The organism is Streptomyces coerulescens, assembly GCF_042657965.1.
In the GTDB taxonomy this organism is placed as follows: Bacteria; Actinomycetota; Actinomycetes; order Streptomycetales; family Streptomycetaceae; genus Streptomyces; species Streptomyces coerulescens.
On sequence record NZ_JBHSKM010000012.1, the window covers coordinates 283896 to 339599 of the forward strand.

General features: G+C 70.8%; 52 protein-coding genes (2 of these 52 running past the window's edge). 14 read left to right on the top strand and 38 right to left on the bottom strand.

What is annotated here, in order from left to right:
* Together ACFPQ9_RS20785 and ACFPQ9_RS20790 are read right to left on the bottom strand one after the other, a co-directional pair.
* Positions 1–243, bottom strand: the beginning of a protein-coding gene (locus ACFPQ9_RS20785) for a branched-chain amino acid aminotransferase (RefSeq protein ID WP_380854947.1). The gene continues 846 nt to the left of window position 1, outside the view; only the first 243 of its 1089 coding nucleotides appear in the window; the start codon lies at positions 241–243; the stop codon falls past the left edge of the window.
* Positions 244–520: 277 nt separating this feature from the next.
* Positions 521–1564, bottom strand: a complete 1044-nt coding sequence (locus tag ACFPQ9_RS20790) for a 3-isopropylmalate dehydrogenase (RefSeq protein ID WP_380854950.1) — start codon at positions 1562–1564, stop codon at positions 521–523.
* A 142-nt stretch (positions 1565–1706) separates the two neighbouring features.
* Between ACFPQ9_RS20790 and ACFPQ9_RS20795 the strand changes: the two genes are divergently transcribed.
* Positions 1707–3305 carry a purple acid phosphatase family protein gene (locus ACFPQ9_RS20795; RefSeq protein ID WP_380854954.1) on the top strand — a complete coding sequence of 533 codons (1599 nt, stop codon included), beginning with the start codon at positions 1707–1709 and terminating at the stop codon, positions 3303–3305.
* Between the two features lie 87 nt (positions 3306–3392).
* Here ACFPQ9_RS20795 and ACFPQ9_RS20800 read toward each other — a convergent pair whose 3' ends face one another.
* Complete coding sequence (locus ACFPQ9_RS20800; protein ID WP_380854957.1) at positions 3393–3524, bottom strand: hypothetical protein; 132 nt, start codon at positions 3522–3524, stop codon at positions 3393–3395.
* Positions 3525–3783: 259 nt separating this feature from the next.
* Complete coding sequence (locus tag ACFPQ9_RS20805) at positions 3784–4341, bottom strand: GNAT family N-acetyltransferase (protein WP_380854960.1); 558 nt, start codon at positions 4339–4341, stop codon at positions 3784–3786.
* A gap of 94 nt (positions 4342–4435) precedes the next feature.
* Here ACFPQ9_RS20805 and ACFPQ9_RS20810 point away from each other — a divergent pair, with 94 nt between their 5' ends.
* The gene (locus ACFPQ9_RS20810; RefSeq protein WP_380854963.1) at positions 4436–4642 is read left to right on the top strand and encodes a DUF5988 family protein; all 207 of its coding nucleotides are present in this window, start codon (positions 4436–4438) and stop codon (positions 4640–4642) included.
* Positions 4643–4703: 61 nt separating this feature from the next.
* Here the strand turns inward: ACFPQ9_RS20810 and pruA are convergent, their stop codons facing one another.
* Both pruA and ACFPQ9_RS20820 read right to left on the bottom strand, forming a co-directional pair.
* Positions 4704–6335, bottom strand: a complete 1632-nt coding sequence (gene pruA, locus ACFPQ9_RS20815) for an L-glutamate gamma-semialdehyde dehydrogenase (protein WP_380854966.1) — start codon at positions 6333–6335, stop codon at positions 4704–4706.
* 174 nt (positions 6336–6509) lie between these two features.
* Positions 6510–7436: a proline dehydrogenase family protein gene (locus ACFPQ9_RS20820; protein WP_380854969.1), complete on the bottom strand. Its 927-nt coding sequence runs from the start codon at positions 7434–7436 to the stop codon at positions 6510–6512.
* Between the two features lie 162 nt (positions 7437–7598).
* Here ACFPQ9_RS20820 and ACFPQ9_RS20825 point away from each other — a divergent pair, with 162 nt between their 5' ends.
* Positions 7599–8813: a PucR family transcriptional regulator gene (locus tag ACFPQ9_RS20825; protein ID WP_380854972.1), complete on the top strand. Its 1215-nt coding sequence runs from the start codon at positions 7599–7601 to the stop codon at positions 8811–8813.
* 66 nt (positions 8814–8879) lie between these two features.
* On the opposite strand, the gene ACFPQ9_RS20830 is transcribed toward ACFPQ9_RS20825, so the two are convergent.
* Together ACFPQ9_RS20830 and ACFPQ9_RS20835 are read right to left on the bottom strand one after the other, a co-directional pair.
* Complete coding sequence (locus ACFPQ9_RS20830) at positions 8880–10448, bottom strand: FAD-dependent monooxygenase (protein WP_380854975.1); 1569 nt, start codon at positions 10446–10448, stop codon at positions 8880–8882.
* A 129-nt stretch (positions 10449–10577) separates the two neighbouring features.
* The gene (locus ACFPQ9_RS20835; RefSeq protein ID WP_380854978.1) at positions 10578–11162 is read right to left on the bottom strand and encodes a TetR/AcrR family transcriptional regulator; all 585 of its coding nucleotides are present in this window, start codon (positions 11160–11162) and stop codon (positions 10578–10580) included.
* 83 nt (positions 11163–11245) lie between these two features.
* On the opposite strand from ACFPQ9_RS20835, the gene ACFPQ9_RS20840 reads away from it, so the two are divergent.
* The gene (locus ACFPQ9_RS20840) at positions 11246–12796 is read left to right on the top strand and encodes an MFS transporter (RefSeq protein ID WP_380854981.1); all 1551 of its coding nucleotides are present in this window, start codon (positions 11246–11248) and stop codon (positions 12794–12796) included.
* A 278-nt stretch (positions 12797–13074) separates the two neighbouring features.
* On the opposite strand, the gene serA is transcribed toward ACFPQ9_RS20840, so the two are convergent.
* The 6 genes from serA to ACFPQ9_RS20870 all read right to left on the bottom strand — a co-directional run bounded on the left by serA (position 13075) and on the right by ACFPQ9_RS20870 (position 23076).
* Positions 13075–14664, bottom strand: a complete 1590-nt coding sequence (gene serA / locus ACFPQ9_RS20845) for a phosphoglycerate dehydrogenase (RefSeq protein WP_380854984.1) — start codon at positions 14662–14664, stop codon at positions 13075–13077.
* 231 nt (positions 14665–14895) lie between these two features.
* A complete protein-coding gene (ilvC, locus tag ACFPQ9_RS20850; protein ID WP_380854987.1) occupies positions 14896–15894 on the bottom strand; it encodes a ketol-acid reductoisomerase in 999 nt (332 codons plus the stop codon).
* Between the two features lie 129 nt (positions 15895–16023).
* Entirely contained in the window at positions 16024–16548 is a 525-nt protein-coding gene (gene ilvN / locus ACFPQ9_RS20855) for an acetolactate synthase small subunit (RefSeq protein ID WP_030051183.1), read from the bottom strand.
* A gap of 21 nt (positions 16549–16569) precedes the next feature.
* Positions 16570–18420 carry an acetolactate synthase large subunit gene (locus ACFPQ9_RS20860; protein WP_380854991.1) on the bottom strand — a complete coding sequence of 617 codons (1851 nt, stop codon included), beginning with the start codon at positions 18418–18420 and terminating at the stop codon, positions 16570–16572.
* Positions 18421–18657: 237 nt separating this feature from the next.
* The gene (locus ACFPQ9_RS20865; protein ID WP_380854994.1) at positions 18658–21675 is read right to left on the bottom strand and encodes a putative bifunctional diguanylate cyclase/phosphodiesterase; all 3018 of its coding nucleotides are present in this window, start codon (positions 21673–21675) and stop codon (positions 18658–18660) included.
* 450 nt (positions 21676–22125) lie between these two features.
* On the bottom strand, positions 22126–23076 hold the full coding sequence (locus ACFPQ9_RS20870) for a 2-hydroxyacid dehydrogenase (RefSeq protein ID WP_380854997.1): 951 nt from the start codon (positions 23074–23076) through the stop codon (positions 22126–22128).
* A 183-nt stretch (positions 23077–23259) separates the two neighbouring features.
* Here ACFPQ9_RS20870 and ACFPQ9_RS20875 point away from each other — a divergent pair, with 183 nt between their 5' ends.
* Both ACFPQ9_RS20875 and ACFPQ9_RS20880 read left to right on the top strand, forming a co-directional pair.
* Positions 23260–24258, top strand: a complete 999-nt coding sequence (locus ACFPQ9_RS20875) for an aldo/keto reductase (RefSeq protein ID WP_380855000.1) — start codon at positions 23260–23262, stop codon at positions 24256–24258.
* Between the two features lie 146 nt (positions 24259–24404).
* Positions 24405–25544, top strand: a complete 1140-nt coding sequence (locus ACFPQ9_RS20880) for a PQQ-dependent sugar dehydrogenase (RefSeq protein ID WP_380855003.1) — start codon at positions 24405–24407, stop codon at positions 25542–25544.
* 13 nt (positions 25545–25557) lie between these two features.
* Here the strand turns inward: ACFPQ9_RS20880 and ACFPQ9_RS20885 are convergent, their stop codons facing one another.
* From ACFPQ9_RS20885 to ACFPQ9_RS20915, 7 genes are all read right to left on the bottom strand, one after another.
* On the bottom strand, positions 25558–25743 hold the full coding sequence (locus ACFPQ9_RS20885) for a DUF6191 domain-containing protein (RefSeq protein WP_380855005.1): 186 nt from the start codon (positions 25741–25743) through the stop codon (positions 25558–25560).
* Positions 25744–25781: 38 nt separating this feature from the next.
* Positions 25782–28838 carry a helix-turn-helix transcriptional regulator gene (locus ACFPQ9_RS20890; RefSeq protein WP_380855008.1) on the bottom strand — a complete coding sequence of 1019 codons (3057 nt, stop codon included), beginning with the start codon at positions 28836–28838 and terminating at the stop codon, positions 25782–25784.
* A gap of 170 nt (positions 28839–29008) precedes the next feature.
* Entirely contained in the window at positions 29009–29188 is a 180-nt protein-coding gene (locus ACFPQ9_RS20895; protein ID WP_380855011.1) for a hypothetical protein, read from the bottom strand.
* A 193-nt stretch (positions 29189–29381) separates the two neighbouring features.
* A complete protein-coding gene (locus ACFPQ9_RS20900; protein ID WP_380855014.1) occupies positions 29382–29954 on the bottom strand; it encodes a hypothetical protein in 573 nt (190 codons plus the stop codon).
* Positions 29955–30010: 56 nt separating this feature from the next.
* Positions 30011–30586 carry a GNAT family N-acetyltransferase gene (locus ACFPQ9_RS20905; protein ID WP_380855017.1) on the bottom strand — a complete coding sequence of 192 codons (576 nt, stop codon included), beginning with the start codon at positions 30584–30586 and terminating at the stop codon, positions 30011–30013.
* Positions 30564–32792 carry an MMPL family transporter gene (locus ACFPQ9_RS20910; RefSeq protein WP_380855020.1) on the bottom strand — a complete coding sequence of 743 codons (2229 nt, stop codon included), beginning with the start codon at positions 32790–32792 and terminating at the stop codon, positions 30564–30566. Before ACFPQ9_RS20910 ends, ACFPQ9_RS20905 begins: the two co-directional genes overlap by 23 nt.
* A 211-nt stretch (positions 32793–33003) precedes the next feature.
* Positions 33004–33405, bottom strand: a complete 402-nt coding sequence (locus ACFPQ9_RS20915) for a hypothetical protein (RefSeq protein ID WP_380855023.1) — start codon at positions 33403–33405, stop codon at positions 33004–33006.
* A 187-nt stretch (positions 33406–33592) separates the two neighbouring features.
* On the opposite strand from ACFPQ9_RS20915, the gene ACFPQ9_RS20920 reads away from it, so the two are divergent.
* Complete coding sequence (locus ACFPQ9_RS20920) at positions 33593–34396, top strand: SAM-dependent methyltransferase (RefSeq protein ID WP_380855026.1); 804 nt, start codon at positions 33593–33595, stop codon at positions 34394–34396.
* 105 nt (positions 34397–34501) lie between these two features.
* Here ACFPQ9_RS20920 and gatB read toward each other — a convergent pair whose 3' ends face one another.
* The 6 genes from gatB to ACFPQ9_RS20950 all read right to left on the bottom strand — a co-directional run bounded on the left by gatB (position 34502) and on the right by ACFPQ9_RS20950 (position 39072).
* Positions 34502–36016 (bottom strand): Asp-tRNA(Asn)/Glu-tRNA(Gln) amidotransferase subunit GatB, encoded by a 1515-nt coding sequence (gene gatB, locus ACFPQ9_RS20925; RefSeq protein WP_380855029.1) that lies wholly within the window; start codon positions 36014–36016, stop codon positions 34502–34504.
* Between the two features lie 15 nt (positions 36017–36031).
* Positions 36032–36271, bottom strand: a complete 240-nt coding sequence (locus tag ACFPQ9_RS20930; protein ID WP_031485323.1) for a hypothetical protein — start codon at positions 36269–36271, stop codon at positions 36032–36034.
* Positions 36268–37770, bottom strand: coding sequence for an Asp-tRNA(Asn)/Glu-tRNA(Gln) amidotransferase subunit GatA (gene gatA, locus ACFPQ9_RS20935; RefSeq protein WP_380855032.1), 1503 nt, complete (start codon positions 37768–37770; stop codon positions 36268–36270). Before gatA ends, ACFPQ9_RS20930 begins: the two co-directional genes overlap by 4 nt.
* Positions 37771–37775: 5 nt before the next feature.
* On the bottom strand, positions 37776–38072 hold the full coding sequence (gene gatC / locus ACFPQ9_RS20940; protein WP_007384860.1) for an Asp-tRNA(Asn)/Glu-tRNA(Gln) amidotransferase subunit GatC: 297 nt from the start codon (positions 38070–38072) through the stop codon (positions 37776–37778).
* Between the two features lie 96 nt (positions 38073–38168).
* Positions 38169–38663 (bottom strand): cupin domain-containing protein, encoded by a 495-nt coding sequence (locus tag ACFPQ9_RS20945; protein WP_380855037.1) that lies wholly within the window; start codon positions 38661–38663, stop codon positions 38169–38171.
* Between the two features lie 37 nt (positions 38664–38700).
* On the bottom strand, positions 38701–39072 hold the full coding sequence (locus tag ACFPQ9_RS20950) for a DUF4267 domain-containing protein (protein WP_380855040.1): 372 nt from the start codon (positions 39070–39072) through the stop codon (positions 38701–38703).
* An 87-nt stretch (positions 39073–39159) separates the two neighbouring features.
* Between ACFPQ9_RS20950 and ACFPQ9_RS20955 the strand changes: the two genes are divergently transcribed.
* Positions 39160–39747 carry a TetR/AcrR family transcriptional regulator gene (locus ACFPQ9_RS20955; protein WP_380855043.1) on the top strand — a complete coding sequence of 196 codons (588 nt, stop codon included), beginning with the start codon at positions 39160–39162 and terminating at the stop codon, positions 39745–39747.
* Positions 39748–39890: 143 nt separating this feature from the next.
* Here ACFPQ9_RS20955 and ACFPQ9_RS20960 read toward each other — a convergent pair whose 3' ends face one another.
* The 5 genes from ACFPQ9_RS20960 to ACFPQ9_RS20980 form a co-directional block, all read right to left on the bottom strand.
* On the bottom strand, positions 39891–42125 hold the full coding sequence (locus ACFPQ9_RS20960) for a putative bifunctional diguanylate cyclase/phosphodiesterase (protein WP_380855046.1): 2235 nt from the start codon (positions 42123–42125) through the stop codon (positions 39891–39893).
* A 272-nt stretch (positions 42126–42397) separates the two neighbouring features.
* Entirely contained in the window at positions 42398–44590 is a 2193-nt protein-coding gene (ligA, locus tag ACFPQ9_RS20965; protein ID WP_380855049.1) for an NAD-dependent DNA ligase LigA, read from the bottom strand.
* A gap of 14 nt (positions 44591–44604) precedes the next feature.
* Positions 44605–45561, bottom strand: a complete 957-nt coding sequence (locus tag ACFPQ9_RS20970) for a methionine synthase (protein WP_380855320.1) — start codon at positions 45559–45561, stop codon at positions 44605–44607.
* Between the two features lie 147 nt (positions 45562–45708).
* On the bottom strand, positions 45709–46398 hold the full coding sequence (locus ACFPQ9_RS20975; RefSeq protein ID WP_380855053.1) for an SDR family oxidoreductase: 690 nt from the start codon (positions 46396–46398) through the stop codon (positions 45709–45711).
* 27 nt (positions 46399–46425) lie between these two features.
* Positions 46426–46965 (bottom strand): LOG family protein, encoded by a 540-nt coding sequence (locus ACFPQ9_RS20980; RefSeq protein ID WP_062699656.1) that lies wholly within the window; start codon positions 46963–46965, stop codon positions 46426–46428.
* Between the two features lie 50 nt (positions 46966–47015).
* On the opposite strand from ACFPQ9_RS20980, the gene ACFPQ9_RS20985 reads away from it, so the two are divergent.
* Entirely contained in the window at positions 47016–47339 is a 324-nt protein-coding gene (locus ACFPQ9_RS20985; protein ID WP_380855057.1) for a DUF427 domain-containing protein, read from the top strand.
* Positions 47340–47376: 37 nt separating this feature from the next.
* Complete coding sequence (locus ACFPQ9_RS20990) at positions 47377–48156, top strand: alpha/beta fold hydrolase (RefSeq protein WP_380855060.1); 780 nt, start codon at positions 47377–47379, stop codon at positions 48154–48156.
* A gap of 134 nt (positions 48157–48290) precedes the next feature.
* Here the strand turns inward: ACFPQ9_RS20990 and mnmA are convergent, their stop codons facing one another.
* Entirely contained in the window at positions 48291–49421 is a 1131-nt protein-coding gene (gene mnmA / locus ACFPQ9_RS20995; RefSeq protein WP_380855063.1) for a tRNA 2-thiouridine(34) synthase MnmA, read from the bottom strand.
* Positions 49422–49480: 59 nt separating this feature from the next.
* On the opposite strand from mnmA, the gene ACFPQ9_RS21000 reads away from it, so the two are divergent.
* Complete coding sequence (locus ACFPQ9_RS21000) at positions 49481–50146, top strand: N-acetylmuramoyl-L-alanine amidase (protein WP_380855066.1); 666 nt, start codon at positions 49481–49483, stop codon at positions 50144–50146.
* 12 nt (positions 50147–50158) lie between these two features.
* On the opposite strand, the gene ACFPQ9_RS21005 is transcribed toward ACFPQ9_RS21000, so the two are convergent.
* The 3 genes from ACFPQ9_RS21005 to ACFPQ9_RS21015 form a co-directional block, all read right to left on the bottom strand.
* The gene (locus ACFPQ9_RS21005) at positions 50159–51334 is read right to left on the bottom strand and encodes a cysteine desulfurase family protein (RefSeq protein WP_380855069.1); all 1176 of its coding nucleotides are present in this window, start codon (positions 51332–51334) and stop codon (positions 50159–50161) included.
* Positions 51335–51461: 127 nt separating this feature from the next.
* On the bottom strand, positions 51462–51740 hold the full coding sequence (locus tag ACFPQ9_RS21010) for a DUF4190 domain-containing protein (protein WP_380855072.1): 279 nt from the start codon (positions 51738–51740) through the stop codon (positions 51462–51464).
* 39 nt (positions 51741–51779) lie between these two features.
* Positions 51780–51932, bottom strand: a complete 153-nt coding sequence (locus tag ACFPQ9_RS21015) for a hypothetical protein (RefSeq protein ID WP_380855075.1) — start codon at positions 51930–51932, stop codon at positions 51780–51782.
* A gap of 145 nt (positions 51933–52077) precedes the next feature.
* Here ACFPQ9_RS21015 and ACFPQ9_RS21020 point away from each other — a divergent pair, with 145 nt between their 5' ends.
* The gene (locus tag ACFPQ9_RS21020) at positions 52078–52704 is read left to right on the top strand and encodes a TetR family transcriptional regulator (protein WP_380855078.1); all 627 of its coding nucleotides are present in this window, start codon (positions 52078–52080) and stop codon (positions 52702–52704) included.
* An 88-nt stretch (positions 52705–52792) separates the two neighbouring features.
* Here the strand turns inward: ACFPQ9_RS21020 and ACFPQ9_RS21025 are convergent, their stop codons facing one another.
* Positions 52793–53488, bottom strand: a complete 696-nt coding sequence (locus ACFPQ9_RS21025) for an SDR family NAD(P)-dependent oxidoreductase (RefSeq protein ID WP_380855081.1) — start codon at positions 53486–53488, stop codon at positions 52793–52795.
* 103 nt (positions 53489–53591) lie between these two features.
* Between ACFPQ9_RS21025 and ACFPQ9_RS21030 the strand changes: the two genes are divergently transcribed.
* A complete protein-coding gene (locus ACFPQ9_RS21030) occupies positions 53592–54470 on the top strand; it encodes a helix-turn-helix domain-containing protein (protein ID WP_380855084.1) in 879 nt (292 codons plus the stop codon).
* A 49-nt stretch (positions 54471–54519) separates the two neighbouring features.
* On the opposite strand, the gene ACFPQ9_RS21035 is transcribed toward ACFPQ9_RS21030, so the two are convergent.
* Positions 54520–55386 (bottom strand): thioesterase family protein, encoded by an 867-nt coding sequence (locus ACFPQ9_RS21035; protein WP_380855087.1) that lies wholly within the window; start codon positions 55384–55386, stop codon positions 54520–54522.
* Between the two features lie 124 nt (positions 55387–55510).
* Here ACFPQ9_RS21035 and ACFPQ9_RS21040 point away from each other — a divergent pair, with 124 nt between their 5' ends.
* On the top strand, positions 55511–55704 hold the 5' portion of the coding sequence (locus ACFPQ9_RS21040; protein ID WP_380855090.1) for an alpha/beta hydrolase. It continues 1045 nt past the right edge of the window; the window shows 194 of its 1239 coding nt (coding positions 1–194); its start codon is at positions 55511–55513; its stop codon lies off the right edge, out of view.

The window sequence follows — 55704 nt, forward strand, 5'->3', positions numbered from 1 at the left end:
GTAGGCCTTGAGACCCTCGAAGATCTCCTGCGCGTAGTGCAGAACCATGGTGGCCGGGTCGAGGGAGAGCGGCGCGTACGGCACGAGCTCGCCGTCGTGCCAGCCACGGCCCTCGGTCCACTTGATCGTCACCATGTGGTCGGTGAAGTGGCGGCCGAACCCCGGGTTCGCCAGTATCGCCTCGCGCTCGGCGGCGGAGAGCGGGCTGGCTGAGGGCTTGAGCTCGATCGTGGGCGTCGTCATGAGTAGATGTCCTTCACCGGTTTGATTGTGGCGGGCCGCGCTCACGCCAGTACTGCCAGTGGCCAGTGCTAGGACGTCCGAGCATTCCCTGATTCCGCGGCTCCGCGTTCGATTATCGCAAGCGGGAGCCGTGGAAGAAATCGGCCTGTTCGGCGTGATCCGGCGTGAATCGCGACCCAGGGGTCGATGGTGTCACCCGGCGGCGGACATGGGGAAGCCGCCGGGTGCGGAATGACCCGGCGGCTTCGAGTGGGGGAGGTTCGAGTGGCGCCGCGGGTCAGCCGGCTACTCGTACGGCCAGCGCGTCGCCGATCTCCGACGTCGAGCGGGCGGGCTGGCCGGTGCGCTCGGCGAGGTCCGCGGAGACTGCCTCGTCGATACGGGCCGCCTCGGCGTCGTAGCCGAGGTGGCGCAGGAGCAGGGCGACGGACAGGACCGTGGCGGTGGGGTCGGCCTTGCCCTGGCCGGCGATGTCGGGCGCGGAACCGTGGACCGGCTCGAACATCGACGGGAAGTCGCCGCTCGGGTTGATGTTGCCGCTCGCCGCCACTCCGATGCCGCCGGAGACGGCCGCGGCGAGGTCGGTGATGATGTCGCCGAAGAGGTTGTCGGTGACGATGACGTCGAAGCGCTCTGGCTGGGTGACCAGGTAGATGGTCGCGGCGTCGACGTGCATGTACTCGGTGGTGACCTCGGGGAACTCCTCGGCCACCTTGTTGAAGATGTTCGTCCACAGGTGACCGGCGAAGGCCAGCACGTTGTTCTTGTGGATCAGCGCGAGCTTCTTGCGGGGCCGGGCCTGCGCACGGGCGAAGGCGTCACGCACCACGCGCTCGACGCCGAAGGCCGTGTTCACGGAGACCTCGGTGGCGACCTCGTGCTCGGTGCCCTTGCGGATGGTCCCGCCGTTGCCGGTGTACGGGCCCTCGGTGCCCTCGCGGACGACGACGAAGTCGATCTCGGGCTGGCCGGCGAGCGGGGTGGCGACACCCGGGAGGAGCTTCGACGGACGCAGGTTGACGTGGTGGTCGAAGAGGAAGCGGAGCTTCAGCAGGAAGCCGCGCTCCAGGACCCCGGACGGCACCGACGGGTCGCCGATGGCGCCGAGCAGGATCGCGTCGTGCTTCTTCAGCGCGTCGGCGTCGGCGTCGGTGAGGGTCTCACCGGTGGCGTGGTAGCGCCGGGCGCCGAAGTCGTACTCCTTGGTCTCCAGCTTCACATCCTGCGGGAGGACGGCGGAGAGGACCTTGAGCCCTTCGGCCACGACTTCCTGCCCGATGCCGTCACCGGGAATCACTGCGAGATTGAGGCTGCGAGACATGTCGGCACCTTACTCCTCGTCCCATGGAATGACATGCGGTGTCCGCCATGCGGACGGCCGGACGAGGGACGGCGCTTGCGCGTCGACCGCCGTTCACCCGTATGAGGGGCGGGTGTTGACCTCCGCTGGGAACTTCTCCCTCATGACTGTGCCTTCCAGGGGGACACCCCCCGGACCCCCCGTCCCCGACTTCGGCATCCCGCCCCGACTCGCCCGCCGTATGAGCATGGCGGAGCAGCACGAGTACCTGCGGACGAAACTGACCCGGCGCCGCACGCTGGTGACCGCGGGCGCGGTGGCGAGCGGGCTGCTGACGGGCTGCGCGGGGTCGGGGGACTCGGGGGCCGCCGATACGAAGGCCTCCCCCTCGGCACTCACCAAGGTGCCGGGCTCCGCGGTCGCCCCCTTCGGCCGCCATCTCGCGTTCGGCGCCGACCCGAAGACCCGGATGCGGATCTCCTGGCAGGTGCCGGCCGCGGTGCGCAAGCCGTACGTCCGGATCGGGCTGCGACCCGACGACCTGGACCGCAGGATCGAGGCGGAGCTGCGCGATCTGCACACCCCGGAGATCAAGGGGGTGAGCGCGGCGGTCGAGCAGTACTACCTGCACGCGGCCCTGGACGGTCTGCGGCCGGGCACGACGTACTACTACGGCGTCGGGCACGAGGGCTTCGACCCGGCCTCCCCCGGCAACCGGTCCACGATCGCGTCCTTCCGTACGGCGCCCGCGACCCCGCCCGAGCGGTTCGTGTTCACCGCGTTCGGCGACCAGGGTGTCGGGATGCACGCGGCCGACAACGACCGCGCCCTGCTGCGCCAGGACCCTGCCTTCCACCTCCACGCCGGGGACATCTGCTACGCCAACCCGACCGGCAAGGGCAAGGACTCGGACGCCTTCCAGGCCGGCCTGTGGGACGTGTTCCTCAAACAGACGGAGTCGGTGGCGAAGTCGGTGCCGTGGATGGTGACGACCGGCAACCACGACATGGAGGCGTGGTACTCGCCGGACGGCTACGGCGGCCAGCTCGCCCGCTTCTCCCTCCCGGACACCGGCTTCGACCCGCGCACGGCGCCCGGGGTGTACGCGTTCACGTACGGCAACGTCGGTGTGGTCGCGCTGGACGCGAACGACGTGTCGTACGAGATCCCCGCCAACTTCGGCTATTCGGAGGGGCGGCAGACCAAGTGGCTGGACCGCACGCTCGGTGAGCTGCGGGCCGACGACGCGGTGGACTTCATCGTCGTCTACTTCCACCACTGCGCCTACTCGACCTCGACGCACGCCTCCGACGGGGGCATTCGCGCCGAGTGGGTGCCGCTGTTCGCGCGGCACGAGGTCGACCTGGTGATCAACGGGCACAACCATGTGTACGAGCGGACCGATGCCATCAAGAACGGCGAGGTCGGCAGCCCGGTACCGATCGGCGCGACGACGGACCCGAGGCGGGACGGCATCGTGTACGTCACGGCGGGCGGCGGCGGCAAGGACCTGTACGGCTTCCCGAAGGGCGTCGAGGAGAGCTACGAGGGCCAGGTCGCCGAGCGGGAGTCGGTCGACTCCTTCAAGTGGACCAGGTCACGCGGCACCAAGGCGGAGAGCGTCGAGTGGTCGCGGGTGCGCTACCGGGGCTTCTCCTTCCTCTCCGTGGAGGCGGAGAGCGGCGCAAGGCCGAGCCTGAAGGTGTCGGCGCTGACGCCGGAGGGTAAGCGCGTAGACCATTTCGAGGTACGCCGCCGGTAACGCGCCCCAAAGGGGCGCGGGGAACGGCGCGACCAGCCACGACGAAGCCGCACACGAACAACGACACATCGCGGCCCTAATCCACGGCTAGTGGCCCGTCGCGCCACCGTTGTCCCGGCGATCCAGCGCACGCTGCAACGCGGCGGCCGCGTTCTTGCGGTCGGACTCGTTCGTCCGGGAGATGTGACGGACTCGACGGCGGGCGGTCGTCTCGGCCATGGGAAATCGACTCCTTCGAGAATCCGGGAGTGCACAGAGGGATTTCGAGACGCCGGATGGGGCGGGGAGCGGTGCCGCAGGGGTTGCCTGCACGGGGCCCGGCTCACGACCGCCATTCGCTTGATCGAGCGAGACGTTCGGCTTCTACAAAGCTAAGGGAGGACGGCGCATCTGTCTCCACAATTACTCGGACTTCCTACTATCTGAGACGGTGCAGTGAGTCACACGCCGCTGACCTGTGCTTTCTACCGACGGCCCGTCACAGCACATCCCCGTCCCGCCAGTCGAAGACCAGCTCGGATGCGGGATCGAGCGGCCCGGCGAGTGCGGTCCGCACGAAGGTGCTGCCCTCCTCGTCCGGGAGGTGGACGACGCCGTCGGGCCCGAGCCCGCAGACCCGCCCGCTCCACACCTCCCAGCCCCGCGCGGCGTACAGCGCGGCCCCCTCGTCACTGGCGGAGAGCATCCCGGCGTCGTAGGCCCGCTCGATCACCCGCTCCAGCTCGGCCATCACCCGCCCGCCCAGCCCGCCGCGGCGAGCGTCCCGCCGTACGCCGACCGCCTCGACGTACCCGACCCGCAGCCACCGCTCCCGGTGCCGCACCCGCCGCATGATCACCGACCCGTGGGCGACGAGCCGCCCGGCGTCGTCCTGGACGAGGGCGTGCATGCCGCCGAGCCCGTGCTCGAAGTCCTCGTCGGAGAAGTCGCCGTCGAAGGCCTCGTCCAACAGGGCGCGGATCGCGCGCACTTCGGTGGGGGTGAGGTCTGCGGTGTGTGCGGTGCGCACGGTGAAGGCGGATGCGGTGGCGGTCATCGGACCAGTATCGGGCCGGGGCGTGGATCGCCCACTCGGCTGATCCTCCGCGCGGCCCGGGACAGACGGTCACGACGAGGGGAACGCTGAGGTCATGAACCAGACGGCGAAAGTGTTCCTCGAGGGCGGCCCGGACGACCTGCCCGAACGGATCGTCCCCACTCCCTCCCCCGGTCCGGACGTGAAGATCGAGCTCCGGAACGGCTACGAACACTTCCGGCCGACCTCACGCCAGGCGGACACTCCCGAGGGCAGACTCCCCGTGTTCGAGTGGTGGGAGCGAACGGAGATGCCGGGCTAGCACAGCGACACGAAACGGCCGGGTCCGCTCAAGACCCGGCCGTTTCCCACGCGTTGGCTTGTCAGCCCATGTGCGGGTACGTGTAGTCGGTCGGCGGGACCAGCGTCTCCTTGATGGCGCGGGTCAGCGTCCAGCGCATCAGGTTCTGCGGGGCGCCGGCCTTGTCGTTGGTGCCCGAGGCACGGCCGCCGCCGAAGGGCTGCTGGCCGACGACGGCACCGGTCGACTTGTCGTTGATGTAGAAGTTGCCGGCCGCGTAGCGCAGCTTCTCCATCGTGTACGCGGTCGCGGCGCGGTCGCCGGAGATGACCGAGCCGGTCAGCGCGTAGGCCGACACGGACTCCATCTGGTCCAGCATCTCGTCGTACTTGTCGTCCTCGTAGACGTGCACGGCGAGGACCGGGCCGAAGTACTCGGTCGTGAAGACCTCGTTCGCCGGGTCGCTGCACTCGATGACCGTCGGGCGGACGAAGTAGCCCACCGAGTCGTCGTAGGAGCCACCCGCGACGATCGTGCAGGTGTCGTCCTGCTTGGCGCGGTCGATGGCAGCCTTGTTCTTGGCGAAGGCGCGCTCGTCGATGACGGCGCCGACGAAGTTGGACAGGTCGGTGACGTCACCCATGGTGATGTAGTCGACCTCGGCCGCGAACTCCTCCTTGAAGCCGGAGTTCCAGATCGACGCCGGGATGTACGCCCGGGAGGTCGCCGAGCACTTCTGGCCCTGGTACTCGAAGGCACCGCGGGTCAGGGCCGTCTTCAGGACCGCCTTGTCGGCGCTCGGGTGGGCGACGACGAAGTCCTTGCCGCCGGTCTCGCCGACGATGCGCGGGTAGGAGCGGTACTTCTCGATGTTGTTGCCGACCGTCCGCCACAGGTACTGGAAGGTCTTGGTCGAGCCGGTGAAGTGGATGCCGGCGAGGTCGCGGTGCTCCAGGGCGACCTTGGAGACCTCGATGCCGTCGCCGGTGACGAGGTTGATGACGCCCTTGGGCAGCCCGGCCTCCTCCAGGAGCTGCATCAGCAGCACGGCGGCGTGGGTCTGCGTCGGGGACGGCTTCCACACGACGACGTTGCCCATGAGGGCCGGGGCGGTCGGCAGGTTGCCCGCGATGGCCGTGAAGTTGAACGGCGTGATCGCGTAGACGAAGCCTTCCAGCGGGCGGTGGTCGAGGCGGTTCCAGACGCCCGGGGAGTTGGCGACCGGCTGCTCGGCGAGCAGGTCACGGGCGTACTTGACGTTGAAGCGCCAGAAGTCGACGAGCTCGCAGGGGGTGTCGATCTCGGCCTGCTGGGCGGTCTTGGACTGGCCGAGCATGGTGGAGGCGGCCAGCGTCTCGCGCCAGGGGCCGGCCAGCAGATCGGCGGCGCGCAGGATGATCGCGGCACGGTCGTCGAAGGACATCGCACGCCAGGCCGGCGCGGCGGCCAGGGCCGCGTCGATGGCGTCCTGGGCGTCCTGCTGGGTGGCGGTGCCGTAGGTGCCGATGCGGGCCTTGTGGTTGTGCGGCTGTACGACGTCGACGCGCTCGCCGCCGCCGAACCGCTTCTCGCCGCCGATGGTCATCGGCAGGTCGATCGGGTTCTCGGCCAGCTCCTTGAGCTTGGCCTCGAGCCGGGCACGCTCGGGCGAGCCGGGGGCGTAGCCGTGCACCGGCTCGTTGACGGGGGTGGGGACCTGGGTCACAGCGTCCATGAGATCCGTAACTCCTTGAACTTGAGCGGGTGTTCGGGCTCAGCCCTTGCTGATCATCGAGCGCGCGAAGAAGCGCAGGTTCGCGGGCTTCTCCGCCAGACGGCGCATGCTGTGCTTTCCCGGGGGACAACCCCCGGACCCCCGGCAGAAAGACCTCTGTGTGTGCGTCATTTCTCAACCTCGGGTGAGCATGCTGCGGGCGAAGAAGCGCAGGTTGGCCGGCTTCTCCGCGAGGCGGCGCATGAAGTAGCCGTACCAGTCGGTGCCGTAGGCCGTGTAGACGCGCATGCGGTGGCCCTCGGCGGCGAGGCGCAGGTGCTCGTCGCTGCGGATGCCGTACAGCATCTGGAACTCGTACTCGTCCAGCTTGCGCCCGGCCGTGCGGGCCAGTTCCTGGGCGATGGAGATCAGGCGGGGGTCGTGGGAGCCGATCATCGGGTACCCGGCGCCCTCCATCAGAATCTTCAGGATCCGGACGTACGCCTTGTCGATCTCGTGTTTCTGCTGGTAGGCGACCTCGGCGGGCTCCTTGTAGGCGCCCTTGACGAGTCGGACGCGGCTGCCGCTCTCCGCGAGGCGGCGGGCGTCGGCCTCGGTGCGGAAGAGGTACGCCTGGATGACGCAGCCGGTCTGCGGGAAGTCCTTCCGCAGCTCCTCGTGGATGGCGAGCATCGAGTCGAGGGTGGTGTGGTCCTCGGCGTCGAGGGTGACGGTGGTGCCGATCGCGGCGGCGGCCTCGACGACCGGCCGGACATTGGCGAGGGCCAGCTCGTGGCCGCCTTCCAGCGCCTGTCCGAACATCGAGAGCTTCACGGACATCTCGGCCCTGGTGCCCAGCTCCAGTTCCTTGAGGCGGTCGATGAGGGCCAGATAGGCGTCCCGCGCGGCGGCGGCCTGCTCCGGGCGGGTGATGTCCTCGCCGACGACGTCCATCGTCAGCTCCAGACCACGGTCGCTGAGGTCCCGGATGATCGGCACGATCTCGTCGACCGTCTCGCCCGGGATGAAGCGGTCGACGACCTGCTTGGTCACCGGGGCCGCCGAGATCAGGCGTCGCATCCGGTCGCTGCGCGACGCGGCAAGAATCACGGGACCCAGCACGGGGCACCTCCACAGGAGCAGAAAAGCAGCCGAAAGCCCACCATTCGGGTACGGCACGGAGAACCACCGTGAAACCTAAGGATCCCTCCGATCGTCGGCCATCGACAGCTGTCACGCATCCGTGCCACAGATCTCAGACAGATGTATGAAGCGCCTCGGGAAATGCGGGAGAATGCCCGGGTGACGTCGGAATTCAAGGGTGACTACCAGGAGCTGGTCGATGAGATCTCGGAGCTCCTGGGCGCCCCCGCGACGCTGGAGAACCGGGACTTCGAGCTGATCGCCTTCGGGGCCTACGACAGCGAGGACGAGCTCGACGCGTCGGCCCTGGACCCCGTCCGCGCCCGCTCGATCCTGACCCGCCGCTCCACATCGGCCGTGAAGACCTGGTTCGAGGGCTTCGGCATCACACGCGCCACCGGCCCGGTGCGGATCCCGCGCACCCCGGAGGCGGGGGTGTACCGCGGACGTATCTGCCTCCCGGTACGCCACCGGGGTGTCGTCCGGGGTTACGTCTGGCTCCTGGACGACGACCCGGGGCCCACGGACCAGCAGCTGGCGGCCGCCATGGAGGTGACCGCCCGGATCGGCGCGCTGCTCGCGGACGAGGCGCAGCACGGGGCGGACCTCAGCCGGGAGCTGCGGGCCGCACTGATCGCCGAGCGGGGCTGGCAGGGCGACATGGCGATCGCCGAGCTGCGCACGGCCCTCGGCCCGCGCGCGGACGGCGTCCATACGGTCGTCTGCGTGGCCCCGTGGCCGTCGGCCGACCCCGACGACGCCCCTTCGGTGCGGACGGTGCCGCACGCGACCGCGCTGTGCACCGTGCCATGGGGCGCGTCCGGGCAGAGCCTCGCCGTGCTGGTACGGCTGCGCTCGCCCGAGGTGCGCACGGCTGCGCAGGCGGCGGCGTCCCGGCTGTTGAAGGAGAGTCCGGCCGCGCGGGCACCCAAGGCCGGCCGGGCCCAGGTCGCGGCCGGTCTCGGCGAGCCGCGCACCGGCCTCGCCGAGCTGGGCGCGCTCTGGCAGGAGGCGTCGGCCGCGGCCCGCGCGGCCCTAGCGGAACCGCGGTTCGGCCCGGTGGCCCAGTGGTCGGACATCGGTCCGTACCGCCTGCTGACCTCGCTGTCCCCGCAGACGGCCCACGACCCCGTGGTCGCCCCGCTCCTCTCCCCCGCCCAGCGGGAAATCGCCCGCACCGCCGAGGTCTACCTCGACTGCGCGGGCCAGGCCGGCCGTACCGCCGCCGAGCTGGGCATCCATCGCCAGACCCTGTACTACCGCCTCTCCCGCGTCGAACAGCTCACGGGCCTGGACCTCGACGACGGGGAGGACCGGCTGCTGCTGCACATGGCGCTCAAGGGGGCACGGCTGTAGCCGGCATCCGGCCGGACCGCGTCGCGCACCTGGCGCACCGGCTCGTGCTCCGCGCCGCCGGTGCGGTCAGCGTGAGGTGATGGCGGCGAGGGCGTCGTGGAGGGTGCCGTCGCCCGGCGGTCCGTCGCCCCAGCGGGCGGCGATGTGGCCGTCGGGGCGGACGAGCAGCGCTCCCTGCGGGGGCAGGTCCCACTGGTCGGTGTGCTCGGCGGGCAGCGGCTCGACGCGCAGGGGCCAGGCCGCGGGGGTGGGTGACCGCCAGTCGGCGGGGGCGGAGGTCAGCAGCGTGAACCACTCGCCGAACGCGTCGAGGGTGGAGCGGCCGTCGGTCAGCCACAGATGCGGCACGCGGTGGCCCGGTTCGGCCGTGGGAACGTACGTCGTGCCCGTCTCCGGCGGCATCGTCGCCGTACCGTCGCCGGTGAGGACGGCACCGGAGCGGTAGGCGACGCCGAGCACCAGGCCGAGTTGCGCGAAGTACTGCTCCGACCAGGGCGGTTCGACGTGGTCCGGGACCTGTTCCGCCCCCGCGCCGAGCTGCTCGCGGCGCACGTCCTGCACCTGGAACATCATCTTGGAGTTCTCCACCGCCTGGCCGAGCGTGCGGTGGGCGACGGGCCGCCGTTCCTTCTCGTAGCTGTCCAGCAGTCCGGGCCCCGCCCAGCCGCGCAGCACGCCCGCCAGTTTCCAGCAGAGGTTGTGCACATCGGCGACGCCGACGTTCATGCCCAGACCGCCGGCGGGCGGGATCGCGTGCGCGGCGTCGCCGGCCAGCAGGGTGCGGCCGTGCCGGAAGCGTTCGGCGACGAAGGCGTTCACCACCCAGTGCTGCACGCGCAGGACGTCGACCGTCGCCTCGGCGCCGAGGGAGCGCGCGAGGAGGCCGGGCCAGTCGGCATGGTCGGTGTCCTCGGGCGTGGGCGTGAACCAGGCCCAGCCGCCCTCGGGATACAGCGGCAGGAACGACCCCTGCGAGGTGAGATAGACCCCGGCGGGCTGCCGGGCGGACCACCGGCCGAGGTCGGCGTCGAAGACGACGGTGGTGACGCGGCCGACCTCGCCGGGGCCCTCGGTGGCGATGCCCAGCCGCTCCCGGACGGTGGAGTTGGCGCCGTCGGCGGCCAGTAGGTACCGGGCGCGGACGCGTGTGCGCTCCCCGCTGCCGCGGTCGGCGAGCAGGGCCACGACACTGGCGCCCTCCTCGGCGAGGTCGACGAGTTCGACACCGAACCGCACCTCGGAGGCGGCCGCGTCGAGCAGCGTGGGTTCCAGCCGGTCCTGCGAGGTGACCGCGCCGATCACCGGGCTCTCCGGCACCGGTCCGTTGACCCCGACCATCGCCGCCGAGGCGAAGTCGGGGCCGTGCAGCGTGTCCCGGAAGCGGATCCGGCCGTACTCCGGCGCGAACGCGGCCGCGGTGATCCGCTCGGCGAGTTCGAGCTGCCGGAAGATCTCCATGGTGCGCACGTTGATCAGCCGGGACCGCGGAAAGGGCGACAGCTCACGGCGCTTCTCGACCAGCAGGGTCCGCACGCCCCAGCGTTCGAGCAGCGCTCGGGCGGTGAGCCCGACGGGCCCGCCACCGACGATCAGTACCTCGGCCCCGGCGTCCGCCGCGGGCATGTCGGGCTCCATGGGACCCATCATCCGCACCGGGCGCACGACCGCAACGACAGGCGACGGCCAGAGCATCACGCGCCCGCGCCCGCGTCCACCGACCTGCCGCCCGCCGCCCGTGGCCCGTGGCCCGTCGCCGCGGGCGTGTCACTTCCGTGTGGCCGCCTCGAACACCTGGCGCAGCCCGGCGGTGAGCTGTTCCGCGTCGGGCGCGGACTTCGGATCGAAGGTCCACTGCGCGATGAGACCCGTCATCAGGGTCACGTAGAACATGCCGAGCGTGTCCACGGCCTCCTCCGGGACGTCCTCCTCCCGTCCGCCCATGAGCAGCGGGATCAGCCCGCGCCCGGCCTCCCGCTGGGCCGCGGCGAGGTGGTCGCGGAGCTCGGGCATCCGGTCGCCCATGACGACGATCTCCATGCTGAGCCGCCACATCGAACCGGGCTCGCGCATGGTGGCGATGATGTTCGACCACACCTGCTGAAACCGTTCGAACGAGCCCGGCTCGGCGGTGATCCCGGCACCCCCGTCACCGTCGAACGCGTCACTCATCCCCTCGACCAGCGCCACGTACGCCTGCGCCAGCAACGCGTCCTTCGAGCCGTAGTGGTAGCCGATCGAGGCGAGGTTGGTCCCCGACTCCCTGACGATGTCCCGCGCCGTCGTGCGCGCGAAGCCCTTGTCGAGCAGGCAGCGCTTGGCGCCCTCCAGCAGATCCTCACGGTGTCCCATGCGACCACCCTACCGCCGATCCATACAACCGTCCTATACGGCCGTTCTAGACAAGCGTTTAAGACGCGCGTACATTCACCGTCATGACGACGAACCCCAAGAGCACCACCACCCCGCCGGCCCGTGCCGGCCGCCGCGAATGGACCGCGCTCGGCGTGCTGATGCTGCCGCTGCTGCTGGTCTCGATGGATGTCTCGGTCCTCTACTTCGCGATCCCGGCGATCAGCGCGGACCTGGAGCCGAGCGGCACCCAGCAGCTGTGGATCTTCGACATCTACGCCTTCGTCCTGGCCGGCCTGCTGATGACGATGGGCTCGCTCGGCGACCGCATCGGCCACCGCCGACTGCTCCTGATCGGCGCCGCCGCCTTCGGCACGGCCTCACTGGCGGCGGCGTACGCGAACAGCGCCGAGATGCTGATCGCGGCCCGCGCGGTCCTCGGCATCGGGGGCGCGACGCTGATGCCGTCGACGATGGCCATGACCCGCACGATGTTCACCGACCCCGCCCAGCGCGCGAAGGCGATCGGCCTGTGGTCCGGCGTGATGACGGCCGGGATCGCGCTCGGCTCGGTGATGAGCGGGCTGCTGGTCGAGTACTTCTGGTGGGGCTCGGTCTTCCTGGTCAACCTGCCGGCGATGGCGCTCCTGCTGATCCTCGGCCCGGTCATGCTCCCGGAGTGGCGCAACCCCGAGCCCGGCCGCTTCGACTGGCTGAGCGTCCCGCTGTCCATGGCGGCGGTGCTCCCCGTGATCTACGGCCTGAAGGAGATCCCCTCCGAGGGCTGGAACGTCCGCTACGTCGTCTCGATCACCGTCGGCCTGCTGTTCGCGGCCCTCTTCGTGCACCGCCAGCGCACGGCGGCCTCGCCGATGATCTCCCCGGCGCTGTTCCGCGGCCGTGGATTCGCCCCGTCGGTCGCCCTGAACCTGGTCTCCGCGTTCGGCATCATGGGCTCGGCGTACTTCACCACGCAGTACCTGCAGTCGGTGCTCGGCAAGAGCGCCCTGGAAGCGGCCCTGTGGGCGCTGCTGCCGTCGGTGCCGATCGGCGCGGCGGCCCCGATCGCGACGCAGTTGGTGCAGAAGGGCGTCGACCGCGGCCACGTCGTCACCGCGGGCTTCTTGATCGCCGCGTCCGGCTTCGGGGTGCTGTCCCTCGCGGGGACGGACTCGATGGTGCTGGTGCTGGTCGCGTGCGCGGTGCTCGCCGTCGGCGGCGTCGTGGTGATGTCCCAGATCATGGACCTGGCGATGGGCACGGCCCCGCTGGAGCGTGCGGGCTCCGCGTCCTCCCTGATGGAGACCGGCGGGGAGTTCGGCGGCGCGCTCGGCATGGCGGTGCTCGGCTCGATCGGCACGGCCATCTACCGCCACGAGATCCCGGACTCGGCCCCGCAGGCCGCCCGCGAGACGCTGGGCGGAGCGCTGGCGATGGCCGACCGCACTCCGGGCCTGGCCACGGTCGCCCGGGAGGCGTTCACCAGCGGGATGCAGGGGGCGGCGATCGCCGGGGCGGTGCTGCTGGCCGGTGCGGCGGTGCTGGCGGCCGTCACGCTGCGGCGGGTAGAGGTCCGGACCCGGACATGCGAAACGCCGGACGAACCGAGCAAGCTCAGTCCGTCCGGCGTTTGACAGGGAACGTTGCTCGCCCCTGAGGGCCTCACCCCTCCACGCCGAGCCGCATCATTCAGCCCGTCCGGCGTTTGAGAACAACTCCACGCCATCCCAAGCCCCCACCCACCCCCTGAGGGCCTCACCCCTCCACGCCGAGCCGCATCATTCAGCCCGTCCGGCGTTTGAGGACGAGGCCCGTTCAGGGCCGAAGCGGGGGTCTGGGGGCCGCAGGCCCCCAGAAGGGGCGCGGGGAACTGCGCGACCAGCCCCCACGCACCGGCAGCCGAACAGTGACGTCAGGTCAGGTTCACCGCGCGAGCGGACGTCGCACCGATCTCCGCCGCGACCTCGGCCAGCACCCCGGCCGGCACCGTGTCGTCGACGGTGAGAACCGCCAGCGCCTCTCCACCTGCGACCGCACGCGACACCTGCATCCCGGCGATGTTGATCCCGGCCTCGCCGAGGATGCGGCCGACGGTGCCGACGACACCCGGCCGGTCCTCGTACCGCAGCACCACCATGTGCTCGGCCAGCGCGAGGTCCACGTCGTAGTCGCCGACCGCGACGATCTTCTGCAGGTGCTTGGGCCCGGCCAGTGTGCCGGAGACCGACACCTCCTCGCCGTTGCCGAGCGTGCCGCGCACGGTGACGACATTGCGGTGGTCGGTCGCCTCCGAGCTGGTCGTCAGCCGCACCTCGACACCGCGCTCCTGGGCGAACAGCGGCGCGTTGACGTACGAGACGGTCTCGTCGACGACGTCCTCGAAGACACCCTTGAGGGCGCTGAGCTCCAGCACCTTCACATCGTGCTGGGTGATCTCGCCGTACACCTCGACGTCCAGCCGTACGGCCACCTCACCGGCGAGCGCCGTGAAGATCCGGCCGAGACGCTCGGCGAGCGGCAGACCCGGCTTGACGTCCTCGGCGATGACACCGCCCTGGACGTTCACCGCGTCCGGCACGAGCTCACCGGCGAGCGCGAGACGCACCGAGCGGGCGACGGCGATACCGGCCTTCTCCTGCGCCTCGTCCGTGGAGGCACCGAGGTGCGGGGTGGCGACGACCTGGTCGAACTCGAACAGCGGGGAGTCCGTGCAGGGCTCCTTCGCGTACACGTCGAGACCGGCACCGGCGACCCGGCCCTCCTTGAGGGCGGAGTACAGCGCCTCCTCGTCGACGATCCCGCCGCGCGCGGCGTTGACGATGCGCACGCTCGGCTTGACCTTGCGCAGCGCCTCGTCGCCGATGAGGCCGACGGTCTCGGGGGTCTTCGGCAGGTGGACGGTGATGAAGTCGGAGACCTCGAGCAGCTCGTCGAGCGACAGCACCTTGACGCCCATCTGGGCGGCGCGCGCGGGCTGGATGTAGGGGTCGTAGGCGACGACCTTCATGCCGAAGCCGGACATGCGCTGGGCGACCAGCGCACCGATCCGCCCCAGACCCACGACACCGAGGGTCTTCTCGGCCAGCTCCACACCGGTGTACTTGCTGCGCTTCCACTCGCCGTTCTTCAGCGCGGCGTTGGCCTGCGGGATGTGGCGGGCGGTGGCGACGAGCAGACCGCAGGCCAGCTCGGCGGCGGTCACGATGTTCGAGGTGGGGGCGTTGACGACCATCACGCCGGCCTTGGTGGCGGCGGAGACGTCGACGTTGTCCAGGCCGACGCCGGCTCGGGCGACGACCTTGAGCTTCTTCGCGGCGGCGATGGCCTCGGCGTCGACCTTGGTGGCCGAGCGGATCAGGATCGCGTCCACGTCGGCGATGGCCGGGAGCAGCTCGGCTCGGTCCGCTCCGTTGCAGTGCCGGATCTCGAAGTCGGGGCCGAGCGCGTCCACGGTCGCGGGCGACAGCTCTTCGGCGATGAGTACGACGGGTTTCGAGCTCACGTGAGTCCTCACATGTCCATTGCGGACGGCCGTCCCGACGGCCGCAGGCGGTGGAGGGGTGGTGGCCGCGTGGAAGACGCACGACGCTGTGGGCCTGACGCGTATGTAGTACGGCAGTGTAGTGGCGCTGCGGGAGTCGTCCTGCGCCTCTGCGGAAGGATCACCCGTCCGTGATGTGACGGGATGGACAACGGGACCGGAGCAGCCTGCTCCGGTCCCGTCGGCAGAGGCTTACGCCTCCTCGTTCACCCAGCTCATGAGCTTGCGCAGCTCCTTGCCGGTGGTCTCCAGCAGGTGCTCGGAGTCCTGCTGCTTGTACTCGTTGTACTTCTTCAGACCGCCGTGGTACTCGTCCATCCAGGCCTGGGCGAAGGTACCGTCCTGGATCTCGGCGAGGACCTTCTTCATCTCGGCCTTGGTGGCGTCGGTGATGATCCGCGGGCCGGTGACGTAGTCGCCCCACTCGGCGGTCTCGGAGATCGACCAGCGCATCTTCTCCAGGCCGCCCTCGTACATGAGGTCCACGATCAGCTTCAGCTCGTGCAGGCACTCGAAGTACGCGATCTCCGGCTGGTAGCCGGCCTCGGTCAGCGTCTCGAAACCGGCCTTGACCAGCGCGGCCGTGCCACCGCACAGGACGGCCTGCTCACCGAACAGGTCGGTCTCGGTCTCCTCGGTGAAGGTCGTCTTGATGACGCCGGCGCGGGTGCCGCCGATGCCCTTGGCGTACGACAGGGCGAGCGCGAAGGCGTTGCCGGACGCGTCCTGCTCGACGGCCGCGATGCAGGGAACGCCGCGGCCCTCCTCGTACTGGCGGCGGACCAGGTGGCCCGGGCCCTTCGGGGCGACCATGCAGACGTCCACGCCGGCCGGGGGCTTGATGAAGCCGAAGCGGATGTTGAAGCCGTGCCCGAAGAACAGGGCGTCGCCGTCGTTCAGGTTCGGGGCGATGTGCTCCTCGTAGACCTGGGCCTGGATCGGGTCCGGCACCAGGATCATGATGACGTCGGCCTCGGCGGCGGCCTCCGACGGCGTCACCACGCGCAGGCCCTGCTCCTCGGCCTTCGCCTTGGACTTGGAGCCCTCGTGCAGACCGACACGCACGTCGACACCCGAGTCACGGAGCGACAGCGCGTGGGCGTGGCCCTGGCTGCCGTAACCGATGACCGCGACCTTGCGGCCCTGGATGATGGACAGGTCGGCGTCGGCGTCGTAGAACAGCTCGGCCACTTTGGGTTCTCTCCTTGTGTGCAGGTGTTGCGTCCCACCGTATGACGGCGGGGGGAAGGGAAGTTTCGGGGTCTCGCCATACGGGCGTTATCCGGACGGCCGGTGTCACCCGACCGTCCGAACGCGTCCCTATGCCGAGCGGTCGAGCGCGCGCAGCGAGCGGTCCGTGATCGAGCGCGCGCCGCGGCCGATCGCGATGGTGCCGGACTGGACGAGCTCCTTGATGCCGAACGGCTCCAGCATCTTCAGCATGGCCTCCAGCTTGTCGCTGGAGCCGGTGGCCTCGATGGTGACGGCCTCCGGGGAGACGTCGACGGTCTTGGCGCGGAAGAGCTGGACGATCTCGATGATCTGGGAGCGGGTCTCGTTGTCGGCGCGGACCTTCACCAGGACGAGTTCGCGCTGAACGGCCGAACCCGGCTCCAGTTCGACGATCTTCAGCACGTTGACGAGCTTGTTGAGCTGCTTCGTCACCTGCTCCAGCGGAAGGTCGGCGACGCTCACCACGATGGTGATGCGGGAGATGTCGGGGTGCTCGGTGACACCCACCGCGAGGGAGTCGATGTTGAAGCCGCGGCGGGAGAACAGAGCGGCGATCCGGGCGAGGATGCCCGGGGTGTTCTCCACCAGGACGGAGAGCGTGTGCTTGGACATGGTCTTTTACGTCTCTCTCGCTCAGTCGTCTTCGTTGTCGCCGAAGTCGGGGCGCACGTCCCGGGCGGCCATGATCTCGTCGTTGGAGGTGCCGGCGGCGACCATCGGCCACACCATGGCGTCCTCGTGGACGATGAAGTCGACGACGACCGGGCGGTCGTTGATGGAGTTCGCCTCTTCGATGACCTTGTCGAGGTCGGCAGGGTCCTCGCAGCGGATCGCGTAGCAGCCCATGGCCTCCGACAGCTTCACGAAGTCGGGGACGCGGGTGCCCCTGGCCTCCGGGTTGACGTCGTCGGGCCCGGAGTGCAGGACGGTGTTGGAGTAGCGCTGGTTGTAGAAGAGGGTCTGCCACTGGCGGACCATCCCGAGGGCGCCGTTGTTGATGATGGCGACCTTGATCGGGATGTTGTTCAGGGCGCAGGTGGTGAGTTCCTGGTTGGTCATCTGGAAGCAGCCGTCACCGTCGATCGCCCAGACGGTCCGGTCCGGGGCCCCGGCCTTGGCGCCCATGGCCGCGGGGACCGCGTAGCCCATGGTTCCGGCGCCGCCGGAGTTCAGCCACGTGGCCGGCTTCTCGTACTGGATGTAGTGCGCGGCCCACATCTGGTGCTGGCCGACGCCGGCCGCGAAGACCGTGTCCTGCGGGGCGAGTTGGCCGATGCGCTCGATGACCTGCTGCGGGGACAGCGAGCCGTCGTCGGGCTGGTCGTAGCCGAGCGGGTAGGTGTCGCGCCACCGGGAGAGGTCCTTCCACCAGGCGCTGTAGTCGCCCTGGTGACCCTCGGCGTGCTCCTTCTGCACGGCCTGGACCAGGTCGGCGATGACCTCTCGGGCGTCACCGACGATCGGCACGTCGGCCGTGCGGTTCTTGCCGATCTCGGCCGGGTCGATGTCGGCGTGGACGATCTTGGCGTACGGGGCGAAGCTGTCCAGGTTGCCGGTGACACGGTCGTCGAAGCGGGCGCCGAGGGCGACGATCAGGTCGGCCTTCTGCAGCGCGGTGACGGCGGTGACCGCACCGTGCATGCCCGGCATTCCCACATGCAGCGGGTGGCTGTCGGGGAATGCGCCGAGCGCCATCAGGGTGGTGGTGACGGGCGCTCCGGTGAGTTCGGCGAGGACCTTCAGCTCGGCGGTGGCGCCGGCCTTGATGACACCGCCGCCGACGTACAGGACCGGCCGCTTGGCGGCGGTGATCAGCTTGGCGGCCTCGCGGATCTGCTTGGCGTGCGGCTTGGTGACGGGCCGGTAGCCGGGCAGGTCCATGGCCGGCGGCCAGGAGAAGGTGGTCTTCGCCTGGAGGATGTCCTTGGGGATGTCGACCAGGACCGGTCCCGGGCGGCCGGTGGCGGCGATGTGGAACGCCTGCGCGATCGCCCGGGGGATGTCCTCCGCCTTGGTGACCAGGAAGCTGTGCTTGGTGATCGGCATGGTGATGCCGACGATGTCCGCCTCCTGGAAGGCGTCCGTGCCGATCGACTTGGAGACGACCTGACCGGTGATCGCCACGAGCGGCACCGAGTCCATCATCGCGTCGGCGATCGGCGTCACCAGGTTGGTGGCACCCGGGCCACTGGTCGCCATGCAGACGCCGACCTTGCCGGTGGCCTGCGCGTAACCGGTGGCCGCGTGTCCGGCGCCCTGCTCATGGCGGACCAGCACGTGACGCACCCGCTTGGAGTCCATCATCGGGTCGTACGCCGGGAGGATGGTGCCACCGGGAATGCCGAATACCGTGTCGGCGCCGACCTCCTCGAGCGAACGGATGAGGGACTGCGCACCCGTGACGTGCTCGGGGGCGGACTGTCCTCCGGATCGGGGCCGCGGCTGCGGATGATGGGCCCCGGTGGCCTGCTCGGTCATCGGCATTCTCTTCTCGATGCTGAGGGTTTTTGCGAAGTTTGAGCGGAGTTTCGATGTTGCACGACTGGTCCCTGTGCAACAAAAAACCCCTCGTGCCGTAAGGCAAGCGAGGGGAGCGCGTCGGTGGTGGTCGCTGGGAGTTCCGGGTCTGTCCGGACGTCACCAGCTTCAGCCGACGCGCTTTCCAAGTACGAGAATTCGGGTGCGCATGGCACTGACCCTCCCCCCGGCGCACACCCGGTGTCAAGTGGGTGGGACGGGAGTCTCATTATGTGAGCGAAGGGCACTGCCGCCTCCGAGAACAGCGGGGACACCACTGGTGTACACCCCCGCGCCCCCACCGGCGAACGCGGGCTCCGCCGGCCCGTGCGGGACCGGATAGTGGCCGGAACTGAGCGCCCGCCGCAGCCGGTACTCGTCCAGTGGCCCGGAGAACGCCATGCCCTGCCCGTGCGTGCACCCCACCGCCCGCAGCGCGACGACCTGCTCGGGCAGGTCCACGCCGTCGGCCACGGACTGGAGCCCGAGGTCCCCGGCGATCCGCAGCAGCCCGCTGGTGATCTTGTGCAGCCGCGCCGACTCGACGACGCCCTCGACCAGCCCGCGGTCGAGCCTGAGCACGTCGACGGGGAGCCTGCGCAGCGCGGTGATCGCCGCGTACCCGCTGCCGAAGCCGTCCAGGGCGACCCGGACGCCGAGTCTGCGCAGGCCGCTCAGGCGGCGCTCCAGATCGTCCAGCGAGATACGGGGGTCGAGGTCGGACAGCTCGATGATCAGCGACCCGGACGGCAGCCCGTGCCGGGTCAGCAGCGCCTCGATCGAGCCGAGCGGCATCGACCGGTCCAGCAGCCGGCGCGCACCCATCCGGACCGAGATGGGCACGGCGAGCCCGGTCGCGGTGCGCTCGGCGGCCTGCTCGACGGCCTCCTCCAGCATCCAGCGGCCCAGCTCGGCGGTCTTGTCACTGTCCTCGGCCACCCGCAGGAACTCGGCGGGCGTGAAGAGCACCCCTTGCGAGGACCGCCAGCGCGCCTGGGCGGCGACCGAGGTGATCCGGCCGTCCGTCAGACACACCACCGGCTGGTGCAGCAGCGCGAACTCGCCGTCGTGCAGCGCGGCCCGCAGGCGCGTGGCCAGCTCCGCCTTGCGTACGACGTCCTGCTGCATCTGCGGCTTGTAGAGCTCGACGCGGCCCTTGCCGCCCGCCTTCGCGCGGTACATGGCCAGGTCGGCGTTGCGCAGCAGCTCCCCGGCGCCGATGCCCGGCTCGGCGAAGGCGACGCCGATGGAGGCGTTGACCCGGACATCGTTGCCGTCGATGAGGTAGGGCTGTGACAGCGTCATCCTGAGGCGGTCGGCGAGCTCCAGGATGTGTCGTTCCCTGGCGGTGCGGTCACGCGTGTTGTCCCCGACGATCAGGGCCGCGAACTCGTCGCCGCCCAGCCGGGACGCGGTGTCGCCCTGCCGGACCGCCTCCTGGAGTCTGCGGGCGGCCTGGACGAGCAGCTCGTCCCCGGCCTGGTGTCCGATCGTGTCGTTGACGCCCTTGAAGCCGTCGAGGTCGATGAACAGGACGGCCGTGTTGCGCAGGGCGATGCCTCGGTCGGAGGCCCGGCGGCCGGACAGGGCCTGCTGCACACGCTGGGTGAACAACGCGCGGTTGGGCAGGTCGGTGAGCGGGTCGTGCTCGGCGTTGTGCTGGAGCTGCGCCTGGAGGCGCACTCTTTCGGTCACGTCCCGGCTGTTGAAGATGAGGCCGCCGTGGTGCCGGTTGACGGTCGACTCGACGTTGAGCCAGCTGTCCTCTCCGGACCGGAAGCGGCATTCGATGCGTGTGGTGGGTTCCTCCAGTGGGCTGGCGGCGAGGAAGCGGCGCACCTCGTGCACCACGCAGCCCAGGTCCTCCGGGTGGATGAGATTGGCCAGTTCCGAACCCACCAGATCCTCGGCGGAGCGGCCGTAGACCCCGGCGGCGGCCGGGGAGACGTACCGGAGGATGCCGTTGGGCGCGGCGATCATGATGACGTCGCTGGAGCCCTGCACCAGGGAGCGGAAGTGGTTCTCCTTCTGCGCCAGTTCCTGGGTGAGGGTGATGTTGTCGAGCAGCATGATGCCCTGACGCACCACGAGCGCCAGCACGACGGTGCCGCCGGTGATGAGCACCACGCGGTCGACGCTGCGGCCGTTGAGGACGTTGTAGAGGATCCCCAGGGTGCACACCGCGGCGGCGAGGTACGGCGTGAGCGCGGCCAGCGAGCCGGCGATCGGCCGGGTGACCGGGTACCGGGTGTGATCACCTCCCTGCGCGGGGGTGTGGTGGTGGACCCCGCCCCGCTGTCCGGGCAGGTGCTCGTGCACCACGCGCGTGTGCCCCGCCGAGCCGTGCCGGTCGCAGTCCTCCTGCCCGCTCCGGGGCGCGGCCCAGGGGGCGTACGCCAGGAGCAGCGAGCCGGCGAACCAGCCCGCGTCGAGCAGCTGGCCGGAGCGGTAGCTGTTGTGCAGCAGCGGCGAGGTGAACAGGGCGTCGCACATCACGGTCAGCGCGAGCGCGCCGATGGCGGTGTTGACCGCGGTGCGGTTGGCCGAGGAGCGCCGGAAGTGCAGTGCGAGCACCATGCTGACCAGTGCGATGTCGAGCAGCGGGTAGGCCAGCGAGAGCGCGGTGTGCGCCACGCTCGCCCCGTCGCCGGCGTCGATCTTGGCGGCCTGGGCCAGGGCGAGGCTCCACGCCAGCGTCAGCAGCGAGCCGCCGATCAGCCAGGCGTCGAGCCCCAGGCAGACCCAACCCGCCTTGGTCACCGGGCGCTTGGCGAGCACCAGGAGTCCCACGATGGCGGGCGGCGCGAAGCACAGGAAGAACCCGTCGGCGTAGGACGGGCTGGGCACGGGACGCTCCAGGACGACCTCGTACCACCCCCAGACCAGGTTGCCGAGGGCCGCCATGGCCGAGGAGAGCGCGAACAGCAGCCATGCGGGTCGAAAGCGGATACGGCGGCTACGGGCGTAGCGGAAGCAGGACACGGCGGCCGCTCCCGCCGCGGCTGCCAGCCCGAAGTCGCCCATGATCAGCGCCAGTTGGGCCGATCCCCAGCCGATCGCGGAGCCGATGGCGTAGGCCGCGCACACCAGCGCCAGGGTCAGTTGCGGAAACAGTCCCGAGCCGTTGCCGCTCAGCGAAGGACGAGGCAGCGCCGCCGCCGACGAGGGCTGCGCCCGCACCGCTCCGTCCAGCGTGGTCGTGGGGGGCGGTGGCGAGCTCACCGGTCCCTCCCGGTCCGCGCCACTCGGGGGTCCCGAGGGTCCCGGTGCGCCGTGTGCGCATGTCGCCTGCGGCTGCTGTGCCTGCGGTGGGGAGGGGTGTGACGGCAGCCGTGGATGCCGTGGCGGCCGCGTCTGCGCGCGGCCGATCGCCAGGGTCGTCGCCGACAGCCCCGCCGCGTCGGATCGCTCGTCCATAGGCCGTGCATCGCCGTCGCCCCCCTCACAAATCTGAAATGTCCATCCCCGACGCCGAACCGTGCGCGGCGCTGCCCCACTCGGACGATACACCAGTCTCGTCACTCAGGGACATAGCACCTCTACGCTCCGTGACGACCAGCGCATATGCGAGTACGGACCGCTTCCGGAAGGTTGCGGACGGTACTCGAAGCGGATTACGGGCCTGTTGCGCACGCCATGCGCGGCACCCCCGCAGAGCTCAACGCGTGAGCGTCACGCTGGTGTCGCGCCCGTCGTAAGGATCACGTTGCGCAACGGCTCCCGGTTCACGTGGCGAGTCAACTGGTCCACCAGCAGCCGCTTGGCGCGGGGCAGGAACGCGGATGTCGGACCGCCCACATGAGGGCTGATCAGCAGGCCCGGGGCCCGCCACAGGGGGTGCTCACGGGGCAGCGGTTCGGGGTCGGTGACGTCCAGGGCCGCGGTGATGCGCCCGGTCTCCAGTTCGGCCAGCAGCGCCTTGGTGTCCACGACGGCTCCGCGGGCGACGTTGACGAGCAGCGCGCCGTCCTTCATGCGGGCGAGGAAGTCGGAGTCGACCAGGTGACGGGTGGTGTCCGTCAAGGGCGTGGACAGGATGACGACGTCGGCTTCCCGAAGCAGTGCGGGCAGTTCGGTGAGCGGATGCACTTCGCCGCGCGCCGTGGTGCGCTGAGAGCGCGCGACGCGCGCCACCCGCGCAAGTTCAAAAGGTGCGAGCCGGTCCTCGATGGCGGCACCGATCGAGCCGTATCCCACGATGAGGACGTTCTTGTCCGCCAGCGCAGGACGGAAACCACCGAGCCACTCCCCTCTGTCCTGCGCCCGCACGAAGTCGGGGACGCCGCGCAGCGAGGCGAGGATCAGGGTGAGCGTGAGCTCGGCGGTGCTCGCCTCGTGCACCCCGCGCGCGTTGCACAGGCGTACGCCGGGTCGCAGATGCTTGAGGCCCGGCTCCACGTGGTCGGTGCCTGCGGAGAGCGTCTGCACGACCTCCAGGTGCGTCATCTGCGGCAGGGGACGCTGTCCGAGCGCGGGCGGCTTCATGTACGGGACGACGTAGAAGGCGCACTGGGCCGGGTCGGCGGGGAAGTCCTCCGCACCGTTCCAGTAGCGGTAGGCGGGTCCCTCGGGCAGGCCCTCGATCTCTTCCGGCGGGATGGGGAGCCACACGTCAGCAGTCATGGTCAGGAGGCTAGAGCCTTCGGCCGGGTCGGGCCGAGGGAAGGTAACTGCGGTTGATCGTCGCTGGTGAGCGGGATGCGGTGCCCCGCGACCGCGGCCTGGGCCGTGGGGCGGGCCCTAGGTCGGGCGAACCCGAGCGCAGAGGTTAGGTTGGGGTGCCGGAAGAGGGAGGGTTACGGCCAGGTGGAGCGCAGGACGATCGGCGCGGCGGCACTCGCGGTGGGAGCCGTCGGGCTCGGGTGCATGCCGATGAGCTGGGCCTACAGCTCGTCGCGGCAGCGGGGCGAGGAGTCGGTCAGGGCGGTGCACCGGGCGCTCGATCTGGGCTCGACGCTGCTGGACACGGCCGACATGTACGGCCCGTTCACCAACGAGCTATTGGTGGGGCGGGTGTTGAAGGAGCGCCGGCAGGACGCGTTCGTGTCGACCAAGGTCGGTCTGCTGGTCGGCGAACAGCACATCGTGGCCAACGGCCGCCCCGGCTATGTGAAACGGGCCTGCGACGCCTCTCTGCGCCGCCTCCAGACGGACGTCATCGACCTCTACCAGCTGCACCGCGCCGACCCCGAGGTTCCCGTCGAGGAGACGTGGGGCGCGATGGCGGAGCTCGTCCGGGCCGGGAAGGTAAGGGCGTTGGGGATGTGCGCGGTGGGCGCGCGAGGGGGGCGTCGCCTCGGCACGCGCCTGCACGACACGACGATCCGGCAGTTGCAGCGGGTGCAGCAGGTCTTTCCGGTGAGCGCGGTGGAGGCCGAGCTGTCGGTGTGGTCGCCCGAGGCGCTGGAGGCGCTGCTGCCGTGGTGCGAGGCCCGCGGCGTCGGCTTCCTGGCGGCGATGCCGCTGGGCAACGGCTTCCTCACCGGCACGCTCACCCCGGGCCAGGGCTTCGAACCGGACGACGTGCGGGCCCGGCACCCACGGTTCACCGCGGAGATGATGGCGTCGAACCAGTCGATCGTTGCCGGACTGCGCCGCGTCGCGGCCCGGCACGGGGAGCAGGTCACCCCGGCGCAGGTGGCGCTTGCGTGGGTGCTGGCCCAGGGCCGGCACGTCGTCGCGATTCCGGGCGCCAAGCAGGAGCGCTGGGTGAGGCAGAACGCGGGTGCCGAGGCGCTGCGGCTGTCCCCGGAGGATCTGGCCGAGGTGGCGGAGCTACCGGGGGCACAGGGATCCTGGGACTGACGCCGTGAGGGTTCCACGCCCCGTGGTGGGACCCCGAGGGCGGCGCTGATTCAAGGTTCGTGGATCGGGAACCTCTGAGGCGCGAGCGGTGTAAGAACAGTAGAACCCGCCGCATCGAAGGGACCGTGATCGTGCAACGTCGAGCTGTGCCGGCCGTATTGGCCGCGGCCGCACTCCTGCTGACGGCCGGCTGCTCCTCCGGCGACGGGGACTCGCCGGGCAAGGGCGGAGACCAGGCACCGAGCAGAACCACGGCCTCGCCCACCCGGCAGGCGGCCGAGACCCCACCGGCGCAGGGCACGGTCAAGGTGGTGCGCACGGTCGCCGAGGGCCTGAGCACCCCCTGGGGCCTGGCCCCGCTCCCGGACGGCGACCTGCTCGTCTCCTCCCGCGACGACGCCACGATCACCCGCGTCGACGGCGAGACCGGCAAGAAGACCGAGCTGGGCGAGGTGCCGGGGGTCTCCCCGGCGGGCGAGGGCGGCCTCATGGGCCTGGCGCTCTCCCCGGACTACGCCTCCGACCACATGATCTACGCGTACTTCACCTCGGCCTCGGACAACCGCATCGTGCGCGTGCTGTACGACGAACAGCGGTCGGCCGGCGACCAGCTGGGCGCGCCCGACACGATCTTCAAGGGCATCCCCAAGGGCTACATCCACAACGGCGGCAGGATCGCCTTCGGCCCGGACAGGCTGCTGTACGCGGGCACCGGGGAGAGCGGTGACACGGGCCTGTCCCAGGACAAGGAGTCCCTGGGCGGCAAGATCCTGCGGCTGACGCCGGAGGGCGAGCCGGCACCGGGCAACCCCTTCCCCGACTCCCCCGTGTATTCGTACGGCCACCGCAATGTGCAGGGCCTGGCCTGGGACGCCAACCAGCGCCTGTTCGCCTCCGAGTTCGGCCAGGACACCTGGGACGAGCTGAACGCGATCAAGCCGGGCGACAACTACGGCTGGCCGAAGGCCGAGGGCAAGTCGGACGACAGCACGTACCACAACCCCCTGGCGCAGTGGGGCACCGACGAGGCCTCCCCCAGCGGTATCGCCCATGCCGAGGGCTCGGTCTGGATGGCCGGTCTGAAGGGCCAGCGTCTGTGGCGCATCCCTCTGAACGGCACGGAGGCGTCGGCGGACCCGCAGGCCTTCCTGGAGGGTGACTACGGCCGTCTGCGGACCGTCGTCCCGGCGGGCGGCGACAAGCTGTGGCTGATGACCAGCAACACGGACGGGCGGGGCGACCCCAGAGACGGGGACGACCGGATTCTGGAACTTCAGGTGACCTGAGCCGGCCCGGACCTCATTCCTCCTCGGCCGACGGCTCGGGCTCGGGTGGCCGTACGACCACCTTCCCGGACGCGAGATCTATCGGCCCGCGTCCGGGGTCGTTGTCGCCGACGTCCTCGCGGGTCAGTTCCAGGCGGTTCTGCTCGTCGCGGGTGTGTTTGCGGCCGGGGGCGAAGAGTTCCTCGAACGCGTTGAACACAGGGCCTCCCGTTGCCGACGTCCCTTACAGCGTATGCCTCAGCCGCTCGTCCTGGATGTGAGGGTTTCGGCCGGAAACAGGCCCAGTCGATGCGCCACGGCGGCGGCCTCGCCTCTGCCCGAGACACCGAGCTTGCCGAGGATGTTCGACACATGGACGCTGGCCGTCTTCGGGGAGATGAAGAGTTCCTCGGCGATCTGGCGGTTGGTGCGGCCGGCGGAGACCAGGCGCAGGACGTCCCGTTCGCGGGTGGTGAGGCCGAGGGAGTCGGCGGGGTCGGCCGCGGGCACATGTGCGGTCGCCGTGAGGGTGAGGCGGGCCCGCTGGGCCAGGTGGGCCGCGGCGTCGGCGAGCGGGCGGGCGCCGAGGTGGGTGGCGGTGGCCCGGGTGAGGCGGAGCAGTTCGGTGGCGCGGGCGCGCTCGTCGTCGCCGCCGAGGGCGAGCAGGGCCTCGGCCAGGCGGTGGCGGACCTGGGCGAGGTCGTAGGGGCGCTCCAGGGCCTCGAAGGCCGTGACCACGTCCGACCAGGTGTCGGTGGCGGTCCGGCCGTCGGCCCGGTCGAGTTCGGCCCGGGTCCACTTCTCGTACGCCAGCCACAGCGGCGCGCCCGTGGTGAGCTTGCGGACGGCCTCGAAGAGCCGTTGCAGGAAGTCGGCGCGGCCCTCCTGCGCGGTGGGCAGCGCTTGGGCGCGGGCGTCGGACTCGGCGACGGCGGCGGCCAGCAGCAGCGGCCAGGCGTAGCGCTGGGTGCCGGGCGGGAAGCCGGTGTCCAGGACCCGGTCGGCCTCCGCGCGGGCGTCGAGGAGGCGGCCCTCGGCGGCGGCTATGCCCAGGGCGAGGAAGGCCATCGGCAGGTTGTTCTGCGGCATGGGGTCGTGGGTGCCGTAGGAAGCGCGGGCCTCGGCGAGACGGCGGGTGGCCTCGGCGATGTCGCCGCGGGCGAGCGCGAGGTGGGCGAGGCGGTTGGCGGCGCCGCCGCGCGGCTTGGCGGACTGCCCCGTGCGCTGGGCGTTCACCGCGGCCTCGGCGGCCTCGTCCCAGTGGCCCAGGGAGATCAGTGACTCGGCGAGGTTCGTCCACATCCAGGCCTCGGAGTCCCGCAGGCCCCACTCCTGGGTGAGGCGCAGGCCCTCGCGCAGGATGCCGACGGCGTCCTGCGAGCGGCCGATGCCTTCGAGCACGGAGGGCAGGTTCACATGGCTGCGGCCGACCAGGGTGGTGAGGCCACGGGTCAGGACCTCGTCCTTGACCTCGTACATCTGGGCCAGTCCGGCGTCGATGTCGCCGGCGTCGACCATGAGGTTGCCGAGCGAGAGGCGCGCGTTGAGTTCGATGTCCTCGGCGCCCACCATGCGGGCGTACTCGACGGCCCGTTCGGCGGCCGACATGGCGTCGGGGCCGGGGGCGCGCAGCATCGACCAGTTGGCGGCGCTGGCGAGCACCTCGGCATGCACCTCGGACGGTGGCAGGCCGCGCACCAGCTCCTGGGCGGTGCCCAGTTCATGCCAGCCGTCGCCGCGGGTCAGGGCCTGCACCAGCCGGGAGCGCTGCACCCAGAACCAGGCGGCGCGCAGGGGTTCGCTCTCCTCCTCCAGCAGATTCAGGGCCCGCTTGGTGATCTTCAGGGCGCGTTCGCGTTCCCCGCAGCGCCGGCCGGCGACGGCCGCCTCGGCCATCAGGTCGAGATAGCGCAGCGGTGTGGTGGCGGGATCGCAGCCGCAGGGAGGGTAGACCTCGGTGTAGTCGACGGGGCGCAGCGTGGCGCGGATGTCCTCGGGGGCGGTGTCCCAGAGCTCCATCGCGCGTTCCAGCAGCCGTAGTTGCTCGGAGTGGGCGTGCCGGCGGCGGGCGGTGACGGAGGCGTCGAGGACGGCCGGCAGGGCCTTGGCCGGTTCATGGGCGTGGTACCAGTAGCTGGCCAGGCGCATGACGCGCTCGCCGGCCGGGACGAGCGTCGGGTCGGCTTCCAGGGCCTCGGCGTAGCGGCGGTTGAGGCGGGAGCGCTCGCCGGGCAGCAGGTCGTCGCCGACGGCCTCGCGGACCAGGGAGTGCCGGAAGCGGTAGCCGTCGTCGCCGGGCGCGGCGATGAGGAGGTTGGCGCCCACGGCGGCCCGCAGCGCCTCGATGAGGTCGTCCTCGGCGAGCCGGGCGACGGCCGCCAGCAGCCGGTACTCCACGGTGGAGCCGCCCTCGGCGACGATCCGGGCGACTCGCTGGGCGCTCTCGGGCAGCCTTTCGACGCGGACCAGGAGCAGGTCGCGCAGGGAGTCGGTGAGGCCGGTGCAGCTGCCCTCGTGGGTGGCGACGGCGAGTTCCTCGACGAAGAAGGCATTGCCGTCGGAGCGTTCGAAGATCTCGTCGACCTGGGCCGGGTCGGGTTCGCAGGCCAGGATGCCGGCGATCTGGCGGCCGACCTCGGCGCGGTTGAAGCGGCCGAGTTCGATCCGGCGGACGGTGCGCAGCCGGTCGAGTTCGGCGAGGAGGGGGCGCAGCGGGTGGCGGCGGTGGATGTCGTCGGAGCGGTAGGTGGCGAGGACGATCAGCCGGCCGGTGCGCAGGGTGCGGAAGAGATAGGCGAGGAGGTGGCGGGTGGAGGCGTCGGCCCAGTGCAGGTCCTCCAGGGCCACGACGACCGTGCGGCCCGCGGCGACGCGTTCCAGCAGGCGCGCGGTGAGTTCGAAGAGGCGGGCCATGCCCTCCTCGTCGGAGCGGTCCGTTCCGCGGGGTTGCGCTGTTTCGCCCAACTCGGGCAGCAGACGGGCCAGTTCCTCCTCCTGGCCGGCTGCCGCAGCCGTCAGTTCCTCGGGCAGTTCGCGGCGCAATGCGCGCAGGGCGGTGGAGATCGGCGCGAACGGGAGCCCGTCCGCGCCGATCTCGACGCAGCCGCCGAGCACGACGACGGCGCCCTCGCGGGCGGCGGCGGTGGCGAACTCCTCGACGAGACGGGTCTTGCCGACCCCCGCCTCACCGCCGATCACCAAAGCCTGCGGGGCGCCTGCGGCGGCTTGGGCGAGGGCGTCGTTGAGCGTCTCCAGTTCGGCTGTGCGACCTACGAACACGGGGCTTACGGACCGGCTCTCCACGGGAGTGAGCATGCCACGCGCCTCGGACCGCCCGGCACCGCTTTTCTGGGGGCTGCCACCCCCAGCCCCGCGCATCGGCCCTGAACGGGCCTCGTCCTCGGACGCCGGACGGGCTGAATCATGCGGACCGGCGCCGAGAGGCGACTCGTCCTCAGACGCAGGACGCCGCCCGGCACCCCCCATCACGCCGCACGTGGACGCCGATGCCGCCTGAGTCGGGACGTATGCGACTCCTTCTCCTCGCGGCTCCGCGCGTCGCGCTGCTTGCGGCGCGCGCGGAGTGCCTCGCGGACCAGGCGCTCGTGCTCGGCCTCGCGGATCAGTTCGGCGGAACGGATGTGGTGGAGTTCGTACTCGTACATGGCAGGTCCCTCGTTTTCCCTGGTGAGAGGTGGTTCTCGGTGTCGCTTTCCGCGATGCCTCAACCTTCCTCTCCCAGGGGGGTCCGCCACATCGGGAGAGTTCCGCATCTTCGGCAAGGTGCCGTGCCTTAGACGCGGGTGAGGGGCCTTAGGAACTCCTAAGACCCCTCGGGACCTGCGGTGACTCGGCCGCTCAGCTCGCTGAGGGCAGACCGAGCAGTGCGTCGGTGTACTTGAGGACTGCCAGCAGCAGGCCGATGACGCCGAGCGCGACTCCGCCCCAGGCAACCGACTTGATCCAAACGGCCTGCGGCTTGCCCGGCGCCCCGAACGCGGGACGGGCCAGCACCACGACGCCGACGATCAGCGCGGCCAGCGCGAACACGCCCGCCCACAGCGCGGAGGTCTGCCAGGCGTCGCCGTAGACCTCCTTGATCTGCTGGGACACGCTCGCGTTGGAGGCGGTCTCCAGCTGGCCGATGAGGGTCTCGCGGGCGGCGGCGACCGTCCCGATCCAGCCGCCGGTCAGGGAAACGAGGCCGAGCGCCGCGGAGACGACCGCTCCGGCGCCCTGGCCGACGCCGCTGGGGGCCGCTTCCGTCGCCTCGGCGGCCACCTCCTCCTCGGTCTCGTCGGTCTCCGTCGCCTCGTCGGCAGCGGTGGAGTCGGTGGTGTCGGCCGTCTTGGTGACGTCCACCTTCTCATCGTCGGTCTTCGCGTCGGTGCCCGTCTCGGCTCCGGTCTCGTCCACTGTCTTCGTTCCCATGCCTCGCACCGTACGGACGCTGTCTGAGAAGTCTCTTAATGATCGAGAGTTCTCTCTCAATGATCCTCGTGAGCGGCACGCGTGCGTGCCTCACGCCACTCGGGGGCCAGGATCGACCACACCTCGAGGTCGTGCCGCACCCCACGATAGGGGTAGCTCTCCCTCCGCACGCCCTCACGGGTCAGGCCGAGCCGTCGTGCCACGTTCAGGCTCGGCGTGTTCCCGGCGGCAGCGATCCATTCGACGCGGTGGATGCCGCGCTGCTCGACCGCGAAGTCGATGAGCACGCGCATCGCGCGCGTGACGAGCCCGCGCCCGGTGCCGGCGGGCTCCAGCCAGCAGCCGACCTCGCAGTTGGCGTTCGCGGCGTCGAAGTTCAGGAACAGCACTCCGCCGACCAGCTTTCCGTCCAGCCACAGGCCGTGCAGGGATCCGGTGTCGGCGGCGCGCATGTCGGCGTAGCGCTGGAGCGCCTCGCGCGCGGAGTCGACGTCCGTGGCCTTCGCCCCGAAGGGGATGTACCGGTTGATGAACTCCCGTCCACGCTCCAGGTGGGCCAGGAACTCCTCGGCGTGCCAGGGCTCGAGGGGGCGCAGTTCGGCTCCGTCGTCACCCAGCGCTATCGCGTACATCGCCCTGCTGCTCCTTCTCCAGTTCCGCCATGACGTCGGTGAGCCTCTCATGGGCGGCGCGGGACTCGGGCGGCTCGATGCTGATGCGCGGCAAACGCCGGTCCAGCCAGCGGGGCAGCCACCAGTTGGCGCCACCGAGCATGTGCATGAGGGCGGGGACGAGGAGGGTGCGCAGGACGAAGGCGTCCAGGGCGACGGCGGCGGCCAGCGCGATGCCGAACATCGCGATCACCCGGTCGCCGCTGAGCACGAAGGCGAGGAAGACCGAGATCATGATGACCGCGGCGGAGTTGATCACCCGGCTGGTCTCGGCGAGGCCGATCCGGACGGCGCGCCGGTTGTCGCCGGTCTCCAGCCACTCCTCGTACATCCGGCTGACCAGGAAGACCTGGTAGTCCATCGACAGGCCGAACAGCACCGAGACCATGATGACCGGCAGGAACGGCTCGATCGGGCCCGCCCGGCCCAGGCCGAGCAGCTCGCTGCCCCAGCCCCACTGGAAGACCGCGACGACGACTCCGAAGGCGGCGGCGACGGCGGCCACGTTCATCGCGGCGGCCTTCAGGGGGATGCCGACCGAGCGGAAGGCGAGCAGGAGCAGCAGACAGCCCAGGCCGATGACGACCCCGACGAACAGCGGCAGCTTGCCGACGATCACGTCGGCGAAGTCGTCGTAGCCGGCCGTCATGCCGCCGACCTGCACTTCCAGCGAGGTGCCGGTCTCGGCGCGGGGCAGGACCTCGGAGCGCAGCCGGTCCACGAGGTCGCTGGTCTCGCGCGACTGCGGGGAGGACTCCGGCACGACGGTGAGGTACGCGGTGTCGCCGCCTGCGTTGTAGGTCACCGGGGTCACCGACGCGACGCCCTCGGTGTTGCCCAGCGCGGCGCCGAGGTTGTCCAGGGCGAGCTTGTCGTCGCCGCCGTCGACCTCGGTGACCAGGGTGAGCGGGCCGTTCACGCCGGGCCCGAATCCGTCGGCGAGGAGGTCGTAGGCCTGGCGGGTGGTGGAGGTCTCCGGGTCGTTGCCCTGGTCGGAGGTGCCCAGGCGCAGGCCGAGGGTGGGCAGCGCGAGGACCGTGATGACGGCCAGGGCGATGGCGCCGAGCGCCTTGGGGCGGCGCTCCACGAACGCCGACCAGCGGGCGGCGAACCCGGTGGGCACTTCGGGCTCGGGGCCGTGCTCGGCGAGCCGGCGCCGCTCGCGGCGGCTGAGGGCGCGCATGCCGATGAACGACAGCAGGGCGGGCAGCAGGGTCACGGAGGCGGCGACCGTGAGGACCACGGTCAGCGACGCGGCGATCGCGACACCGTTGAGGAAGCTGAGCTGGAGGATCAGCATCCCGAGCAGGGCGATACACACCGTCGCGCCCGCGAACACCACCGCTCGTCCGGTGGTCGCCACGGCGTTCGTGATGGACTCGGTGACGGGCAGCCCGCGTTTGAGCCCGCGCCGGTGTCTGGTGACGATGAACAGGGCGTAGTCGATGCCCACGCCGAGCCCGATGAGCATCCCGAGCATCGGCGCGAAGTCGGCCACCGTCATGGCGTGTCCGAGGAGGGCGATGCCGGCGTACGCGGTGCCGACGCCGACCAGTGCGGTGGCGATGGGCAGCAGTGAGGCGGCGAGCGAGCCGAAGGCGAGGAACAGCACGACGGCGGCGACGGCCACGCCGACGATCTCGGCGAGGTGGCCGCCGGTGGACTGGGTGAGCGCGACGGCGCTGCCGCCCAGCTCCACCCGGAGTCCGTCGGCCTCGGCGTCCTTGGCCGCGCCGACGACGGCCTGCGCTTCGCCCTTGTCGAGGTTCTCGGCGCTGTCGTCGAAGGTGACGGTGGCGTACGCCGTGTGCCCGTCCTCGCTGATCTGGGCGGAGCCCTGCTTGTCGTAGGGGCTGCCGACGGCCGCGACGCCGGGCAGGTCGGCGATCTCGTCCAGGGTGCGCGTCATGGTCTGTTCGACGTCGGCGGCGCGGACGGTGCCGGACGTGGTGTGCCAGACGACGGTGTCGCTGTCGCCGCCCAGGCCGGGGAAGCCGTCCTGAAGGAGCTGTGTGGCACGCCCGGACTCGGTGCCCGGGACCTGGTAGTCGTTCGAGTACGCGGTGCCCGTCACGGCGGCGGCCGCGGTGACCCCGCCGAAGGCGAGCAGCCAGAGCAGTACGGCGACGAGGCGGCGTTGAACACACCAGCGTGCAAGAGCTGCCACGAACGTGCTCCCGGGGACGATTTGCGGATCTTTGACCGGGATCAGTCGTTCATAAGGTGAACAGCCCGCAAAGAACGCATGAGCGATGTGAAGCAAACTCTCGCAGGCGGGGGAGATCGTTTGCCCCGTTCGTGGGTTTATTCACAGGAGTGCGAGGCAGATCACAGGACAGTAACGGTCACTCTGTCGTTGCCGAGTGGCGCCTGTCACATCAGTCGAACTGGTCACCCAATGCCATCACCATCACTCCGGCCACGAGCAGCCACAGCGCCCGCCGGGTGCGCCCCCGGGAGCCGAGGAACGCGGCGAGCGCGCAGAAGCCGGCACCGAAGGCGTAGGCGGCCGGGACCAGGGCCGGGGCCGAGCCGGCGACCCGCAGCACGGAGGCGGCCAGACCGGCGAGGGCGAGCAGCGCCCCGGCCCCGGCGGCCGTCCAGCGGGCCCGCCGCGCCACCTGCGCCGGGTCGTCGGGGTCCACCAGGTCCTCGATGTCCTCCAGGCCCTCGACGCCCTTCAGGCCCTCGATGTCCGTCACGTCCTCCACGTTCTGGGCACCCTCGGCGTGCTGCTCCTCCCCCGTCCCGGATATCTCGGAATCACCGCGTCCACTCATGGCGGGCGAGCGTAGCGCGTCGGGTCGGGAAACCCGATGCGGGGCCGTGCGGCCCGCTGCTGGCGTCCGGAGGTCGACCACCACGCGGCACACCGCCGCCGACCTGGGCAGGTGCATTGTTTGAGCGTCGGACCGAGCTCCTCCGTATCCCTTTCCGCTTCCCCGGACTCAAGGAGCCCGTTCACCGATGCCAGACATCACCACGAGGACCTCGGACGAGGATCTCGCCAAGCGGCTGACCCACCCCGGCTACCCGCGCAGTAACAGCTACGACCCCCGCTGGGTCGTCGAGAACCAGATGGGCCCCAACGCCCTCTGGCTGCTGGAGTGGCTGGCCCCCGCCCTCGGCCTGGACACCCTGCGCCCGTGCGCCCGCGTCCTGGACCTGGGCTGCGGCCGGGCGATGACCTCCGTCTTCCTGGCCAGGGAGTACGACGCCCAGGTCACCGCCGCCGACCTGTGGATCGAACCCGACGACAACGCCCGGCGCGTGACGGAGGCCGGCTTCGCCGACCGGGTACTGCCGGTCCGGGTCGAGGCGCACGACCTGCCGTTCGCCGAGGGCGGCTTCGACACGATCGTGAGCGTCGACGCGTACCAGTACTTCGGCACCGACGACCTCTATCTGCCCACGCTCACCCGGCTGCTGAAGCCGGGCGGACGGATCGGCGTGGTCGTGCCGGCGCTGCGCGAGGAGCCGGACGGCCTGGAGCCGCCGGAGCACCTCGCGCCCTGGTGGGAGCCCGCCTACTGGTGCTTCCACTCCGCCGGCTGGTGGCGCCGCCACTGGACCCGCAGCGGGGCCGTCGAGGTCGAGGCCGCCGACTGGCTGGACGACGGCTGGCGGGACTGGCTGCTGTGGTGCGAGGTGATCGCCGAGGAGAGCCCGGAGGAGTTCCACCGCACGATGGCCCGCCGGGTCGGTGAGATGGTGCGGGCTGACGAGGGCCGCGCGCTGGGCTTCGTACGCCTCGTAGGGCGCCGTAAATGACGCCGTAAGTCGTAAGTCACGCCGTGAATCACGCCGTACATGACGCCGTGAGCAGGACTACGGCCCCGGAGGACATGCCTCCGGGGCCGTACGCTGTCTCGGCGCTCAGCCCTCGCTGACGCCCAGCTTCTCCAGGATCAGCTCCTTGACGCGGGCCGCGTCGGCCTGGCCGCGCGTGGCCTTCATGACCGCGCCGACCAGGGCACCGGCCGCGGCGACCTTGCCGGAGCGGATCTTGTCGGCGATGCCCGGGTTGCCGGCGATGGCCTCGTCGACGGCGGCACCCAGGGCGCCCTCGTCGGAGACGACCTTCAGACCGCGCTTGTCGACCACCTCGTCCGGGGTGCCCTCGCCCGCGAGGACGCCCTCGATGACCTGACGGGCCAGCTTGTCGTTCAGGTCGCCCTTCGAGACCAGCTCGGTGACGCGCGCGACCTGGGCGGGCGTGATGGCCAGCTCGTCCAGCGACGTGCCCGACTCGTTGGCGCTGCGCGCCAGTTCACCCATCCACCACTTGCGGGCGGAGGCGGCGTCGGCACCGGCGTCGATCGTGGCGACGATCGGGTCCAGGGCCCCGGCGTTGAGGATCGCCTGCATGTCGAGGGCCGTGATGCCCCACTCCGCGAGGAGCCGGGTACGACGGGCCAGCGGCATCTCGGGCAGGGCCGCCCGGATCTCCTCGACCCACTCGCGCGAGGGGGCGACGGGGACCAGGTCGGGCTCCGGGAAGTACCGGTAGTCCTCGGCCTCCTCCTTCACGCGGCCCGAGGTCGTCGACCCGGTGTCCTCGTGGAAGTGGCGGGTCTCCTGGATGATCGTGCCGCCGCTGCTCAGTACGGCCGCGTGCCGCTGGATCTCGAAGCGGGCCGCGCGCTCCACGGAACGCAGCGAGTTGACGTTCTTCGTCTCGGAGCGGGTGCCGAACTTGTCGGTGCCGTTCGGGCGCAGCGACAGGTTCACGTCGCAACGCATCTGGCCCATCTCCATGCGGGCCTCGGAGACACCGAGCGCCCGGATGAGCTCGCGCAGTTCACGGACGTACGCCTTCGCCACCTCGGGGGCACGCTCACCCGCGCCCTCGATCGGCTTGGTGACGATCTCGATGAGCGGGATGCCGGCGCGGTTGTAGTCGAGCAGCGAGTGCGAGGCGCCATGGATACGGCCCGTCGCGCCGCCGACGTGGGTCGACTTGCCGGTGTCCTCCTCCATGTGGGCGCGCTCGATCTCCACACGGAAGGTCTCGCCGTCTTCCAGCTGCACGTCGAGGTAGCCGTTGAAGGCGATCGGCTCGTCGTACTGGGAGGTCTGGAAGTTCTTCGGCATGTCCGGATAGAAGTAGTTCTTCCGGGCGAAGCGGCACCACTCGGCGATCTCGCAGTTCAGCGCGAGACCGATCTTGATCGCGGACTCGACGCCGGTCGCGTTGACGACCGGGAGCGCGCCGGGCAGGCCGAGGCAGGTGGGGCAGGTCTGCGTGTTGGCGTCCTGACCGAGGGCGGTCGAACAGCCGCAGAACATCTTGGTCTTGGTGCCGAGTTCGACATGGACCTCGAGGCCCATGACGGGGTCGTACGACGCGAGAGCGTCCTCGTACGACACCAGGTCGGTCGTGGTGGTCACGGTGAAACTTCCCTCTCAGCCCAGCAGGACGTCGTCGTCGCCCAGCCGCTTCAGCTCGCGGTAGAGGATGGCGAGGCCGGTGACGATGGCGGCGGCGGACACGGCGGCGTCGATCAGGCGCAGCGTGTCGCTCTCCACGCGGGCCTTCTTGGCCTGCTTGGCGACACTGACCGCACCGAACGCGGTGGTGGCCATGGACAGGTACAGACCGGACTTGGACTTCTTGAAGTCCTTGGCCTTCGACAGCTTGCTCACAGCGACGGTGCCTCCTCCAGGAGCGGGTGCCCCCACTTTTCCACGAAGGCGGCCTCGACGGCGGCGCCGACCTTGTAAAGACGGTCGTCCTTCAGCGCCGGGGCGATGATCTGGAGACCGACCGGGAGGTTGTCCTCCGGGGCCAGACCGCACGGCAGCGACATGGCCGCGTTGCCCGCGAGGTTGGTGGGGATGGTGCACAGGTCGGCGAGGTACATCGCCATCGGGTCGTCGGCGCGCTCGCCGATCGCGAAGGCGGTGGTCGGCGTCGTCGGCGAGACGATGACGTCGACCTGCTCGAAGGCCTTCTCGAAGTCGCGCGTGATGAGCGTGCGGACCTTCTGGGCGCTGCCGTAGTACGCGTCGTAGTACCCGCTGGAGAGCGCGTACGTACCGAGCATGATCCGGCGCTTGACCTCGGGGCCGAAGCCCGCCTCACGGGTGAGGGAAGTGACCTCCTCGGCGGAGTGCGTGCCGTCGTCGCCGGTCCGCAGGCCGTAGCGCAGGCCGTCGAAGCGGGCGAGGTTGGAGGAGCACTCGGAGGGTGCGATGAGGTAGTACGCCGACAGGGCCAGGTCGAAGGACGGGCAGTCCAGCTCGACGATCTCGGCGCCCAGCTCCTTCAGCACCTCGACGGACTCGTCGAAGCGCTGGATGACGCCGGCCTGGTAGCCCTCGCCGCGGAACTGCTTGACCACGCCGACGCGCATGCCCGCGACGCTGCCGTTGCGGGCGGCCTCGACGACCGGCGGGACCGGGGCGTCGATGGAGGTGGAGTCGAGCGCGTCGTGCCCGGCGATGACCTCGTGCAGCAGGGCCGCGTCCAGGACCGTACGGGCGCAGGGGCCGCCCTGGTCGAGGGAGGACGAGAAGGCCACCATGCCGAAGCGGGAGACCGCGCCGTACGTCGGCTTCACGCCCACCGTGCCGGTGACGGCGGCCGGCTGGCGGATGGAACCGCCGGTGTCGGTGCCGATGGCGAGGGGTGCCTGGAAGGAGGCGAGCGCGGCGGAGGAGCCGCCGCCCGAACCGCCGGGGATCTTGGTGAGGTCCCAGGGGTTGCCGGTCGGCCCGTAGGCGCTGTTCTCGGTGGAGGACCCCATGGCGAACTCGTCCATGTTGGTCTTGCCGAGGATGACGACGTCTGCGGCCTTGAGGCGCTTGGTGAGGGTGGCGTCGTACGGCGGGATCCAGCCTTCGAGGATCTTCGAGCCGACGGTCGTCGGAATGCCCTCGGTGGTGAAGATGTCCTTCAGCGCGAGCGGGACGCCGGCGAGGGGACCGAGCTTCTCCCCTCGCTCCCGCTTCTCGTCGACGGCACGGGCCTGGGCGAGGGCGCCCTCGCGGTCGACGTGCAGGAAGGCGTGCACCTTCTCGTCGACGGCCTCGATCCGGGCGAGGTGGGCCTCGGTGACCTGTACGGCCGTGAGCTCGCCGGAGGCGATCTTCGCGGCGGTCTCGGCGGCGGTGAGCTTGATGATGTTGACGTTGTCCGTCATGGCGGTTAGTCCTCCCCCAGGATCTGCGGCACCTTGAAACGCTGCTGCTCCTGGGCCGGGGCGCCGGAGAGCGCCTGCTCGGGGGTGAGCGACGGACGGACCTCGTCCGCCCGCATGACGTTCGTCAGCGGGAGCGGGTGCGAGGTCGGCGGTACGTCTTGGTCGGCGACCTCGCTGACGCGTGCGACCGCGCCGATGATGTCGTCCAGCTGTCCCGCGAAGTGCTCGAGCTCTTCGGGCTTCAGCTCCAGACGCGCCAGCCGGGCGAGGTGGGCGACCTCCTCGCGCGTGATGCCAGGCATGCAGCGATCCTCTGGGGTGAGTGTGTGTGGTTTGGGGCCAATCCTATGGGGCGGGGAGCAGTGGCCGTGAAACGGTTTCCCAGGGCCCTCTCATGGTCATCGTCGGCGCCCGTCCCAGACCTCGCTCCTCATGAAGTGGTTGTCGTACAGCTCCTGCACCTCCAGCAGGCTCTCCACGGTGGCCTCGCCGATGGTGATGCGCTGGAGGTGGCGGAAGTACTCGAAGCGCTCGACGCCCGGGGTGATGACGATGAGCAGGTCGGCGTCGGCGCCCGGTACGGCGGCGAAGGCGTGGGGCTTGCCGGGCGGCACGACGACCAGGTCGCCGGGCCCGGCGGTGACGACGTCGTCGCCGGAGAGGATCTCGGCGGCGCCGTCGAGCAGGAAGAACATCTCGGCGGAGTTGTCGTGCCAGTGCGGTTTGGCGCCGTCGGCGCCGGCCGTGAGCGTGACGCGCTGGGTGGACAGCGCCCCGCCGGTCCGGCTGCTGTCGGCCAGCAGCCGGACGGTGGTGGGTGCTCGGCCGACGACCTCGGCCTCCGCCTCACGGACGAGCACCGTCTCGTCGAACTTCGGAACGAACAACGACATCTCTCGAACCCCCGGTGCGGGATCGGTGTGGGCGTGCTCAGACGAGGAACAGCAGGACTGCACTGATGAGGACGACGACCGCCGTGGCGAAGTGGATCCCGAAGGCCGTCGCCTTCGCGCCGCCGTTGCGCAGCACTATCAGTGTGTCGAAGAGCGGGACGAGTGCCACGGCGAGCATGAACCAGGCCTCGGCACGGGCGCCGACGAAGAACAGCAGCGCCAGGCCCACGACGCCGAAGGTGCCGTCTCTCGAACCCTTGACGGAGAGATAGGCGCCGGCGTCGCCCTCCGGTCGGGCCGGGACGCCGTAGCCGGTGGCGGCGGAGGCGGGCTGGAACAGGAACCGGTAGCCGAGGAACAGGCAGAACAGGTTGAGGACGACGGCCAGGGTGTACGCGGTCACGGTCATGACTTGACTCCTCGCTAGCACTGCTAGAGACAAGAGCGAAGCTAGCAGAGCATCGACAGTCGCGCTAGCACTGCTAGAATTTCCGGCATGTCGATTCAGACGCGCAAGGAGCGCGAACGAGCGGAACGCGAGCGGCTGATCGTCACGGCCGCCCGGGAACTCGCGGAGTCGGAGGGCTGGGACGCGGTGACGACCCGTCGCCTCGCGGCGGAGATCGAGTACAGCCAGCCCGTCCTCTACAGCCACTTCAAGGGCAAGGACGCGATCATGGCGGCGGTGGCGGTGCAGGGCTGCGCCGACCTGGCGGACGAACTGCACGCGGCCCGTACGGCGGCGAAGGGCACGCGTGCGGCGCTGACGGCGGTGGGCGAGACGTACACGGCGTTCGGCCGACGGCGACCCGCGCTCTACGACGCCATGTTCACGTACCGGGTGGACCTGCCGTTCGCCACGGACGAGGCCCCGGAGCCACTGAAGCGGGCCTTCGGGGAGATCGCGGCGGCGGTGGAGCCGATCGCCGGGGAGGGCGAGGACCTGGGGGTCCTGACGGAGACGTACTGGGCGGGCCTGCACGGCCTGGTGACCCTGATGCGCAGCGGCAGGCTACCCGAGAGGGATCACGAGCAGAGGCTGGCCCTGCTGATCGGCCACTTCACGGCAGCGGCGAGCCGCTGATCGGATGGTTGGCAGCTTGCGGCTCGACAGCGCCCTGAAGGGGCGCGGGGCTGTATCGATTTGCGGCTCCGCCGCGCGGGCGCGACAAGCCACGACGGCCCCGCACCCGTCCTACGACCCGGCGTGGCGGTCACGGCGGAAAACTACTCCGCGGCCGGCAGCGCCGCCCGCGGCCGCTGCCACCCCCGCGACCCGCGGGCCAGCAGCCACGCCGTCGTCTCCTCCGGCGGCATCGCGGCGGCCACCAGCCACCCCTGCACGGCGTCACACCGCAGGTCCCGCAGCCGCTCCCACGTCTCGTCGTCCTCGACGCCCTCGGCGACCACGAGCAGGCCCAGCGAGTGCGCCAGGTCCACCGTGCAGCGCACGATCTCGGCGTCCTCGTTGTCCACAGCGAGCCGGGCCACGAACGACCGGTCGATCTTCAGCTCGCTCACCGGCAACCGTCTGAGATGGACCAGGGAGGAGTAGCCCGTGCCGAAGTCGTCCAGGGACATCTTCACGCCGTGCCCGGTGAGCCCGGCCAGCGTGTCCGCGGCCCGCTGCGGGTCCTCCAGCAGGACGTGTTCCGTTATCTCCAGTTGGAGCGCTCCGGCCGGCACACCGTGCCGGGCGAGCCGCGCGGCGACGGAGCCCGCGAAGCCGGGGGTGTGGACGTCACGCGGCGAGACGTTGACCGCCACCGGGACGTGGAGTCCCTGGGCCCGCCACCTGGCGACCTGCCCGAGCGCCGTCTCCAGCACGTACTCCGTCAGATGCGGCATCAGCCCCGACGACTCGGCGATCGCTATGAACTCGTCCGGCGGCACCTTCCCGCGTTCCGGGTGCACCCACCGGACCAGGGCCTCAAGGCCCGCTACCTGGCCGTCGAAGCGGACCTTGGGCTGGTAGTGCAGTTCGACCTCGTGCGCGTCGAGGGCCCGCCGCAGATCCCCCAGCAGGCCCAGCCGGTCGGGGGTGTTCGAGTCGCGCTTGGACTCGTAGACCTCGACGCCGGTGCGGTCCCGCTTCGCCTGGTACATCGCCACGTCCGCGCGCCGCAGCAGCCCCTCGGCGTCCAGGGCGTGGTCCGGGAAGACGGCGACACCGGCGCTGGCCTCCAGAACCAGGGTCAGGCCGTCGAGGTCGAGCGGGGAGCTCAGGGCGGTGACCAGACCGCGGGCGACCCGGGTCGCGGACGTCGTGGAGTCGGCGACCGGCAGTAAGACGGCGAACTCGTCACCGCCGAGCCGCGCGGCCTCCGCCCCGCGCGGCAGTGCCAGCCGCAGCCGGTCCGCTATCTGCAACAGCAAGCGGTCACCGGCCAGATGACCGAGCGTGTCATTGACCGACCGGAACCGGTCGAGGTCGATCAGCATCAGCGCGGACCGGGCGCCGATGCGTTCGGCGTCGTCGAGCGCGGTCCAGATCCGCTCCAGCAGCCATTGCCGGTTGGGCAGCCCGGTCAGCGGATCGCGCAACTGCTCCTCCGCCCGGGCCCGGGCTATCCACAGCGTGGAGTCGAGGGCGACGAGCGGAATGGCGAACAGCGGCAGCAGCAGGGGCTTGGCGATGGCGACGACACACACCAGCGGCGCGATGCCGAGCAACGCCACCGCGACCAGGCCCTGTCGGACCAGTGCGGTGCGCTCCACGGTGGGCAGGCCGCCGCGCGGGGCCTGGAGGTACCACAGCAGGACGCGGGTGACCACGAGGTAGGCGGCGGCGACGAGTACCACGCCGGGGGCGGTGTAGAGGGTCCAGGTGTCCGGGTTCCAGGGCTTCTCGACGGTGGGCACCCGGCCGAAGGCGGCCAGCACCAGGGCGCCGGCGGCGATGCCGAGGATGTCCACCGCGCCGTGCAGCACGCCCTGGCGCCAGCGGTTGCGGCGGGCGACACCGACCAGGACGACGACGGTGAGGCTGACCATGCCGGCCGGTACCCAGCCGTAGAGCATCAGCACGGCGAGGGTGAGGGCGGCACCGGAGCCGGTGCCGCCCCACCAGCGGGCGCGGCCGAGGGCGACCAGGTGGCCGACGATGACTCCGGTCAGCACGGCCAGCGACCAGCCGACCGTGCCCGACGGGAAGAGGGCGTGGTGGTCCGTGAACGCCCGGTAGAACCCGGCGCCGAGGACGAACCCGGCCGCCGCGACGACCGCCGCGGGCAGCGCGGGCCAGGACAGGTGGTGTTCGTGACCGGGGTGTGCCGGCCCGGCGGTGGGCTCGACGCCGATCTGCACGGTGGGACGGCCGTCCGCCACGGTGGACGGCCCGACGGCGCCCCCCGCACCTCTTTCCGCGCGCGAACGCTCCGCGGTCCGCGCCGCCCACTCTCGCCATGCGCCGGCCAGCCGGCGCAACCGTGAGTGCGGGGCGGCGCTCTCGGTCGGTTCCATTCCCGTCCCTCTCACAGCCGGCGGTGCCCACGCCACGCGGCCCGATGCCCGACAACGACCTTCAACGGCACCGCGTTGGAAAGCCCTTCCCCTCGCCCTTCGAAGCCCTTCAAGAGCAAGGGGATGCCCCAACCGCAGCTGGGCACGGCAGGCGCACATCTCAACAGTAGGCCGCAGAAGGCTTCCACGGGCAGCGGTCGTCGACGGTTGCCCGAATGCGCCCCACCCACCCGTATGCATCTGGTATGCGCCGATCGGGCACCCTTCAACCGTTACTCCTCCGCGGGGAGGGCAACTTCGGCCGCCGCGTCGGGCCCCTGATCCAGCAGGACATTGAAGCCGTCCTCGTTCAGAACAGGCACCTTGAGCTGCATCGCCTTGTCGTACTTGGACCCGGGGTTCTCGCCCACCACAACAAAAGATGTCTTTTTCGAAACGGAACCGGTTACTTTCGCTCCGCGGCTCTGGAGCGCGTCCTTGGCCCCGTCGCGCGTGAAGTGCTCCAGTGTGCCGGTGACCACGACCGTGAGCCCCTCCAGCGGACGCGGTCCCTCGTCCTCCCCGGAGCCCTCCTCCTCCATGCGGACGCCGGCCGCCCGCCACTTGCGCAGGATTTCCTGGTGCCACTCCTCGGCGAACCACTCCTTGAGCGAGGCGGCGATGATCGCCCCGACGCCGTCGGTGTTCGCCAGCTCCTCCTCGCTCGCCTGCTCGATGCGCTCGATGGAGCGGAACTCACGGGCCAGCGCCTCGGCGGCGACCGGGCCGACGTGACGGATCGACAGGCCGGTGAGGATCCGGGCCAGCGGGCGCTCCTTGGCGGCGGCGATGAACTCCAGCATCGAAACCGCGTTCTTCTTGAGCTCGCCCTGCTGGTTGGCGAAGACCGTGGCGATCTTCTCCTCGCCGGTCTTCGGGTCCCGCTTGGGCAGACCGCTGTCCTGGTCGAGGACGTACGCCTTGATGGGCAGCAGCTGCTCGGGGCTCAGGTCGAACAGGTCGCCCTCGTCGACCAGCGGCGGCTCGGCCGGCTCCAGCGGCTTGGTGAGCGCGGCGGCGGCGACATATCCGAAGTGCTCGATGTCCAGCGCCTTGCGGCCCGCGAGGTAGAACAGCCGCTCACGCAACTGGGCCGGGCAGGAGCGGGCGTTCGGGCAGCGCAGGTCCACGTCTCCCTCCTTCATGGGCCGCAGGGCCGTACCGCACTCCGGGCATTCGGAGGGCATCACGAACTCGCGCTCGCTGCCGTCGCGCAGGTCGACGACCGGTCCGAGGATCTCGGGGATGACGTCACCGGCCTTGCGCAGCACCACCGTGTCGCCGATGAGGACGCCCTTGGCCTTGACCACGTCCTGGTTGTGCAGGGTGGCGAACTCGACCTCCGAGCCCGCGACCGTGACCGGCTCGACCTGGGCGTAGGGGGTGACCCGGCCGGTGCGGCCGACGCCCACGCGGATGTTGACGAGCTTGGTGTTGACCTCTTCCGGCGCGTACTTGTACGCGATGGCCCAGCGCGGGGCGCGGGAGGTCGAGCCGAGGCGGCCCTGGAGCGGGATCTCGTCGAGCTTGACGACCACTCCGTCGATCTCGTGCTCCACCGAGTGGCGGTTCTCGCCGTAGTACGCGATGAACTCACGGACGCCGTCGATGTCGTCGACGACTCTGTTGTGCGTGGAGGTGGGCAGCCCCCAGGACTTGAGCAGGTCGTACGCCTCGGACAGGCGGGACAGGCCCTCGAAGCCCTCCAGCGCGCCGATGCCGTGGACGACCATGTGCAGCGGAAGGGTCGCGGTGACCTTCGGGTCCTTCTGCCGCAGCGAACCCGAGGCGGAGTTGCGCGGGTTGGCGTACGGCTTCTCGCCGGCCGCCACCCGGCGGGCGTTGAGCTCCTGGAAGGCCTCCATCGGGAAGTAGACCTCGCCGCGGATCTCGACGAGCGCCGGGACGTGGTCGCCCGTCAGGCGGTGCGGAATCTCCCCGATCGTCATGACATTGGGCGTGATGTCCTCGCCGATCCGGCCCGTACCGCGGGTGGCCGCGCGGGTCAGCCTGCCGTTCTCGTACGTCAGGTTCACCGCGAGGCCGTCGACCTTGAGCTCGCACAGGAAGTGGTACCCGGGAGTGCCCACGTCCTTGTGGACGCGCTCGGCCCAGGCGGCGAGCCCGGCGTCGTCGAAGACGTTGTCGAGGGAGAGCATGCGCTCGCGGTGCTCGACCTCGGCCAGGTCGGTCTCGAACTCGACGGAGACCTTCTGCGTCGGCGAGTCCGGTGTGCGCAGCTCCGGATACTCGTCCTCCAGCGCTTCGAGGCTGCGCAGCAGCTCGTCGAACTCCGCGTCGCTGACGACCGGAGCGTCCTTCACGTAGTACCGGAAGCGGTGCTCCTCGATCTGCTCAGCGAGCTTCGCGTGCTGCTCCCGTGCCTCGGTGGGCACCGTCGTCTCCGCTTGCTTGTCGCCGGCCACCGTGTTTCCTCCCGTTACTCTGGGTTGTCCGCGAGGGATCTCGCCGCCCGGACGCAATGGGCGAGAGCCTTGCGCGCGTACTCCGGGGAGGCCCCCGCGAGTCCGCACGACGGCGTGAGAGTGACCGCCTCCGCGAGAAGCCCCGGAGACAGCCCCAGCCTGCGCCACAGCGTCCTGACACCCATGACGCTACCGGCAGGGTCTGACAACGGGCCGTCCGTGCCGGGGACGACACCGGCGAAGAGCCGGGTCCCCGATTCCACCGCCTCACCGATCGCGTCGTCGTCACGCTCGGTGAGGAGGGAGAAGTCGAAGGAGATCGCCGCCACGCCCGCCCGGCGTAGCAGGGCGAAGGGTACGTCCGGTGCGCACGAGTGGACCACGACGGGGCCGTCGCCGTGAACCCCGACGACGTCGCGGAGCGTGGCCTCCACGATCTGCCGGTCCACGGCGCGGTGGGTCCGGTAGCCGCTGGCGGTCTTCACCTGCCCGCGCAGGACCGCGGTGAGGGAGGGCTCGTCGAGTTGCAGCACGACCCGGGCGCCGGGGACGCGGCGCCGGAGCTCGGCGAGGTGCTGCCGCAGCCCCTCGGCGAGCGAGGCGGCGAGGTCGCGGCAGGCGCCGGGGTCGCCGAGCGCCACCTCTCCGTTCTTCAGCTCCAGCGCGGCGGCCAGGGTCCAGGGCCCCACGGCCTGGACTTTGAGCAGGCCCTGGTAGTCCTGGGTGAACTCCTCCAGCGCGTCGAGGTCCTCCCCCAGCCAGGAGCGGGCCCGCCTGGTGTCCCGCCCCGGCCGGTCGCCGATCCGCCAGCCGCTGGGCTCCACGCGCGCGTACAGCTCGACGAGCATCCCGGCGGTCCGCCCGATCATGTCGGCGCCGGGCCCGCGGGCGGGCAGTTCGGCGAGGAACGGGAAGTCCTCGAAGGAGCCGGTGACGGTCTTGGCGGCTTCCCGGGCGTCGCCGCCCGGCATGGAACCGATGCCGGTGGCGGGGGCGAAGGTGGGGTTTGCGTTCACGTCCAGAAGCCTATGTTTTCCGCCCCCGCCGCCCCTACCCGTCCCGGCCTTCCGGGGCTCCGCCCCGGACCCCGCTCCTCAAACGCCGGAGGGGCTGAGTTCTCAGCGCCCCGGCCGCACCGTCAGGTCGTTGACCTCCGCGTCCCTCGGCAGGTCCAGGGCCATCACGATCGTCGTCGCCACCGACTCGGGGTCGATCCACTTCGCGGCGTCGTACTCCTTGCCCTCCTGCTGGTGGACCTTGGCCTGCATGGGGCTCGCCGTCCGGCCGGGGTAGACCGTGGTGACCCGCACTCCGTTGCCGTGCTCCTCGTGGCGCAGCGAGTCCGCCAGGGCCTTCAGGCCGTGCTTGGAGGCGGCGTACGCGGACCAGTCGGCATGGGCGTTGAGGCCGGCGCCCGAGTTCACGAACAGCACATGGCCGCGGGCGGCACGGAGCTGGGGCAGGAAGTGGCGGGTCAGTTCGGCGGGGGCGATGAGATTGACGTTGAGCTGGTGGCGCCAGGACTTCGGGGTCAGGTCGCCGACCGGGCCGAGGTCGACGACGCCGGCGATGTGCAGCAGGGAGTCCACCCGGTCCGGGAGCGACTGGTGGGAGAACGCCCAGGACAGCTTGTCCGGGTCCGCCAGGTCGCCGACCAGCGTCTTCGCGCCGGGGAACTCCGCCGCCAGTTCCTTCGCGCGGCCCGCGTCGCGCGCGTGGAGCACGAGTTCGTCCCCGCGCGCGTGCAGGCGGCGGGCGACGGCCGCGCCGATGCCGGAGCCGGCTCCGGTGATCACATGTGTAGCCATGCCCGCCATGCTCGCATCAGCGGGGGTTCACTCCACGCCCCGGCTCTCCTCCAGGTACGCCAGTGCCCCGACCGGCTCCTCGGCGAAGAACACCAGGTCGGTCAGGGGGCGGGGCAGGAAGCCCTCGTCCTCCATGCGGCGGAACTGCTCTTTCAGGCCGTCGTAGAAGCCCGCGGTGTTGAGCAGCACCACCGGCTTGTCTGTGTGCCCGTGCTTCTTCAGCTCCAGGATCTCGGTGGCCTCGTCGAGCGTGCCCGTGCCGCCGACCATGATCACCACGGCGTCGGCCTTCTCCAGCAGCAGCCTCTTGCGCTCGGCGAGGTCCTTGGCGATCACCATCTCGTCGACGCCCGGGCGGACCTTGGCGGCCAGGAACTCCACGGAGACCCCGACGAGCCGTCCGCCCGCCTCCTGCACGCCGTCCGCGACCACCTTCATCAGACCGACGTCGGAGCCGCCCCACACGAGCGTGTGACCGCCCTTGCCCAGCAGTTTCGCGAACTCGCGCGCGGGGCGCGTGTACCGGTCGTCGAGGTCGGCGGCGGAGAGGAAGACGCAGATTCGCATGCAGCCACCGTACGCGGGAAGAACCCGGCGCCCGCGAGTGCTCTTCGGATATGGCTGATGGACACACGATCACGATCGAGCAGGGCACGCGACGCGTGCGGGCCGTGCACGGCGGCCGGATTCTCGCGGAGAGCGACCGCGCCCTGGTCCTGCGCGAGACGGGCTGTCCCGCGCGCTACTACATCCCCGCCGAGGACGTACGGCTGGAACTGCTGACGCCCTCCGAGACCCACACCTACTGTCCCTTCAAGGGAACGGCGTCCTACTGGTCGCTGCCGGACGCGGCGGACCTCGTCTGGGCGTATCCGGACCCGAAGCCGGACGTGGCCGAGATCAAGGACCACCTCTGCTTCTACGAAGTCGAAGTGTCGTGAACGATTAGTTCCGCGCCGTACGGCAATCTCCACAGACATGGATAAGCACACCAATTCCGCCGACGGCACCTCCCTCGCGTACGAGACCAGCGGTGACGGCCCTGCGGTGATCCTCGTCAGTGGGGCGATGTCCACCGGGGGCACGGTGGCGCCGCTGGCCGTGCCCCTGGCGCGGCACTTCAGGGTCGTCGTGTACGACCGGCGCGGGCGTGGCGCCAGCGGTGAAGCCTCGCCGTACGCGGTGGAGCGCGAGGTGGAGGATCTCGCCGCGCTGATCGACGCGGTGGGCGGTGAGGCGGCGCTGTACGGCACCTCCTCGGGCGGTGCGCTGGTGCTCCGGGCGGCGGCGAGCGGGCTGCCGGTGCGTCAGGCCGCGGTCTACGAGGTGCCGTTCGCCGTGTACGAGGGCGGTGCGCGGGAGCGCGCCGAGTACACCGAGCGGTTGACCGAGGCGCTGGAGGAGGGCCGCCGCGGGGACGCCGTGGAGCTGTTCCTGCGGCTGACCGGGATGGCCGAGCAGATGATCCAGGGCGCCCGCCAGTCCCCCATGTGGGCGGGGCTGGAGACGATCGCGCCGAGTCTGGCCTACGACAACGCGGTCATGGGCGACGGTCTTGTGCCCCGGGACCTGCTCGCGTCGATCACCGCGCCGGTACTGTCCGTGGCGGGCAGCGCCAGCCCCGCATGGCTGCGCGATGCGGCGCGCGCGGTCGCGGAGACGGTGCCCGAGGGGTCGTACCGGATCCTCGAAGGGCAGACACACATGGTCGAGCCCGACGTCATCGCGCCGGTGCTGACGGAGTTCTTCGCGAAGTGACGGGACGGTCCGGCCGACTGAAGTGACCGGACGGCCCGCCGGCCGTAGTGACCGGGCTGCTCGCCGGCCGTGGTGATGGGGCGCCCTGCCGACCGAAGTGACCGGGCGGCCCGGTCGGAGTCCGGGCCGCCGGCTCAGACAGCCGTCGGTGTCGCCCGCACCGTGGACGCGATCGTCGCCGAGCCCACCACGCGCGTGCCGTCGTACAGGACGATCGCCTGGCCGGGGGCCACTCCGCGGACCGGCTCGGTGAAGGTGACCTGCAGGGAGCCGTCGACGAGCTCGGCGGTCACCTCGCTCTCGCCGCCGTGGGCGCGCAGCTGGGCGGTGTAGGTGCCGGGGCCGGTCGGGACGGCGCCGCACCAGCGGGGCTTGATGGCGGTGAGGGCGTCGACGTCCAGGGAGGCCGCCGGGCCGACCGTCACCGTGTTGTTCACCGGCGAGATGTCCAGGACGTAGCGCGGCTTTCCGTCGGCGGCCGGGGTGCCGATGCGCAGGCCCTTGCGCTGGCCGATGGTGTAGCCGTACGCGCCCTCGTGTGTGCCGAGCTTGGCTCCCGACTCGTCGACGATGTCGCCCTCCGCCTTGCCGAGGCGGTCGGCGAGAAAGCCCTGGGTGTCGCCGTCGGCGATGAAGCAGATGTCGTGCGAGTCGGGCTTCTTGGCGACCGCGAGGCCACGGCGCTCGGCCTCCGCGCGGATCTCGTCCTTCGTGGTCAGCGTGTCCCCCAGCGGGAACATCGCGTGCGCCAGCTGCTTCTCGTCCAGGACGCCGAGGACGTACGACTGGTCCTTGGCCATGTCGGAGGCTCGGTGCAGCTCGCGGGTGCCGTCGTCGTTGAGGACGACCGTCGCGTAGTGGCCGGTGCAGACGGCGTCGAAGCCGAGGGCCAGCGCCTTGTCGAGCAGGGCCGCGAACTTGATCTTCTCGTTGCAGCGCAGGCACGGGTTCGGGGTGCGGCCGGCCTCGTACTCGGCGATGAAGTCCTCGACGACGTCCTCGCGGAAGCGGTCGGCGAGGTCCCACACGTAGAACGGGATGCCGATGACGTCGGCGGCGCGCCGGGCGTCGCGGGAGTCCTCGATGGTGCAACAGCCCCGCGCGCCCGTGCGGAAGGATTGGGGGTTCGCGGAGAGGGCGAGGTGGACGCCGGTGACGTCATGGCCCGCTTCGGCCGCGCGGGCGGCGGCGACGGCGGAGTCGACCCCGCCGGACATGGCGGCGAGGACGCGGAGGGGGCGGGTGGGCTGCGCGGTGTCAGTCATAACCCTTCCAGGGTACGGGGCGCGGGAACCAGGGCTGCCGAGTATCCGTTGACGATCACATGGGACAGCGGAAGGCTCCGAAGGACGGCGACCGGAAGGTCGGGCGTCGTGCGTTGCTCATCGGCGGGACGGCGGCCGCGGTGGGCTCGGCCGTGCTGGCCCGGGACGAGCTGGCGCGCCTGTGGTGGCGGGTGCCGGGCGTGGAGAAGCCGCGCAAGGAGGGCGAGGTCGACTTCGCGGGCGCGCGCTGGGTGGCGGCGTCGGACGCGAACTGGCGCCGTGCGGACCGGCCCGACGACTACGGCATAGACATGGTGGTCATCCATGTCACCCAGGGCAGCTTCGACAGCGCGGTGAAGGTGTTCCAGGACCCGGAGCACGGGGCGGCCGCGCACTACATCGTCCGCAAGGACGGCCACGTCACACAGATGATCCGCGAGCTGGACGTGGCGTACCACGCGGGCAACCGCGACTACAACGAGCGCAGTGTCGGTATCGAGCACGAAGGGTTCGTGGAGAGACCGCAGGACCTCACGGACGAGATGTACGAGGCGTCGGCGCGGCTGACGGCCCGCATATGCGCGCGCTACGACATCCCCGTCGACCGCGAGCACATCATCGGGCACGTGGAGGTACCGGGGACCGACCACACGGACCCCGGGAAGCACTGGGACTGGGACCGGTACATGAAGCTGGTCCGGGCGGCGCGCACCGCATCGGCGTAGCGCTCTGTCGGGCTAGGTGAGCCCTGCCGCCCGTGCGCGTTCCACCGCCGGGCCGATCGCCTTGGCGACCGCTTCCACGTCCGCCTCCGTGGAGGTGTGGCCGAGGGAGAAGCGCAGGGTGCCGCGGGCCAGGTCGGGGTCGGTGCCGGTGGCCAGCAGGACGTGGCTGGGCTGGGCGACGCCGGCGGTGCAGGCGGAGCCCGTGGAGCACTCGATGCCCTGGGCGTCCAGCAGCAGGAGCAGGGAGTCGCCCTCGCAGCCCGGGAAGGTGAAGTGGGCGTTGGCGGGGAGCCGGCCGCCGGGTGCCGGGTCGCCGCCGAGGATCGCATCCGGGACGGCCGTACGGACCGCCTCGACCAGGGAGTCGCGCAGGGCGCCGATCTCCCGGGCGAACCACTCGCGCTGTTCGGCGGCGAGACGGCCGGCGACCGCGAAGGAGGCGATGGCGGGGACGTCGAGGGTGCCGGAGCGGACGTGGCGTTCCTGGCCGCCGCCGTGCAGCACGGGCACGGGGGTCTGGTCGCGGCCGAGGAGCAGCGCGCCGATGCCGTAGGGGCCGCCGATCTTGTGGCCGGAGACGGTCATCGCGGCGAGGCCGGACGCGGCGAAGTCGACCGGGACCTGCCCGAAGGCCTGGACCGCGTCGGCGTGCAGCGGGACGTCGAACTCCCTTGCCACGTCGGCCAGTTCACGGATCGGCATCACGGTGCCGATCTCGTTGTTGGCCCACATCACGGTGGCCAGGGCGACGTCGTGGGGGTCGCGGGCGATGGCTTCGCGCAGGGCGTCCGGGTGGACGCGCCCGTGGGAGTCGACGGGGAGGTACTCGACCTTCGCGCCCTCGTGCTCGCCGAGCCAGTGGACGGCGTCGAGGACGGCGTGGTGTTCGACGGGGCTGGCCAGGACGCGGGTGCGGGTCCTCGCCGGGTCGGCGTCGCGGCGGGACCAGTACAGGCCCTTGACCGCGAGGTTGTCGGCCTCGGTGCCGCCGGAGGTGAGAACCACCTCGCTGGGGCGGGCGCCGAGCGCTTCCGCGAGGGTCTCGCGGGCCTCCTCGACGGTGCGCCTCGCGCGGCGGCCGGACGCGTGGAGGGAAGAGGCATTGCCGGTGACGCCCAGCTGGGCGGTCAGTGCCTCTGCCGCCTCCGGGAGCATGGGGGTCGTCGCGGCGTGGTCGAGGTAAGCCATGGTGGCCACGATTCTAAGGGGCGCCGGTAAGGCGCCTTGTGTCAAGGTCGGCCGGCCACGGCCAGGGGTGCGCCCCTGCGGCTTCCCGCTGGAGTCGGTGCCCTCGTCGGCTGCGCGACGACTGCCCCTAGAAGCTCCAGGACAGCGTGCTGTCCATCTGCATGAACGCCAGCAGGACCAGCAGGTCGGCGACGCCCAGCCCCATGCCCAGGTACGCCCGGCCCTTGCGGCCGGTGCCACGCCACAGGGACACCGCGGCCAGGACGATGGCGGTCGGGCCGAGGAAGAGGTTGAAGACGAGCAGGCCGAGCAGGCCGAGGATGAAGGACGCCACGGCCATGCCGTCGGCGTCACGGGTGCGGCTGCGCGCGCCGGGGCGGGCGGTGGCCGGTGCGGTGAGTTGCATGTCAGCTCCTGAGGTGTCGGTTCGGTCCGGTCGGTGGTGTCAGTTGCGGCGGGCGTGACGCTCGCGGGCGGCGAAGACGGTCAGCCAGACGGCGATCACACCGGCTGCGACGACGGTGAAGGCGAGCGGTGCGTGGGCGACGGCGCCCAGCACCACGCCCAGCAGCAGGAGCGCGGCGACGAGGAACAGCATGGTCGGATCCCCCTCCGAGATCTCTTGTGGCGATCTCTCTCGTTACATTTCGGTGAACAGTTGTAGTAACAGTTGTTCACTGACTCCTAAGTCTAGCGCGCCGCGCGGCTTTTCAATTCCAGAGAACAGTTGTTAACTGCATGGCATGAGTCACACCCTCGGCCTTCGGCAGGCCCAGAAACAGAAGACCCGACAGGCGCTGCTGGACGCGGCGTTGGGACTGCTGGAGGAGCAGAGCCTGAGCAGCCTGGGCCTGCGCGAGGTCACCCGCGCCGTCGGCGTCGCCCCCACCGCCTTCTACCGGCACTTCCGCTCCACGGCCGACCTCGGCGTCGCCCTCGTCGAGGAGGCGCTGGGCAGTCTGCACCCGATGATTCGCACGATCGTCTCCTCGGCCGGCGACAGCGACCAACGCATAGAACGGGCCGTCGAGTTGATAGCCCGGCACGTCGAGACGCACCCGGCGCACGTCCGCTTCATCGCCCGCGAGCGGCACGGCGGTGTGCAGTCCGTGCGGGAGGCGATCCAGGACCAACTGGCCCTGTTCGCCGATGAGGTGAAGGAGGCGCTCGCCAAGGACCCGCTCTCCGAGGGCTGGAACGACGACGACCTCCTGATGCTCGCCCACCTCTACGTCGACCAGATGCTCATCACGGCCTCGCTGTTCCTGGACGTCCTGGAGTCCCCGGAGGACGAGCGGCACCGCGTCACCCGGGCCGCGACCCGCAGGATGCGACTGATCAGCATCGGGCGCGAGCACTGGCTGGACTGAGCCCGGGCAGCACGGACGGGGCGGCGCCCCCGGTCATCGGGGGCACCGCCCTTGACGTACGACTTCGAGTCCAGGGTTCGGAGGGGGATCACCAGGGCATCTCACCGTGCCGGTCACGGAAGGTGCCGGTCGGTCCGTCCGGCCCCATGGTGGCGAGTTCGACGATCGCGTCGGTCCCCTCGGTCACCGTCTGCGGACCGCTGTGCCCGTTGAAGTCGGTCGCGGTGTAGCCCGGGTCGGCCGCGTTCACCTTCACGTCCGGCAAGGACTTCGCGTACTGCGTGGTCAGCATGGTCACGGCGGCCTTGGACGCCGTGTAGAGCGGCGCGAGGTTCCTGGACTCGACGCGCTCGGCGTCATGGGTGGCCGCGAACGACCCCATACCGCTGGACACATTGACGATCACCGGGCTCGCGGACTTGCGCAGCAGCGGCAGGAACGCGTGAGTGACCCGGACGATGCCGACGACATTGACGTCGAACACCTCGCCGGCGTCAGCGGCCGTGATCCGGTCGGCGGGGCTGTGCGTCCCGAAGACACCGGCGTTGTTGATCAGGACGTCGATGCCGCCCTCGCGGGCCGCGATGTCGGCGGCGGCCGCGGCCACCGACGCGTCGTCGGTCACGTCGATCTGCACGAAACGGGCGCCGAGCGCGTCGGCGGCCCGCTGACCGCGCTGCGGATCGCGAGCCCCGACGAGGACGGTGTGGCCGGCCTCGATCAGTCGGCGGGCGGTCTCATGGCCGAGGGACTTGTTGGCGCCTGTGATGAATGTTGTCGTCATGCGTCCAACCCTCGGCCCGTGACGAGAGGACAACCAGTGCCCCCGGCGACGGTAGGACAGCCAGTACCAGGCACGACGGCCCCGCGGTGGCCACAATGGTCGAGTGGACGAGACCCTTGGCACGGCACTGCGCCGCTGGCGCGACCGGCTTTCCCCTCTCGACGTCGGGCGGACCGCGCACCCCGGACGGCGTGCGGTGGGGTTGCGCCGCGAGGAACTGGCCGAGCTGGCGGGGCTGTCGGTCGACTACGTGGTGCGGCTGGAGCAGGGGCGCGCCACGAGCCCTTCGGCGCAGGTCGTGGCGAGCCTGGCCAGGGCACTGCAACTGGAGCCCCTGGAGCGGGACTACGCCTACCGGCTGGCCGGCCTCCTCCCTCCCCAGGAGGGGACGATCTCCACGCATGTGCCGGCGGGGGTCCAACGCATGCTGGCGCGCCTCGGCGAGTACCCCGTGGGCGTCTTCAGTGCCGACTGGACCTTGCTGACCTGGACTCCCGCGTGGGCGGCGCTGCTGGGCGACCCCAGCGCACGGACACACACCGAGCGGAACCTGGTGCGGGCCGTCTTCGCCACGGGGCCCTCGGGGCTCGCGGCCTGGCCCGTGCTCCAGGAGGACGACGCCCTGAAACCCGCCCTCGTCGCCGATCTGCGCACGGCCCTCGTCGACTACCCCCGCGACCGTGGACTGAACGACCTCGTCGCGGAACTGCGCTCCACGAGTGCGGAGTTCACCCGGCTGTGGGACGAGGGCACGGTCGGTCCGCACGTCTCGGCCCGCAAGACCGTCCGGCACCCCCAGGTCGGCGAGGTGACCTGCGACTGCGACGTGCTCACCGTCCCGGGCTGCGACGTCCGCCTGGTCGTCTACACGGTGGCCGCGGGCTCCGCCGACGCGGAGAAGCTGGAGTTCCTGCGGGTCACGAACGGCGTCCGCGCCGACGGCCCCTCGCCTCCGGGACCCGGTCTGTTCTCCACGCCGTGACGCCCACACGACGCGGCACGAATCCAGCCCCGGGCCCCTGAAGGGGCGCCTAGGCCCCGAGCCGCACCCGGGCCAGCTGCCTCGACTGGGCCACCAGCCGGTCCGCGCTGTCCCAGACCTCGGCGTCCTCCTCCAGGAAGCCGCCCGCGAGGTTGCGGGTGGTGATCGAGACGCGCAGGGGGCCGGGAGCCGGACGGCAGCGCACGTGGACGGTCAGTTCGACCGTGGGGACCCAGCCGGAGATGCCGATCTCGAAGGCGGTCGGGGGCAGCGCGTCGACCGCGAGGAGAAGCGAGAGCGGGTCGGGGTCACGGCCGTCGGCCAGGCCGAACCAGGCCCTCATCTCCCCCTTGCCCGAAGGCCGGCCGAGCGCCCAGCCCAGCGTCGACGGGTCGAGCTTGAGCATCAGGCGGTCGGCGATGGCCGAGCTGCCGTCGACCGGGGCGGGACCGTCCTCGGGGCCGAAGCAGTGGTCCATCGGCGGGATCGCCGGCGGCTGGGCCGTCGTACGGACGTCGTCGGGGAGGGAGTCCAGGTCGCCGTAGGAGGCGAGGACGCGGATGCGCTCGACCTCGCGGCCCTGCTCGTCGTACTGGAGGAGCGAGGCCTGTCCGGTCGACAGGGTCCGGCCCGTGCGCACCACGTCCGTGCGGACGACCGCCGGGCCCGGCTGGGAGGCGGACAGGTAGTGCGCGGAGATCGTGAACGGGTCGTCGTGCGGCAGGGCGTCCGCGAGGGCGCGGCCGAGCACGGCCAGCAGATAACCGCCGTTGACGGCGCTGATGATGGTCCAGCCGGCGGACAGGTCGATGTCGTAGACGCCGGGTGCGCGGCGGGTGAGCGCGGTGTCGCGGTCGAACTCGCTGTCGCCGATCGTGGCCCGCGTGGCCGTCGTGGCGGAGGCTGCTTCTGGCATGGATGAACGGTACAACAGCAAACTACTAAGCGGTAGCTTTTGCCTTCGGTGAGATCCGGGCAACTTTTCGGCAAGTGTCCGGCTCGCCCGAAACCCGGGGCCCGATCTCCCCCTCTATCAGGACATGAGTCTCACCGGGACCCCGTTCCTCTACACGCTCGTCGTCCTGTGCGTCGTCGCCGTGGTGCTGCCGCTCGCCCTGTGGTCACGGGTGGGCGGACCCAAGGTCGTGCGGGGCGCCGCCCGGGTGTTGATGGTGCTGTTCGCCCAGGGCACGGCCGTCGCGCTGGTCTTCACGATGGTCAACAACTCCAACCA

Coding starts and splice junctions, on each gene's coding strand:
- ACFPQ9_RS20790 (WP_380854950.1), bottom strand. CDS start 1,564: ATGTCTCGCAGCCTCAATCTCGCAGTGATTCCCGGTGACGGCATCGGG.
- ACFPQ9_RS20795 (WP_380854954.1), top strand. CDS start 1,707: ATGACTGTGCCTTCCAGGGGGACACCCCCCGGACCCCCCGTCCCCGAC.
- ACFPQ9_RS20800 (WP_380854957.1), bottom strand. CDS start 3,524: ATGGCCGAGACGACCGCCCGCCGTCGAGTCCGTCACATCTCCCGGACG.
- ACFPQ9_RS20805 (WP_380854960.1), bottom strand. CDS start 4,341: ATGACCGCCACCGCATCCGCCTTCACCGTGCGCACCGCACACACCGCA.
- ACFPQ9_RS20810 (WP_380854963.1), top strand. CDS start 4,436: ATGAACCAGACGGCGAAAGTGTTCCTCGAGGGCGGCCCGGACGACCTG.
- pruA (WP_380854966.1), bottom strand. CDS start 6,335: ATGGACGCTGTGACCCAGGTCCCCACCCCCGTCAACGAGCCGGTGCAC.
- ACFPQ9_RS20825 (WP_380854972.1), top strand. CDS start 7,599: ATGCGGGAGAATGCCCGGGTGACGTCGGAATTCAAGGGTGACTACCAG.
- ACFPQ9_RS20830 (WP_380854975.1), bottom strand. CDS start 10,448: ATGGAGCCCGACATGCCCGCGGCGGACGCCGGGGCCGAGGTACTGATC.
- ACFPQ9_RS20835 (WP_380854978.1), bottom strand. CDS start 11,162: ATGGGACACCGTGAGGATCTGCTGGAGGGCGCCAAGCGCTGCCTGCTC.
- ACFPQ9_RS20840 (WP_380854981.1), top strand. CDS start 11,246: ATGACGACGAACCCCAAGAGCACCACCACCCCGCCGGCCCGTGCCGGC.
- ilvN (WP_030051183.1), bottom strand. CDS start 16,548: ATGTCCAAGCACACGCTCTCCGTCCTGGTGGAGAACACCCCGGGCATC.
- ACFPQ9_RS20860 (WP_380854991.1), bottom strand. CDS start 18,420: ATGCCGATGACCGAGCAGGCCACCGGGGCCCATCATCCGCAGCCGCGG.
- ACFPQ9_RS20870 (WP_380854997.1), bottom strand. CDS start 23,076: ATGACTGCTGACGTGTGGCTCCCCATCCCGCCGGAAGAGATCGAGGGC.
- ACFPQ9_RS20890 (WP_380855008.1), bottom strand. CDS start 28,838: ATGCTCACTCCCGTGGAGAGCCGGTCCGTAAGCCCCGTGTTCGTAGGT.
- ACFPQ9_RS20895 (WP_380855011.1), bottom strand. CDS start 29,188: ATGTACGAGTACGAACTCCACCACATCCGTTCCGCCGAACTGATCCGC.
- ACFPQ9_RS20900 (WP_380855014.1), bottom strand. CDS start 29,954: ATGGGAACGAAGACAGTGGACGAGACCGGAGCCGAGACGGGCACCGAC.
- ACFPQ9_RS20905 (WP_380855017.1), bottom strand. CDS start 30,586: ATGTACGCGATAGCGCTGGGTGACGACGGAGCCGAACTGCGCCCCCTC.
- ACFPQ9_RS20915 (WP_380855023.1), bottom strand. CDS start 33,405: ATGAGTGGACGCGGTGATTCCGAGATATCCGGGACGGGGGAGGAGCAG.
- ACFPQ9_RS20920 (WP_380855026.1), top strand. CDS start 33,593: ATGCCAGACATCACCACGAGGACCTCGGACGAGGATCTCGCCAAGCGG.
- gatA (WP_380855032.1), bottom strand. CDS start 37,770: ATGACGGACAACGTCAACATCATCAAGCTCACCGCCGCCGAGACCGCC.
- gatC (WP_007384860.1), bottom strand. CDS start 38,072: ATGCCTGGCATCACGCGCGAGGAGGTCGCCCACCTCGCCCGGCTGGCG.
- ACFPQ9_RS20945 (WP_380855037.1), bottom strand. CDS start 38,663: ATGTCGTTGTTCGTTCCGAAGTTCGACGAGACGGTGCTCGTCCGTGAG.
- ACFPQ9_RS20950 (WP_380855040.1), bottom strand. CDS start 39,072: ATGACCGTGACCGCGTACACCCTGGCCGTCGTCCTCAACCTGTTCTGC.
- ACFPQ9_RS20955 (WP_380855043.1), top strand. CDS start 39,160: ATGTCGATTCAGACGCGCAAGGAGCGCGAACGAGCGGAACGCGAGCGG.
- ACFPQ9_RS20960 (WP_380855046.1), bottom strand. CDS start 42,125: ATGGAACCGACCGAGAGCGCCGCCCCGCACTCACGGTTGCGCCGGCTG.
- ACFPQ9_RS20970 (WP_380855320.1), bottom strand. CDS start 45,561: ATGCCGGGCGGCGACGCCCGGGAAGCCGCCAAGACCGTCACCGGCTCC.
- ACFPQ9_RS20975 (WP_380855053.1), bottom strand. CDS start 46,398: ATGGCTACACATGTGATCACCGGAGCCGGCTCCGGCATCGGCGCGGCC.
- ACFPQ9_RS20980 (WP_062699656.1), bottom strand. CDS start 46,965: ATGCGAATCTGCGTCTTCCTCTCCGCCGCCGACCTCGACGACCGGTAC.
- ACFPQ9_RS20985 (WP_380855057.1), top strand. CDS start 47,016: ATGGCTGATGGACACACGATCACGATCGAGCAGGGCACGCGACGCGTG.
- ACFPQ9_RS20990 (WP_380855060.1), top strand. CDS start 47,377: ATGGATAAGCACACCAATTCCGCCGACGGCACCTCCCTCGCGTACGAG.
- mnmA (WP_380855063.1), bottom strand. CDS start 49,421: ATGACTGACACCGCGCAGCCCACCCGCCCCCTCCGCGTCCTCGCCGCC.
- ACFPQ9_RS21000 (WP_380855066.1), top strand. CDS start 49,481: ATGGGACAGCGGAAGGCTCCGAAGGACGGCGACCGGAAGGTCGGGCGT.
- ACFPQ9_RS21005 (WP_380855069.1), bottom strand. CDS start 51,334: ATGGCTTACCTCGACCACGCCGCGACGACCCCCATGCTCCCGGAGGCG.
- ACFPQ9_RS21010 (WP_380855072.1), bottom strand. CDS start 51,740: ATGCAACTCACCGCACCGGCCACCGCCCGCCCCGGCGCGCGCAGCCGC.
- ACFPQ9_RS21015 (WP_380855075.1), bottom strand. CDS start 51,932: ATGCTGTTCCTCGTCGCCGCGCTCCTGCTGCTGGGCGTGGTGCTGGGC.
- ACFPQ9_RS21020 (WP_380855078.1), top strand. CDS start 52,078: ATGAGTCACACCCTCGGCCTTCGGCAGGCCCAGAAACAGAAGACCCGA.
- ACFPQ9_RS21025 (WP_380855081.1), bottom strand. CDS start 53,488: ATGACGACAACATTCATCACAGGCGCCAACAAGTCCCTCGGCCATGAG.
- ACFPQ9_RS21035 (WP_380855087.1), bottom strand. CDS start 55,386: ATGCCAGAAGCAGCCTCCGCCACGACGGCCACGCGGGCCACGATCGGC.